Origin of the sequence: Streptococcus sp. 20925_1_77 (genome assembly GCF_041432125.1) — a bacterium.
Lineage (GTDB): Bacteria > Bacillota > Bacilli > Lactobacillales > Streptococcaceae > Streptococcus.
This window is the reverse complement of sequence record NZ_JAPVZB010000010.1, coordinates 1-56,620: the sequence shown is the minus strand read 5'-3', so window position 1 is coordinate 56,620 and position 56,620 is coordinate 1. Positions and strand designations below refer to the sequence as shown.

The 56,620-nt window shown below is 42.2% G+C and carries 63 protein-coding genes, 2 tRNA genes and 1 pseudogene (1 of these 66 cut by a window edge); 56 read left to right on the top strand and 10 right to left on the bottom strand.

Annotated features, from left to right (window positions below; genetic code table 11):
- From gtfB to rsmA, 14 genes are all read left to right on the top strand, one after another.
- A protein-coding gene (gene gtfB, locus O3626_RS06705) for an accessory Sec system glycosylation chaperone GtfB (RefSeq protein WP_371495998.1) crosses the window boundary here: on the top strand, window positions 1-566 show its 3' portion. It extends 790 nt beyond the left edge of the window; 566 of the gene's 1,356 nt are visible here — the last part of the coding sequence; the start codon falls outside the window, past its left edge; it ends in the stop codon at window positions 564-566.
- Window positions 559-750 carry an accessory secretory system protein Asp4 gene (gene asp4 / locus O3626_RS06700; protein WP_080978547.1) on the top strand — a complete coding sequence of 64 codons (192 nt, stop codon included), beginning with the start codon at window positions 559-561 and terminating at the stop codon, window positions 748-750. The genes gtfB and asp4 overlap by 8 nt, the downstream gene beginning before the upstream one ends.
- 1 nt (window position 751) lies before the next feature.
- On the top strand, window positions 752-976 hold the full coding sequence (locus O3626_RS06695; protein ID WP_371495995.1) for an accessory secretory protein Asp5: 225 nt from the start codon (window positions 752-754) through the stop codon (window positions 974-976).
- A 392-nt stretch (window positions 977-1,368) separates the two neighbouring features.
- On the top strand, window positions 1,369-2,262 hold the full coding sequence (locus O3626_RS06690; protein WP_371495992.1) for a TDT family transporter: 894 nt from the start codon (window positions 1,369-1,371) through the stop codon (window positions 2,260-2,262).
- 86 nt (window positions 2,263-2,348) lie between these two features.
- Window positions 2,349-3,026, top strand: coding sequence for a lysostaphin resistance A-like protein (locus O3626_RS06685; RefSeq protein WP_371495990.1), 678 nt, complete (start codon window positions 2,349-2,351; stop codon window positions 3,024-3,026).
- Between the two features lie 78 nt (window positions 3,027-3,104).
- On the top strand, window positions 3,105-3,446 hold the full coding sequence (gene rnpA, locus O3626_RS06680) for a ribonuclease P protein component (RefSeq protein WP_003002960.1): 342 nt from the start codon (window positions 3,105-3,107) through the stop codon (window positions 3,444-3,446).
- A 1-nt stretch (window position 3,447) separates the two neighbouring features.
- Window positions 3,448-4,263 (top strand): YidC/Oxa1 family membrane protein insertase, encoded by an 816-nt coding sequence (locus tag O3626_RS06675; protein WP_003015944.1) that lies wholly within the window; start codon window positions 3,448-3,450, stop codon window positions 4,261-4,263.
- Window positions 4,264-4,278: 15 nt separating this feature from the next.
- Entirely contained in the window at window positions 4,279-5,226 is a 948-nt protein-coding gene (gene jag / locus O3626_RS06670) for an RNA-binding cell elongation regulator Jag/EloR (protein ID WP_031573879.1), read from the top strand.
- A gap of 76 nt (window positions 5,227-5,302) precedes the next feature.
- Window positions 5,303-5,932 carry an HI_0552 family protein gene (locus tag O3626_RS06665; RefSeq protein ID WP_371495987.1) on the top strand — a complete coding sequence of 210 codons (630 nt, stop codon included), beginning with the start codon at window positions 5,303-5,305 and terminating at the stop codon, window positions 5,930-5,932.
- Between the two features lie 147 nt (window positions 5,933-6,079).
- On the top strand, window positions 6,080-6,214 hold the full coding sequence (rpmH, locus tag O3626_RS06660) for a 50S ribosomal protein L34 (RefSeq protein ID WP_003003086.1): 135 nt from the start codon (window positions 6,080-6,082) through the stop codon (window positions 6,212-6,214).
- Between the two features lie 125 nt (window positions 6,215-6,339).
- The gene (locus O3626_RS06655) at window positions 6,340-7,110 is read left to right on the top strand and encodes a TatD family hydrolase (RefSeq protein WP_371495985.1); all 771 of its coding nucleotides are present in this window, start codon (window positions 6,340-6,342) and stop codon (window positions 7,108-7,110) included.
- Window positions 7,082-7,675, top strand: coding sequence for a ribonuclease M5 (rnmV, locus tag O3626_RS06650; RefSeq protein WP_315377187.1), 594 nt, complete (start codon window positions 7,082-7,084; stop codon window positions 7,673-7,675). The genes O3626_RS06655 and rnmV overlap by 29 nt, the downstream gene beginning before the upstream one ends.
- 107 nt (window positions 7,676-7,782) lie before the next feature.
- Window positions 7,783-8,139: a hypothetical protein gene (locus O3626_RS06645; RefSeq protein WP_315377185.1), complete on the top strand. Its 357-nt coding sequence runs from the start codon at window positions 7,783-7,785 to the stop codon at window positions 8,137-8,139.
- The gene (rsmA, locus tag O3626_RS06640) at window positions 8,120-8,995 is read left to right on the top strand and encodes a 16S rRNA (adenine(1518)-N(6)/adenine(1519)-N(6))-dimethyltransferase RsmA (protein ID WP_371495982.1); all 876 of its coding nucleotides are present in this window, start codon (window positions 8,120-8,122) and stop codon (window positions 8,993-8,995) included. The genes O3626_RS06645 and rsmA overlap by 20 nt, the downstream gene beginning before the upstream one ends.
- 43 nt (window positions 8,996-9,038) lie before the next feature.
- Here the strand turns inward: rsmA and O3626_RS06635 are convergent.
- Both O3626_RS06635 and O3626_RS06630 read right to left on the bottom strand, forming a co-directional pair.
- Window positions 9,039-9,127: transfer RNA gene (locus O3626_RS06635), tRNA-Ser, on the bottom strand.
- Between the two features lie 4 nt (window positions 9,128-9,131).
- Window positions 9,132-9,214, bottom strand: a tRNA-Leu gene (locus tag O3626_RS06630).
- Window positions 9,215-9,412: 198 nt separating this feature from the next.
- On the opposite strand from O3626_RS06630, the gene rsgA reads away from it, so the two are divergent.
- From rsgA to glnA, 15 genes are all read left to right on the top strand, one after another.
- The gene (gene rsgA, locus O3626_RS06625; RefSeq protein ID WP_315377182.1) at window positions 9,413-10,291 is read left to right on the top strand and encodes a ribosome small subunit-dependent GTPase A; all 879 of its coding nucleotides are present in this window, start codon (window positions 9,413-9,415) and stop codon (window positions 10,289-10,291) included.
- Between the two features lie 14 nt (window positions 10,292-10,305).
- On the top strand, window positions 10,306-10,965 hold the full coding sequence (gene rpe, locus O3626_RS06620; protein WP_315377180.1) for a ribulose-phosphate 3-epimerase: 660 nt from the start codon (window positions 10,306-10,308) through the stop codon (window positions 10,963-10,965).
- On the top strand, window positions 10,958-11,590 hold the full coding sequence (locus O3626_RS06615; protein WP_371496014.1) for a thiamine diphosphokinase: 633 nt from the start codon (window positions 10,958-10,960) through the stop codon (window positions 11,588-11,590). The genes rpe and O3626_RS06615 overlap by 8 nt, the downstream gene beginning before the upstream one ends.
- A gap of 1 nt (window position 11,591) precedes the next feature.
- On the top strand, window positions 11,592-12,842 hold the full coding sequence (locus tag O3626_RS06610) for a DNA recombination protein RmuC (protein ID WP_371495979.1): 1,251 nt from the start codon (window positions 11,592-11,594) through the stop codon (window positions 12,840-12,842).
- Window positions 12,829-13,776 carry a 3'-5' exoribonuclease YhaM family protein gene (locus O3626_RS06605; RefSeq protein ID WP_371495976.1) on the top strand — a complete coding sequence of 316 codons (948 nt, stop codon included), beginning with the start codon at window positions 12,829-12,831 and terminating at the stop codon, window positions 13,774-13,776. The genes O3626_RS06610 and O3626_RS06605 overlap by 14 nt, the downstream gene beginning before the upstream one ends.
- A gap of 132 nt (window positions 13,777-13,908) precedes the next feature.
- Window positions 13,909-14,724, top strand: a complete 816-nt coding sequence (gene purR, locus O3626_RS06600; protein WP_371495974.1) for a pur operon repressor — start codon at window positions 13,909-13,911, stop codon at window positions 14,722-14,724.
- A gap of 23 nt (window positions 14,725-14,747) precedes the next feature.
- Window positions 14,748-15,302, top strand: a complete 555-nt coding sequence (locus tag O3626_RS06595; RefSeq protein WP_371495972.1) for a hypothetical protein — start codon at window positions 14,748-14,750, stop codon at window positions 15,300-15,302.
- A 205-nt stretch (window positions 15,303-15,507) separates the two neighbouring features.
- Window positions 15,508-15,921, top strand: a complete 414-nt coding sequence (rpsL, locus tag O3626_RS06590) for a 30S ribosomal protein S12 (RefSeq protein WP_003003125.1) — start codon at window positions 15,508-15,510, stop codon at window positions 15,919-15,921.
- 19 nt (window positions 15,922-15,940) lie between these two features.
- Window positions 15,941-16,411, top strand: coding sequence for a 30S ribosomal protein S7 (rpsG, locus tag O3626_RS06585; RefSeq protein ID WP_003003105.1), 471 nt, complete (start codon window positions 15,941-15,943; stop codon window positions 16,409-16,411).
- A 271-nt stretch (window positions 16,412-16,682) separates the two neighbouring features.
- Window positions 16,683-18,764, top strand: a complete 2,082-nt coding sequence (gene fusA / locus O3626_RS06580; RefSeq protein WP_371495970.1) for an elongation factor G — start codon at window positions 16,683-16,685, stop codon at window positions 18,762-18,764.
- A 289-nt stretch (window positions 18,765-19,053) separates the two neighbouring features.
- Window positions 19,054-20,064 carry a type I glyceraldehyde-3-phosphate dehydrogenase gene (gene gap / locus O3626_RS06575; RefSeq protein ID WP_006154814.1) on the top strand — a complete coding sequence of 337 codons (1,011 nt, stop codon included), beginning with the start codon at window positions 19,054-19,056 and terminating at the stop codon, window positions 20,062-20,064.
- Window positions 20,065-20,241: 177 nt separating this feature from the next.
- The gene (pgk, locus tag O3626_RS06570) at window positions 20,242-21,441 is read left to right on the top strand and encodes a phosphoglycerate kinase (RefSeq protein ID WP_118396409.1); all 1,200 of its coding nucleotides are present in this window, start codon (window positions 20,242-20,244) and stop codon (window positions 21,439-21,441) included.
- Window positions 21,442-21,553: 112 nt separating this feature from the next.
- Window positions 21,554-22,087 (top strand): aromatic acid exporter family protein, encoded by a 534-nt coding sequence (locus O3626_RS06565; protein WP_024055322.1) that lies wholly within the window; start codon window positions 21,554-21,556, stop codon window positions 22,085-22,087.
- Window positions 22,088-22,154: 67 nt separating this feature from the next.
- A complete protein-coding gene (locus O3626_RS06560; RefSeq protein WP_014713966.1) occupies window positions 22,155-22,514 on the top strand; it encodes a MerR family transcriptional regulator in 360 nt (119 codons plus the stop codon).
- Window positions 22,515-22,553: 39 nt separating this feature from the next.
- Complete coding sequence (gene glnA / locus O3626_RS06555) at window positions 22,554-23,900, top strand: type I glutamate--ammonia ligase (RefSeq protein WP_155124590.1); 1,347 nt, start codon at window positions 22,554-22,556, stop codon at window positions 23,898-23,900.
- A gap of 102 nt (window positions 23,901-24,002) precedes the next feature.
- On the opposite strand, the gene rnjA is transcribed toward glnA, so the two are convergent.
- Together rnjA and O3626_RS06545 are read right to left on the bottom strand one after the other, a co-directional pair.
- Complete coding sequence (rnjA, locus tag O3626_RS06550) at window positions 24,003-25,685, bottom strand: ribonuclease J1 (RefSeq protein WP_003015245.1); 1,683 nt, start codon at window positions 25,683-25,685, stop codon at window positions 24,003-24,005.
- 3 nt (window positions 25,686-25,688) lie between these two features.
- Window positions 25,689-25,919: a DNA-directed RNA polymerase subunit epsilon gene (locus O3626_RS06545; RefSeq protein WP_031576344.1), complete on the bottom strand. Its 231-nt coding sequence runs from the start codon at window positions 25,917-25,919 to the stop codon at window positions 25,689-25,691.
- Window positions 25,920-26,211: 292 nt separating this feature from the next.
- Between O3626_RS06545 and tsaB the strand changes: the two genes are divergently transcribed.
- The 9 genes from tsaB (at window position 26,212) to O3626_RS06500 (ending at window position 32,522) form a co-directional block, all read left to right on the top strand.
- The gene (gene tsaB, locus O3626_RS06540) at window positions 26,212-26,895 is read left to right on the top strand and encodes a tRNA (adenosine(37)-N6)-threonylcarbamoyltransferase complex dimerization subunit type 1 TsaB (protein WP_371495966.1); all 684 of its coding nucleotides are present in this window, start codon (window positions 26,212-26,214) and stop codon (window positions 26,893-26,895) included.
- Window positions 26,892-27,329, top strand: coding sequence for a ribosomal protein S18-alanine N-acetyltransferase (gene rimI, locus O3626_RS06535; RefSeq protein WP_371495964.1), 438 nt, complete (start codon window positions 26,892-26,894; stop codon window positions 27,327-27,329). Before tsaB ends, rimI begins: the two co-directional genes overlap by 4 nt.
- Window positions 27,319-28,329 carry a tRNA (adenosine(37)-N6)-threonylcarbamoyltransferase complex transferase subunit TsaD gene (gene tsaD, locus O3626_RS06530; RefSeq protein ID WP_371495962.1) on the top strand — a complete coding sequence of 337 codons (1,011 nt, stop codon included), beginning with the start codon at window positions 27,319-27,321 and terminating at the stop codon, window positions 28,327-28,329. Before rimI ends, tsaD begins: the two co-directional genes overlap by 11 nt.
- Window positions 28,330-28,347: 18 nt before the next feature.
- Window positions 28,348-29,439: a hypothetical protein gene (locus tag O3626_RS06525; protein ID WP_371495960.1), complete on the top strand. Its 1,092-nt coding sequence runs from the start codon at window positions 28,348-28,350 to the stop codon at window positions 29,437-29,439.
- A 51-nt stretch (window positions 29,440-29,490) separates the two neighbouring features.
- Window positions 29,491-30,030, top strand: a complete 540-nt coding sequence (locus tag O3626_RS06520) for a hypothetical protein (RefSeq protein ID WP_371495958.1) — start codon at window positions 29,491-29,493, stop codon at window positions 30,028-30,030.
- Between the two features lie 54 nt (window positions 30,031-30,084).
- Complete coding sequence (locus O3626_RS06515; RefSeq protein ID WP_371495956.1) at window positions 30,085-30,639, top strand: DUF3592 domain-containing protein; 555 nt, start codon at window positions 30,085-30,087, stop codon at window positions 30,637-30,639.
- Window positions 30,640-30,748: 109 nt separating this feature from the next.
- On the top strand, window positions 30,749-31,444 hold the full coding sequence (locus O3626_RS06510) for an AzlC family ABC transporter permease (RefSeq protein ID WP_371495954.1): 696 nt from the start codon (window positions 30,749-30,751) through the stop codon (window positions 31,442-31,444).
- A complete protein-coding gene (locus O3626_RS06505) occupies window positions 31,431-31,757 on the top strand; it encodes an AzlD domain-containing protein (protein ID WP_371495951.1) in 327 nt (108 codons plus the stop codon). Before O3626_RS06510 ends, O3626_RS06505 begins: the two co-directional genes overlap by 14 nt.
- A 102-nt stretch (window positions 31,758-31,859) precedes the next feature.
- Complete coding sequence (locus tag O3626_RS06500) at window positions 31,860-32,522, top strand: hypothetical protein (protein WP_371495949.1); 663 nt, start codon at window positions 31,860-31,862, stop codon at window positions 32,520-32,522.
- Between the two features lie 322 nt (window positions 32,523-32,844).
- Here the strand turns inward: O3626_RS06500 and O3626_RS06495 are convergent, their stop codons facing one another.
- The 5 genes from O3626_RS06495 to larA all read right to left on the bottom strand — a co-directional run bounded on the left by O3626_RS06495 (window position 32,845) and on the right by larA (window position 38,311).
- The gene (locus O3626_RS06495) at window positions 32,845-34,017 is read right to left on the bottom strand and encodes an NAD(P)/FAD-dependent oxidoreductase (RefSeq protein ID WP_371495947.1); all 1,173 of its coding nucleotides are present in this window, start codon (window positions 34,015-34,017) and stop codon (window positions 32,845-32,847) included.
- Between the two features lie 136 nt (window positions 34,018-34,153).
- On the bottom strand, window positions 34,154-34,867 hold the full coding sequence (gene larD, locus O3626_RS06490) for a D/L-lactic acid transporter LarD (protein ID WP_049491678.1): 714 nt from the start codon (window positions 34,865-34,867) through the stop codon (window positions 34,154-34,156).
- A gap of 20 nt (window positions 34,868-34,887) precedes the next feature.
- Window positions 34,888-36,261, bottom strand: coding sequence for a nickel pincer cofactor biosynthesis protein LarC (gene larC / locus O3626_RS06485; protein ID WP_371495945.1), 1,374 nt, complete (start codon window positions 36,259-36,261; stop codon window positions 34,888-34,890).
- The gene (larB, locus tag O3626_RS06480; protein ID WP_023919185.1) at window positions 36,261-37,028 is read right to left on the bottom strand and encodes a nickel pincer cofactor biosynthesis protein LarB; all 768 of its coding nucleotides are present in this window, start codon (window positions 37,026-37,028) and stop codon (window positions 36,261-36,263) included. Before larB ends, larC begins: the two co-directional genes overlap by 1 nt.
- A gap of 8 nt (window positions 37,029-37,036) precedes the next feature.
- Complete coding sequence (larA, locus tag O3626_RS06475; protein WP_371495942.1) at window positions 37,037-38,311, bottom strand: nickel-dependent lactate racemase; 1,275 nt, start codon at window positions 38,309-38,311, stop codon at window positions 37,037-37,039.
- Window positions 38,312-38,472: 161 nt separating this feature from the next.
- Between larA and O3626_RS06470 the strand changes: the two genes are divergently transcribed.
- The 8 genes from O3626_RS06470 to O3626_RS06435 are packed head-to-tail and all read left to right on the top strand — an operon-like array spanning window position 38,473 to window position 45,353.
- Complete coding sequence (locus O3626_RS06470) at window positions 38,473-39,138, top strand: Crp/Fnr family transcriptional regulator (protein WP_223141572.1); 666 nt, start codon at window positions 38,473-38,475, stop codon at window positions 39,136-39,138.
- Between the two features lies 1 nt (window position 39,139).
- Entirely contained in the window at window positions 39,140-39,988 is an 849-nt protein-coding gene (gene larE, locus O3626_RS06465) for an ATP-dependent sacrificial sulfur transferase LarE (RefSeq protein ID WP_269796477.1), read from the top strand.
- 3 nt (window positions 39,989-39,991) lie between these two features.
- Entirely contained in the window at window positions 39,992-40,516 is a 525-nt protein-coding gene (locus O3626_RS06460) for a DUF924 family protein (protein ID WP_269796478.1), read from the top strand.
- Window positions 40,503-42,056 carry an ABC transporter substrate-binding protein gene (locus tag O3626_RS06455; RefSeq protein ID WP_269796479.1) on the top strand — a complete coding sequence of 518 codons (1,554 nt, stop codon included), beginning with the start codon at window positions 40,503-40,505 and terminating at the stop codon, window positions 42,054-42,056. The genes O3626_RS06460 and O3626_RS06455 overlap by 14 nt, the downstream gene beginning before the upstream one ends.
- Before the next feature lie 2 nt (window positions 42,057-42,058).
- A complete protein-coding gene (locus tag O3626_RS06450; protein ID WP_269796480.1) occupies window positions 42,059-42,844 on the top strand; it encodes an ATP-binding cassette domain-containing protein in 786 nt (261 codons plus the stop codon).
- Window positions 42,822-43,604 (top strand): ABC transporter ATP-binding protein, encoded by a 783-nt coding sequence (locus tag O3626_RS06445; protein ID WP_371495938.1) that lies wholly within the window; start codon window positions 42,822-42,824, stop codon window positions 43,602-43,604. Before O3626_RS06450 ends, O3626_RS06445 begins: the two co-directional genes overlap by 23 nt.
- Window positions 43,592-44,542, top strand: coding sequence for an ABC transporter permease (locus O3626_RS06440; protein WP_371495936.1), 951 nt, complete (start codon window positions 43,592-43,594; stop codon window positions 44,540-44,542). The genes O3626_RS06445 and O3626_RS06440 overlap by 13 nt, the downstream gene beginning before the upstream one ends.
- Window positions 44,532-45,353 carry an ABC transporter permease gene (locus O3626_RS06435; RefSeq protein ID WP_269796192.1) on the top strand — a complete coding sequence of 274 codons (822 nt, stop codon included), beginning with the start codon at window positions 44,532-44,534 and terminating at the stop codon, window positions 45,351-45,353. The genes O3626_RS06440 and O3626_RS06435 overlap by 11 nt, the downstream gene beginning before the upstream one ends.
- A 288-nt stretch (window positions 45,354-45,641) precedes the next feature.
- Here O3626_RS06435 and O3626_RS06430 read toward each other — a convergent pair whose 3' ends face one another.
- Complete coding sequence (locus O3626_RS06430) at window positions 45,642-46,415, bottom strand: class I SAM-dependent methyltransferase (protein ID WP_371495934.1); 774 nt, start codon at window positions 46,413-46,415, stop codon at window positions 45,642-45,644.
- 1,362 nt (window positions 46,416-47,777) lie between these two features.
- On the opposite strand from O3626_RS06430, the gene O3626_RS06425 reads away from it, so the two are divergent.
- From O3626_RS06425 to O3626_RS06380, 10 genes and pseudogenes are all read left to right on the top strand, one after another.
- Window positions 47,778-48,533 carry a DeoR/GlpR family DNA-binding transcription regulator gene (locus tag O3626_RS06425; RefSeq protein ID WP_195487305.1) on the top strand — a complete coding sequence of 252 codons (756 nt, stop codon included), beginning with the start codon at window positions 47,778-47,780 and terminating at the stop codon, window positions 48,531-48,533.
- Window positions 48,534-48,593: 60 nt separating this feature from the next.
- Window positions 48,594-48,846: pseudogene (locus tag O3626_RS06420) on the top strand (ROK family protein); the annotation flags it as partial.
- A gap of 462 nt (window positions 48,847-49,308) precedes the next feature.
- Entirely contained in the window at window positions 49,309-49,734 is a 426-nt protein-coding gene (gene lacA / locus O3626_RS06415) for a galactose-6-phosphate isomerase subunit LacA (protein WP_195227776.1), read from the top strand.
- An 18-nt stretch (window positions 49,735-49,752) separates the two neighbouring features.
- On the top strand, window positions 49,753-50,268 hold the full coding sequence (lacB, locus tag O3626_RS06410) for a galactose-6-phosphate isomerase subunit LacB (RefSeq protein WP_195487306.1): 516 nt from the start codon (window positions 49,753-49,755) through the stop codon (window positions 50,266-50,268).
- Window positions 50,269-50,278: 10 nt separating this feature from the next.
- On the top strand, window positions 50,279-51,208 hold the full coding sequence (locus O3626_RS06405) for a tagatose-6-phosphate kinase (RefSeq protein WP_195487307.1): 930 nt from the start codon (window positions 50,279-50,281) through the stop codon (window positions 51,206-51,208).
- Between the two features lie 2 nt (window positions 51,209-51,210).
- On the top strand, window positions 51,211-52,191 hold the full coding sequence (gene lacD / locus O3626_RS06400) for a tagatose-bisphosphate aldolase (protein ID WP_195487308.1): 981 nt from the start codon (window positions 51,211-51,213) through the stop codon (window positions 52,189-52,191).
- A 650-nt stretch (window positions 52,192-52,841) separates the two neighbouring features.
- The gene (locus O3626_RS06395; RefSeq protein ID WP_195487309.1) at window positions 52,842-53,675 is read left to right on the top strand and encodes a PRD domain-containing protein; all 834 of its coding nucleotides are present in this window, start codon (window positions 52,842-52,844) and stop codon (window positions 53,673-53,675) included.
- Window positions 53,676-53,721: 46 nt separating this feature from the next.
- Window positions 53,722-54,039, top strand: coding sequence for a PTS lactose/cellobiose transporter subunit IIA (locus O3626_RS06390; protein WP_195487310.1), 318 nt, complete (start codon window positions 53,722-53,724; stop codon window positions 54,037-54,039).
- A 2-nt stretch (window positions 54,040-54,041) separates the two neighbouring features.
- On the top strand, window positions 54,042-55,742 hold the full coding sequence (locus O3626_RS06385; protein ID WP_315377471.1) for a lactose-specific PTS transporter subunit EIIC: 1,701 nt from the start codon (window positions 54,042-54,044) through the stop codon (window positions 55,740-55,742).
- Between the two features lie 102 nt (window positions 55,743-55,844).
- The coding region (locus O3626_RS06380; protein WP_371495930.1) for a family 1 glycosylhydrolase at window positions 55,845-56,620 on the top strand (776 nt) is incomplete at its 3' end.

The window sequence follows — 56,620 nt, the reverse complement described above, 5'->3', positions numbered from 1 at the left end:
AAGACCAGCATAGCTATTTTGGTCCCCTTGGCTACCTGTATGATTTCAAGGTGAAAGACGATATCCGTAAAGACGCTTTTGTCTTGACCAATTCGGATCAGATTGAAGCTTTGACCTACCTAGTAGAGAATTTGCCAAATGTGACCTTCCGTGTAGCAGCTTTAACAGAAATGTCTGCTAGTCTCTTATCTATGGTTCGCTATCCAAATGTGGTCTTGTATCAAAACATCAGCCAAGAGCGGATCAAAGAGCTGCTCAAGGTCTCTAGTATTTACCTGGATATCAACCACTATGCAGAGGTGCAAGGCATTGTTCGCAAGGCCTTTGAACACCAGCAAGTCATCCTTGCCTTTAGTCATACCCTGCATGACCGCCACTTCCTCGCACAAGCCAATATCTTTGACCAAGGAAAAGAAGCGGATATGGTGGCCCGTATCCAGGAAATCTACCAATCTGTGGATAGCTACAGAGAAGCAGTCGCGCAACAAATTGCCCAATCAAGTAGTGTCGAGCCAGCTGTTTTCACAGCTCGCTTGCAAGAAGGGATAGGTGGACAAGGTGAGTGATCGTAAGAAAGATTTATTTTACAAAGAAGTAGAAGGACGGATGGAGTCTCTCAAACGCCGTCCTTCCGAAAAAGAAAAGACGACGCGTTCCGAAAAGATCAATGTTACCTTTAATGTGATCATTGGTTTGGTGATTCTGCTGGGAGTTATTTTTACCCTCTTGAGAGTGTTAGGAGGATCCTAAGATGGGAATGGTATTTGCAATCTTCATCTCGATTTTATCCCTAGCTCTGGTGGTTCTCATTACCCTGCAACCTCGCCAGCAACAATCGCTCTCAACAGATGCAACCAGTAACTTAGGGAAGCCAAGCTATTGGCGCTCCCACCGCGGGCTCAAGCTAGCAACCCTTGCCGTTAGTATCGTCTTTCTCCTATCCTTGTTTCTTTATATGATGGTCGTACAGGCCTAGTGTCTAATAGAATGGAAAAAAGAAGTTGGTATTCTCCAACTTCTTTCAAATTGTAGATAGAGTCACCTTAGAAACTTTCCTTAGGTGAGTACGGACGTCAGCGAACTTCGAGGAAGTTCCATGACTTAGTTTTGGACCTAAGGTTCCAAAACTCCCGAGTGCTAGAAACAAGAATGTTTCTAGCACTTATCTCACGGCGGAAAGTTTCAATAGATGTCTAAGTGAGCCTAATAGTTGATATTTATTTAATTTTTTAAGTATCATTTAGGATGTACTATGTAAGAAACAGGTGGATTACATTCTAAAAGAAGTTGGTTTACCAACTTCTTTTTTGATGATGCTTCCTTCTCTTTTATGGTATACTGAAAGCGATAAAATGATTGGAGTTTCCGATGAAAAAGATTCCCTTAGTATTTTCAGGTTGTCTGTTAGGACTAGTTGGCGCTGGAAACCTTCTTGCAGACTCTCTACCCATTCTTGCCCATGCCTTTAGTCTGACAGGTTTGTTCTTTTGGTTTTTCTTTGTCGTTTATCATGCGATTCGCTGGCAAGAAACCAAGATAGAACTCCAACAGCCAGCTCTGTTATCTGGGATGGCGACCTTTCCCATGGCAGGGATGATTCTATCCACCTATCTTTTTCGCCTCTTTCCCGCCTTTGGAGGTCTATCTCAGTTGGTTTGGTGGTCAGCCTTTCTCTTGGATCTGGGCTTAATTCTCTATTTTACCAAGACCCATGTCCTAGCGCGACCAAGAGCCAATGCTACTCCTAGTTGGACCGTTCTCTATGTGGGCATTGCAGTAGCAGCTTTGACCTATCCTGTTGTAGGAATCAGAGAGATTGCTTATTTCGCTCTAGTGATCGGTTTTGGTTTGACCTTTCTTCTTTATCCCCTTATCTATCATGATTTGAAGCAGTCCCCCTTACCCAGTCATCTGTTGGGGCAAGAAGGCATCTATTGCGCTCCATTTTCCCTTCTTTTAGCAGCTCTGGTTCGTGTGGGTGGAGCAAGCCTTCCTACCTGGTTCTTACTGATCATGGTGGTGGCCTCGCAAGGTTTTTATTTCTTTGTTTTGACACGCCTACCGAGAATGATCAAAGAAGGTTTTCAACCTGCTTTTTCAGCCCTGACCTTTCCAACAGTCATTACAGCGACCTCTTTGAAAATGGCCCAAGGCTTGTTGCAACTGCCTTTCTTGACAGCTTTCGTATGGATGGAAACTCTTCTTTGTCTCTTGATTTTAGTCGCTGTTTTAGGAGGTTATGTAGCTTTTCTTAAAGAGTAAGGGTAGGCATCCTTATGATTGATTCCTGGACGCGATTATGGTAAGATGCACTATACGATTTGTCATATTCTATAAGAAAGGTCTCTATGAAATTTATCAAAGGAAAGCTCTCACTACTATATCCCCTCTTTCTACTCTTGTTTTACTTTTATGTTCGGCCACAATTCCGCCCTTTGGCCCAGTATGTCTCCAATAGTGTAGCAAGCGCCAATAGCTATTATTGGACCTTATTTGGCCTAGAAGGCCTCTATGCAGTCTTTACAGGATTTTTGGTCTACCATTTTTCTAAAAAAGCGCAGTTTAAGCTGGGAAAGGACCCTCTTCAAGCTTTGATAGAAGGCGTTTTTGCGGCCTGTTTGGTTTACTGGTTGGACTACTTCATCAGTGGTTTTGTTCAAGGACGGGCAGCTGTTTTGAGTCTCTTTCCTAGGGAAATAAGTTCCACAGGGGTGCTCATCCTAGTGATTGCAATGGTCGTCATCCGACCGGTGACAGAAGAGCTGATCTTTCGTGGAGCCTTGGTGAATGCCTACTTCAAAGGATGGAAACTCTATGCTGAGATTTGGCTTCCAGCCCTCATCTACAGTGGCCTACATTTTCTCCACACTCCCTTTTCGCTAGGAGCTTCTATCCTCTATCTCCTGCCGAGTTTGATTTTTGGGACTCTTTATTATCGGAGTAAGACGCTCCTTTCTCCAATTTTAGCTCATATCTTGCTCAATCTCTACTACACCTTGCCTTTACTTTTATCTGTATTCAAGTAGCAACCGATTTCCTAAGTGAGATTGGTTTTTTTTGAAAATATGGTATAATAGAATAAATTTAAAAGAGGGAGTTGAGGTTTGAAAAAAAGCTACCGCGTCAAACGTGACAAAGATTTTAATGCTATTTTTAAAAGTGGTCAAAATGTTGCCAATCGGAAATTCGTTGTTTACCGCTTGCGCAAAGACCAACCGCATTTTCGAGTCGGCCTGTCTGTTAGTAAGAAACTGGGAAATGCTGTGACCAGAAATCGCATCAAACGTTTGATTCGCCATGTTTTGATCAAACACCAAGCCTTCCTTACGACCGATGATTTTGTTGTCATTGCTCGTAAAGGAGTGGAGGAGCTCGACTTCCATCAAGTTGAGAAAAATCTTGTACATGTCTTAAAATTAGCGCATGTCTACCAAGAAAGGGAATAATGTGAAAAAGAAACTGAAGTTAACTGGATTATTAGGAGCAGCCTTATTGGTCTTGACAGCTTGTGGGACCTCTCAAGTGACAGCTCAGTCGACAGGTGGTTGGGAACGTTTTGTCTACTTCTTTGCCGAAGCCATTCGCTTCTTGTCATTTGGCGGAAGTATCGGTGTGGGGATTATCGTCTTTACCATTGTCATCCGGACGGTCCTCTTGCCGCTTTTCCAATATCAAATGAATTCAACCCGCAAGATGCAGGAAATTCAACCCCTACTCAAGGAATTGCAAGCCAAGTATCCTGGAAAGGATCTAGATAGTCGGACCAAGCTTTCTGAAGAGATGCGGGCCCTTTACAAGGAAAAAGGCGTCAAAACATCTTCAGCCTTTCTTCCTCTCTTGATTCAGATGCCGGTTTTGATGGCCTTATTCCAAGCGCTGAGCCGTGTAGAATTCCTTAAAGTCGGTCACTTCCTTTGGTTGGACCTTGGCGCGATCGACCCGACTTACATCTTGCCGGTTCTTGCAGCTCTCTTCACATTTTTCAGTAGTTGGTTGACCAATAAAGCCATGCCAGAGCGCAATGGGAGTGCAACAACCATGATGTATGTGATGCCTGTGATGATCTTCTTCTTTGCCTTGTTCTCAGCCAGCGGGGTCGCACTCTACTGGGTGACTTCCAATGCTTACCAAGTCGGACAGACCTATCTCTTGAACAACCCCTTCAAGATTATCGCAGAGCGTGAAGCAAAAGAGCAAGCTTCGCGAGACATGGAAAAACAAAAACGCCGTGCCCTAAACAAAGCACAGAAAAAGAAAAAATAAGAAAGAGGTGGACATATGGTCCTATATACTGGAGCAACTGTTGAAGAAGCCATTCAAAAAGGCCTGAACGATTTAGATATTCCCCGTATGAAGGCACACATTACAGTTGTAGCGCGTGAGAAGAAAGGTTTTCTTGGCTTGTTTGGGAAAAAACCAGCCCAGGTTGAGATTGAGCCGATTGCAGAAACAACGGTTGTGAAAGCCAATCAAAAAGCCGTCAAAGGTGTCCCAGATGAAATCAATGCGCAAAACGAGCCGGTTAAGACAGTGAGCGAAGCAACGGTCGATCTCGGACGCGTCGTTGCAGCGATCAAAAAGGTCGAAGAAGAAGGAGAAGTTGTCTCTGAAGAAATCAAGACAGAAATCCTCAAACATGACAAAGAAGCAGATACCGTTCTTGAAGAAAAAGGGCATGAACATATCCTTGAGAAGGTTAAAGAACCAGTAGCAAAAGAATCAAATGAGTCTGATTTCTCAAACCTTGGTATCGAAGTAGAGGAAAACTACAATATCGAAGAAGTCGTCACAGATGTGACAGCCTATGTTCAAACAGTAATCGATGAAATGGATGTGGATGCGACCATCTCAAGTAGTCACAACCGCCGTACGGTCAATATGCAAATTGATACCAATGAGCCAGGACGTGTCATCGGCTACCATGGAAAAGTCTTGAAGGCTCTTCAACTCTTGGCACAAAACTATCTTTATAACCGCTACTCAAAGAATTTTTACATTACCATTAATGTGAATGACTATGTAGAACACCGGGCGGAAGTTCTTCAAAGCTATGCTCAGAAGTTGGCAACGCGTGCCCTTGAAGACGGGCAAGCCCAACAGACAGATCCAATGTCAAATAGTGAACGGAAAATCATTCACCGTATCGTCTCTAAGATGGAAGGGGTCACTAGCTACTCTGAAGGCGAAGAACCAAATCGTTACGTGGTGGTAGACATCGAAGGATAATCTAGCGATTATTTCTCATGAGGGAGAGATGGGATTGAGCCTCTCTCTCTTTTTGTTGGGAGTAGAAAGGAAACAGATGACATTTGCAGCGATTCGAGAGTTTTTAAAGCTTCAAGGAATCAAATACCAGTCACCAGCGAAGGCAGGAGTGTTAGCCCAAGAGATGGAACAGTACCGCGCAATGGGGCAGGCAGCTCGTAAGGAATTTACGGATTTGGTCTCAGCCTTTCAGCAGCGTCACCCCTATTTGGAGCAAGATCGGACCAGCCAGTGGATGAACCAGGCTCAAGTCTTGCGTCCTCATTTTTGGGCCTATCTAAAAGGAGAAGGAACGATGGCAGAGCCCATGTTTGCCTTGAGACTCTATGGAGACGCAGCTGATTTTGGAGTTTCCTTAGAGGTGAGCTTTATCGAGCGAAAAAAAGATGATCAGAGCCTTCCAAAGCAACACAAGGTTCTCACACTTCCCATCTCTCAACCAGTCTATTACCTTGCTCAGGAAAATGGTGAGAGTCGAAGGGTAGAAGGAACAGAAAAGAATCGCCATGATCTGTTACAAGCAGTAGCAGAAGGAGCGGTTCGTAAGGTCCTCGTCAAATACGATGTTTCTTTAGTTGAGGAAGGTTCTCTTGAAGCTATCTTGGATCAGTTGCAAGAGGCGCTGGTGGCTCTGAAACCCTATTACTTGGCAACCCGTCAGGTGTAGAAAGGTTTTCTCCGACCTGTATTTGCAACAATTTTGCCATAGCTATTGACAAATAGAACTGAATCCGATAGAATAGTAAAGTATGTTTAGTAACTGATCACAACTAGCCGGCTAAACGAATACAAAATCTATGAGGAGGTATTCATCGTGAAACGTACTTATCAACCAAGTAAACTTCGTCGTGCGCGCAAACATGGTTTCCGTCACCGTATGGCAACTAAAAATGGTCGTCGCGTATTGGCAGCTCGTCGTCGTAAAGGACGCAAAGTTTTGGCTGCCTAATTCAGATAAAAACCTAAAAACCAGTAGAAACTCGAGACTACTGGTTTTTGTTTTGTCCGAAAGTGAATTTAGAGGCGCTTTCTGCTATAATAGAAAGAAGAAAAACTCGGAAGAAAAGGAAGATCATGCAGATTTTTGATACCCACACCCATCTCAATGTGGAAGAATTCGCAGGAAAAGAACAAGAAGAGCTCGACTTGGCCAAGGAATTGGGGGTTGTAGCCCACAATATCGTTGGTTTTGACAAACCGACGATTGAGCGTGCCATAGAGTTGGTAGACCAGCATCCAGAACTCTATCTCACGCTTGGTTGGCACCCCACTGAGGCAGGAGATTATAGTCCTGAAGTGGAGGCCTATTTACTTGAACAGCTAAAACATCCTAAAGTTGTCGCACTCGGAGAAATCGGTCTGGATTACCACTGGATGACAGCACCAAAAGATGTCCAAGAAAAGGTTTTTCGGCGTCAGATTCAATTGTCTAAGGACTTGGACCTCCCCTTTGTGGTGCATACACGCGATGCTTTAGAAGATACTTATGCCATCATCAAGAGTGAAGGAGTCGGTCCTCGCGGTGGGATCATGCATTCTTTCTCAGGAAGTTTAGAAGAAGCGAAACGCTTCATGGATTTGGGAATGATGATTTCCTTTTCTGGAGTGGTGACCTTTAAGAAAGCCACAGATGTCCAAGAAGCGGCAGCTGGCCTTCCGTTAGACAAGATCTTGGTTGAAACAGATGCTCCTTACCTGGCACCAGTTCCCAAACGTGGTCGGGAAAATAAAACAGCCTACACTCGTTATGTGGTAGATTTTATTGCAGAACTACGTGGCTTAACAACAGAAGAAGTGGCTCAGGCAACCTATGACAATGCAAGAAAGGTATTTGGCCTTGACTGAGAAAAGAAAAATACCAGAAGTAATTGTCGTGGAGGGCAAGGACGACACAGCTAATCTCCGTCGTTTTTATGAGGTGGATACCTATGAAACGCGAGGCTCTGCGATCGATCAAGATGACTTGGAACGAATTGCTACCTTGCAAGAGTTGCGTGGGGTCATTGTCTTTACCGATCCAGACTATAATGGCGAGCGCATTCGCAAGATCATTATGCAAGAGGTGCCCCAAGCCAAACATGCCTTTTTAAATCGTGGTGAAGCAGTCCCCAAATCCAAGACCAAGGGGCGTTCTCTTGGAGTGGAGCATGCGAACTTTGAAGATTTAGAAAAAGCCCTAGCTGGACTGGTCGGGTCTTACGAAGATGAAAATTTCTTTGATATCACAAAGACCGACTTGATGCGTCTTGGACTGTTGATGGGAAGCGATAGTCGCAAACGACGGGAATATCTAGGCGAGGCCTTGCGCATCGGCTACTGCAATGGCAAGCAATTGATCAAACGCTTGGAATTGTTTGGAATCAGCTTGGCTGAGGTTGAGGATGCTATGAAAAGTTATGAGAATAACTAAGAGAACCTCAAATGTAAGTAGAAGGTGTTACAATAGTAGTAAATAAAGTTATTTCTAGGAGATTCATCTTAAAAAAATCAAATAGAAATGTGTAAAAGAATAACAATATGAAAATAATCGTTGATAGAGAATCTGTCTGTATGGGGGACGATGTTTTTCCTCATGAAGTGGAATTTGAAGTCTCTGAAGACATGACGGTGAAAGAATTTTTTGATTTTCTAGAAAAGGAACGTTATTTACCATCTATTCAAGGCAACAATGTCGCCTGGGAACTTCGAAATCGAAATGGGGAACAAGGTGTTTATTTTACTAAAACACGAGAGATCATCCATCCGGAAGCAGTATTAAAAGAGATGTTGGAAGGAATTGCTGAGACTCCCTTGTTTGTTTTACTCTATCATTCTACCCCGGAAGCATACTATATTAGAAAAGAGAAGAGAAGAGATGAGAATTGCAGATTATAGCGTGACCAAAGCAGTGCTGGAGCGTCACGGTTTTACCTTTAAAAAATCCTTCGGACAAAACTTTCTGACCGATACCAACATCCTTCAAAAAATTGTGGATACGGCAGAGATTGATAAGCAAGTCAATGTCATCGAAATCGGTCCCGGAATCGGTGCTTTGACAGAGTTTCTAGCAGAAAATGCGTCAGAAGTCATGGCCTTTGAGATTGATGACCGCTTAGTTCCCATCTTAGCGGATACCTTGCGGGATTTTGACAATGTAACAGTCTTCAACCAAGACATCCTCAAGGTAGACCTCAACCAGTATATCGCGGAATTTAAAAATCCAGAGCTTCCGATTAAGGTAGTGGCTAACCTTCCTTATTACATCACGACTCCCATCCTCATGCACTTGATCGAGTCTAAAATTCCTTTCCAAGAATTTGTGGTTATGATGCAAAAAGAGGTGGCAGACCGCATCTCAGCCGAACCTAATACCAAGGCTTACGGGTCTTTATCCATTGCAGTCCAATACTATATGACGGCTAAGGTGGCCTTTATCGTGCCCCGCACCGTCTTTGTGCCAGCGCCAAATGTCGACTCGGCCATCCTCAAGATGGTGCGTCGCGAAGAACCGGCAGTGGCCGTCAAGGATGAAGATTTCTTCTTCTCTGTCAGCAAGGCTAGCTTTGTCCACCGCCGCAAAACGCTTTGGAACAACTTGAGCAGTCGCTTTGGCAAGACCGAAGAAATCAAAGCCAAACTGGAAGCAGGAATCCAAGCTGCAGGCCTGCAACCATCTGTGCGAGGAGAAGCTCTTAGTTTAGAAGACTTCGCCCGCTTAGCAGATGGCCTTCTAGAAGCAGGAATAAAATAACAGAAAAGCCATAGGTTATAACCTATGGCTTATTTGCATCGTAAGGAAAGGACGGGATTTGAACCCGCGCGTGAAGAAAATCCACTTGCCGGATTTCGAGTCCGGTGCCGTACCAAGCTGGGCCACCTTTCCAAGATGCGGAGAAAGGGATTTGAACCCTCACGCCCGAAGGGGCACATGCGCCTGAAGCATGCGTGTCTGCCGTTCCACCACCTCCGCATAGTTCTATTATACACTTTTTAGGAAAATTGCCAAGGAAAAAAAGGAAACACGTCAAAGTCCCTAACATGAAAACCATAGACAGTATGAGACTACAACCTGTTACAGGAAGTGCTTGCAGATTTTCTTATCAAGCAATCCAGCCTTATTTCTCATTTTTTGGTATAATAGATAGTATTAATCTCAAAGGAGTGCGATTTGCAAGGAACCATCGTCAAGGCCTTGGCTGGCTTCTACTATGTGGAGTCAGACGGCCATATTTACCAGACACGGGCTCGTGGAAATTTTAGAAAAAAAGGACAGACTCCTTATGTGGGGGATCAGGTAGAGTTCTCTGCTGAAGAGAATTCGGAAGGCTACATTTTGAGTATTGCCCCTCGAAAAAATAGCCTCGTGCGCCCTCCGATTGTCAATATTGATCAGGCAGTAGTCATCATGTCGGCTAAGGAGCCGGATTTTAATGCTAATCTCTTGGACCGTTTTCTGGTTCTTCTAGAACACAAGGGGATTCATCCTATTGTGTATATTTCCAAATTGGACTTGCTAGAAGATATGGAAGACATCCACTACTACCAAGGAATCTATCAGGCCATTGGCTATGATTTTGTCTTGTCGATTGAGGAACTTTTGCCCCTTTTAACTCATAAAACCACCGTCTTTATGGGACAGACCGGTGTCGGAAAATCGACCTTGCTCAATAAAATCGCTCCGGACCTGGAGCTTGAAACGGGTGAGATTTCAGATAGTCTGGGGCGTGGTCGACACACGACCCGAGCTGTCAGCTTTTACCATTTAAATGGAGGAAAGATTGCGGATACACCAGGTTTTTCATCCCTTGATTATGAAGTGACAACCAGTGAAGATTTAAATCAAGCCTTTCCAGAAATCGCAGACGTGAGCCACTCTTGTAAGTTTCGTACCTGTACCCACACGCATGAGCCTACTTGTGCGGTAAAACCAGCCGTTGAAACAGAGGAAATTGCGACTTTCCGATATGAGGATTACCTGCAATTTCTAAGTGAGATTGAAAATCGTCGCGAAACCTATAAAAAAGTTTCGAAAAAAATGCCAAAATAGGAGACATTAGAAGAATGAAAACAATGAAACTAGCACCCTCAATTTTGAGTGCAGATTATGCCAATTTTGAAAGTGAGTTGAAACGCTTAGAAGCAGCTGGAGCTGACTATGCTCATATCGATGTCATGGATGGTCATTTTGTGCCAAATATCAGCTTTGGGGCTGGAGTCGTAGAGAGTATGCGTCCGCATAGCAAGTTGGTCTTTGATTGCCACTTGATGGTGACTAATCCCGAACACCACATTGAAGAATTTGCCCGTGCAGGTGCGGATATCATCAGCATTCATGTGGAAGCGACTCCTCATATCCATGGAGCTCTTCAAAAAATTCGTCAAGCCGGTGTGAAAGCTAGTGTTGTGATTAATCCAGGAACTCCTGTAGACAGTATCAAACACGTCTTGAACTTGGTGGATCAAGTCTTAGTCATGACCGTTAATCCAGGATTCGGTGGCCAAGCCTTCTTGCCTGAAACCATGGACAAAGTGCGCGAATTAGCCGCTCTTCGTGAAGAAAAAGGTTTAGACTTTGATATCGAAGTGGATGGCGGAATTGATGGCCAAAGTATTTCCCAAGCAAAAGAAGCGGGGGCCAATGTCTTTGTAGCAGGCTCTTATGTCTTTAATGGAGATGTCAATGAGCGCGTTCAAACGCTCCGAGATGCCATCAATGGTTAATATAGGAGTATTAGCAGGTGGAGATTCTTCTCTACTACCAAAAGATCAAGAGCTTTACGTAGGTGTCGATGGAGGCTGTTTGAAGTTGCTGGAACAAGGCTTGCCTTTAGATATGGCTGTGGGGGATTTTGATTCCATTTCTGAAACTGATTTGAGCAAGATCCGCACCCAAGCCAAGCAAGTGGTTCAGTCCGTCCCTGAAAAGAACGATACGGATTTGGAATTGGCCTTGAAAGCAGTCTTTGAAGCCTATCCAGATGCTGCAGTCACAGTTTACGGTGCCTTTGGTGGTCGCTTGGATCACTTCTTGTCTAATATCTTTTTGCCGACCGATCCAGACCTAGCTCCCTATATGGAGCAGATCCAATTAGTCGATGGTCAAAATCGTCTGATTTACAGACCAGTTGGCTGCCATGAGATTCAGCCAGATCCTACTAAGCCCTATGTTGGTTTTATGCCTGTCGGACAAGGTCGCGTAGAGATCACAGGGGCCAAGTATCCGCTCCATCCGGAGAATTATTTTTTGAAGGCCATGTATGGCTCCAATGAATTTTTAGATCAACCGATTCAAGTGAGTCTCGACCGTGGCTATCTTGTCATTGTTTATAGTAAAGACAGAGGTTAATATGAATATCATTCTGCTTCTGATTGGCCTGCTTAATCTGGGCCTCCTCATCTATCTCTTGCAACGGTCAGATGACACAAGACCGGCTTTACGAGAGATGCTGGAAGACCACGAGGATCATTTGACAGACCAGTTGGACTATCGTTTTGAAAAAGAAAGACAAGCAAGCCAGATTGCCAATCAACAGTTAGAAATCGCGCTGACAGATCGCTTGACTGAGATGCGAGTGGAGATCCACCAACAGACGACAGCTCTACGCGCTGAGATAAATGAGCACTTCACCAAAAATCGGGATAAAACAGATGAGCGCATGCGCCAGATTCAAGAGTCCAATGAAGTGCGGCTAGAACAGATGCGTCAAACGGTAGAAGAAAAGTTGGAGAAAACCTTGCAACACCGCTTGCAGACTTCCTTTGAGACTGTTTCGAAACAGTTGGAATCGGTCAATAAAGGGCTGGGAGAAATGCAGACGGTGGCGAGAGATGTTGGAACTCTCAATAAAGTTCTTTCCAACACTAAGACCCGTGGGATTATGGGCGAATTGCAGCTGGGACAAATCATTGAAGATATTTTGACGCCAGCCCAGTATGAGCGAGAATTTATCACTGTTCCCCAGTCCAGTGAGCGCGTGGAGTACGCTATCAAGCTTCCGGGACAAGGAGAGGAACCAGTCTATTTGCCAATTGACTCTAAGTTCCCTCTGGAAGACTACTATCGTTTGGAAGAAGCTTATGAATCAGGAGAGAAAGAGGAGATCGAGCGTTACCGAAAGGCCCTTCTTGCTAGTATCAAGCGTTTTGCCAAAGAAATCCAACAAAAATACCTCTTTCCACCAGCGACAACTAATTTCGGAATTCTCTTTTTGCCAACTGAAGGCCTCTATTCCGAAGTGGTTCGCAATCCAGAGTTCTTCGATCGCTTGCGTCGGGAAGAACAAATTTTAGTAGCTGGTCCAAGCACGCTATCTGCCCTTTTGAACTCCTTGTCTGTCGGCTTTAAAACGCTCAATATTCAAAAAAGTGCAGACGATATCAGTAAAGTGTTAGGATCGGTTAAATCAGAATTTCATAAGTTTGGAGGGATTCTCGCCAAGACCCAGCGTCATTTAAAGAATGCTTCCAATAATATTGATGATTTGCTAACCAGACGGACCAGTGCCATCGAGCGGACGCTCCGCCAAATCGAAAGCGATGAAGACCTGCTGGGACTAGATGTATATATAGAAGATGGAGAAGATGATGGTCAAAATTAACCAAATGAAAAAAGATGAATTGTTCGAAGGATTCTATTTGATCAAGTCAGCAGAAGTGCGTCAAACGCGGGCTGGGAAGAACTATCTAGCCTTTGTGTTTCAGGATGAGACCGGCACGATCGAAGGCAAATTATGGGACGCTCAACCCCACAATGTAGAGAGCTTTATAGCTGGGCGCGTGGTCCATATGTCAGGACGTCGGGAGGTTTACAATAATACTCCGCAAGTCAATCAGCTGAACATGCGCTTGCCACAAGCAGGTGAGCCTAACAATCCAGCAGACTTCAAAGAAAAACCACCAGTAGATCCCAAGGAATTGCATGAATACCTATCAAACATGATTTTCAAAATTGAAAATCCAGTCTGGCAACGGATTGTCCGTGCCCTCTATGGAAAATATGAGAAAGAGTTTTATAGCTATCCAGCTGCTAAGACCAACCACCATGCCTTTGAAGCAGGCCTTGCTTATCATACGGCGACCATGGTCCGCTTGGCAGATAGTATCGGTGATATCTATCCTCAGTTGAATAAGAGTTTGCTCTTTGCAGGGATTATGTTACACGATTTGGCCAAAGTGATCGAGTTGACGGGACCTGAAAATACGGAGTACACTGTTCGGGGCAACCTCATCGGCCACATTGCACTGATTGATGAAGAAATCACCAAGGTCTTGCAAGACTTAAAGATTGATGACCAAAAAGAAGAAGTGATCGTCCTTCGCCATGTGATCTTGAGTCACCATGGCTTGCTCGAATATGGAAGCCCAGTTCGCCCCAAGATCATGGAAGCAGAGATTATTCATATGATCGACAATTTGGATGCAGAGATGATGATGATGACGACAGCTCTTGGCTTAATTGGGCCTGGCGAGATGACCAATAAAATCTTTGCTATGGAAAACCGATCTTTCTATAAACCGAATATCGATCAGTAAAAACAGAGATAAATACGGAAACTATTCCAAAAAAAAGAAAAAAATTAGGGAAAAACGGCCTTCTGTAAATCAGAATGTTCGTTTTTTTCGCTTCTTATGGTATAATGATAGAAAAAACTACATGGTGAGAAAATGAAATTAAGAAGAAGTGAACGGATGGTCGTGATTTCTAATTACTTGATCAACCATCCCTATGAATTGACTAGCCTCAATACTTTTGCGGAAAAGTATGAGTCAGCGAAGTCTTCCATCTCAGAAGATATCGTGATTATCAAGCGGGCTTTTGAAGAGATGGAAATTGGAAATATTGAGACCATCACAGGAGCTGGAGGAGGCGTGATCTTTACGCCGTCTATCTCAGATCAAGAATCCAAAGAAATCGTTGAGGATCTTTGCAAGCAACTGTCTGAAAGTGATCGTATCCTTCCTGGTGGCTACATATACTTGTCTGATCTTTTGAGCAATCCTAAGATTTTGAATCGGATCGGACGCATCATTGCCAAAGCCTTCCGGGACAGGAAGATTGATGCTGTCATGACCGTAGCGACCAAGGGAGTTCCTCTAGCTAATGCAGTAGCGAATGTCTTGAATGTTCCATTCGTCATTGTCCGTCGTGATTTGAAAATCACTGAAGGATCAACCGTTAGTGTCAACTATGTTTCAGGCTCAAGTGGGGATCGCATTGAGAAAATGTTCCTTTCAAAACGGAGCCTAAAAGCAGGAAGCCGGGTCTTGATTGTCGATGACTTCCTTAAAGGTGGCGGAACGATTAACGGGATGGTCAGTCTCTTGGCTGAATTCGATTCAGAATTGGCAGGAGTAGCTGTCTTTGCAGATAATGCTGTAACCGACCGTGAGTTCTTTGAACACAAATCCTTATTGCGTGTGACCAACATCGATGTGAAAGAAAATAAATTGAGTGTCGAAGTTGGGAATATCTTTGATTAAGAGCAATTAAGGAGGATCAGAAAGTGAAAAGAATTTTAGATCGATTTGATAATAGTCCTTTGTGGATTCGTTTGGTGACAGTTCTGTCTCTATCCTTTATTTTGGTAGCTGGCTTGTATACCGTTAAAAAGAATACGGCTGCCCAGGTAACGACAGAAATTCAACCTGCTAAAAAAACAGGTTCCCTTCCAGTGAAAAAGGAAACAAAGGAAGAAAAAGAAAAGAAGGAAGAAAAGAAAAATACAGAAGCTGCTGAAAAAGCAGTCGTTCAAATGGAAACGACTCCGAGTCAAGATTCTGTGAACGCTGCCCAAGCTGCTGTGAAGAAAGTAAAAGATGCAACTCAAAAGGAATCGCTTGAAGCTCGTATTCAATACATTGCTAACTATTATGGACTGGCCTATGAGAGTGATACTGCGACAACGCAGCAGACTCAAACAGACGCTAATGCCAACGCAAACGCTAATGCCAATGCTGGAGTAGCTGGAGCTAATGCGACAGTTCAATCACAACAGCAACAACAGTATGCTCCGGCTGCAGATGCAGGGGCAGAAGAACCTGCTCAAGCTGGTCAATAATGAACTTTTTCGACTTCTTTAAAAAATAAAAAAACATCTTGCAATCAAAGTGCCGTCATGTTATAATAATAGACGGTACTTTTTACTTTTGGTCTCTCAAGAGTGTACAGGGACGTGCTGACAAATGTTGCAAAAGTACACACAGATGGTAGCTGTCACCAAGTGTATCATCACCAAAAATAAAAAAATTCACAGGAGAATGTAGATGCCTACAATTAACCAATTGGTTCGCAAACCGCGTAAATCAAAAGTAGAAAAATCTAAATCACCAGCTTTGAACGTTGGTTACAACAGTCATAAAAAAGTTCAAACAAACGTTTCTTCACCACAAAAACGTGGTGTTGCAACTCGTGTTGGAACAATGACACCTAAGAAACCTAACTCAGCCCTTCGTAAATTCGCTCGTGTACGTTTGAGCAACTTGATCGAAGTTACTGCTTATATCCCAGGTATCGGACACAACTTGCAAGAACACAGCGTGGTTCTTCTTCGTGGTGGACGTGTAAAAGACCTTCCAGGGGTACGTTACCATATCGTCCGTGGAGCACTTGATACTGCAGGTGTAAACGATCGTAAACAAGGCCGTTCTAAATACGGTACTAAAAAACCAAAAGCATAAGGAAAGGGGATAAAGAGAAATGAGTCGTAAAAACCGTGCGCCTAAACGCGATGTATTGCCAGATCCGCTTTACAATTCACAATTAGTTACTCGTCTTATCAACCGCGTTATGCTTGATGGTAAACGTGGTACAGCTGCTTCAATCGTTTACGGAGCTTTCGAACAAATTAAAGAAGCTACTGGAAATGATGCTCTTGAAGTATTTGAAACAGCTATGGAAAACATCATGCCTGTACTTGAAGTACGTGCTCGCCGTGTCGGTGGTTCTAACTACCAAGTCCCAGTTGAAGTTCGTCCAGAACGTCGTACAACCCTTGGACTTCGTTGGTTGGTAACAATCGCTCGTCAACGTGGTGAACACACAATGGTTGATCGTCTTGCAAAAGAAATCTTGGATGCAGCGAACAACACTGGTGCAGCTGTTAAGAAACGTGAAGATACTCACCGTATGGCTGAAGCTAACCGTGCATTCGCACACTTCCGTTGGTAAGATCATGATGCTAGGAACGGCAAGGATGCAAAGTGAAAATAGGAAACTGACGCAGTATTCGATGAATACAAGGAAGTTTCTCTTTTTCACACAGCATCCCGTTCCGGCTCAGATCGGCTAACTTGAGCTTTTAGCCCGAGTTCAACCCAGCAATGAGTTGAAACCAACAAATCATGAAAACAATGAGAACGGGTAGGTCCTGCCTATCCGTTTTTATTAAATCATGTTATAATAGAATATAGAAATAAAAAATATAGGAGAAACAAACCTCATGGCACGCGAATTTTCACTTGAAAAAACTCGTAATATCGGTATCATGGCTCACGTCGATGCTGGTAAAACAACTACAACTGAGCGTATCCTTTACTACACTGGTAAGATTCACAAAATCGGTGAAACTCACGAAGGTGCGTCACAAATGGACTGGATGGAGCAAGAGCAAGAACGTGGTATCACTATCACATCTGCCGCTACAACAGCTCAATGGAAAGACACTCGTGTAAACATCATCGACACACCAGGACACGTGGACTTCACTATCGAAGTTCAACGTTCACTCCGCGTTTTGGACGGTGCTGTAACCGTTCTTGACTCACAATCAGGTGTTGAACCTCAAACTGAAACAGTTTGGCGTCAAGCAACTGAATACGGAGTTCCACGTATCGTATTCGCAAACAAGATGGATAAAATCGGTGCTGACTTCCTTTACTCAGTAAGCACACTTCATGACCGTCTTCAAGCAAACGCTCACCCAATTCAATTGCCAATCGGTGCTGAAGATGACTTCCGCGGAATCATTGACTTGATCAAGATGAAAGCTGAAATCTATACGAACGACCTTGGTACAGATATCCTTGAAGAAGATATTCCAGCTGAATACCTTGAACAAGCTCAAGAATACCGTGAAAAATTGGTTGAAGCAGTTGCTGAAACTGATGAAGACTTGATGATGAAATACCTTGAAGGGGAAGAAATCACAAACGAAGAATTGAAAGCTGGTATCCGTAAAGCAACAATCAACGTTGAATTCTACCCAGTACTTTGTGGTTCTGCCTTCAAGAACAAAGGGGTTCAATTGATGTTGGATGCAGTCCTTGACTACCTTCCAAGCCCACTTGATATCCCTGCAATCAAGGGTGTAAACCCAGATACAGACGAAGAAGAAGAACGTCCAGCATCTGATGATGAGCCATTTGCAGCTCTTGCCTTCAAGATCATGACTGACCCATTCGTAGGTCGTTTGACATTCTTCCGTGTTTACTCAGGTGTCTTGAACTCAGGTTCATACGTATTGAACACTTCTAAAGGTAAACGTGAACGTATCGGACGTATCCTTCAAATGCACGCCAACACTCGTAAAGAAATTGAAACAGTTTACTCTGGTGATATCGCTGCTGCCGTTGGTTTGAAAGATACAACAACTGGTGACTCATTGACAGATGAAAAAGCAAAAATCATCCTTGAATCAATCGAAGTTCCAGAACCAGTTATCCAATTGATGGTTGAGCCTAAATCTAAAGCAGACCAAGACAAGATGGGTATCGCCCTTCAAAAATTGGCTGAAGAAGATCCAACATTCCGCGTTGAAACAAACCCTGAAACTGGTGAAACAGTTATCTCTGGTATGGGTGAGTTGCACTTGGATGTCCTTGTTGACCGTATGAAACGTGAATTCAAGGTTGAAGCTAACGTTGGTGCTCCTCAAGTATCTTACCGTGAAACATTCCGCGCTTCTACACAAGCACGTGGATTCTTCAAACGTCAATCTGGTGGTAAAGGTCAGTTTGGTGATGTTTGGATCGAATTTACTCCAAACGAAGAAGGTAAAGGATTCGAGTTCGAAAATGCGATTGTCGGTGGTGTGGTTCCACGTGAATTCATCCCTGCAGTAGAAAAAGGACTTCAAGAATCTATGGCGAACGGTGTTCTTGCTGGTTACCCAATGGTTGACGTAAAAGCTAAGCTTTACGATGGTTCATACCACGATGTCGACTCATCTGAAACTGCCTTCAAGATCGCTGCATCTCTTGCGCTTAAAGAAGCTGCTAAGACTGCACAACCAGCTATCCTTGAACCAATGATGCTTGTAACTATCACAGTTCCTGAAGAAAACCTTGGGGATGTTATGGGGCACGTAACTGCTCGTCGTGGACGTGTAGATGGTATGGAAGCACACGGTGCAAGCCAAATCGTTCGTGCTTATGTACCACTTGCTGAAATGTTCGGTTACGCTACTGTTCTTCGTTCTGCAACTCAAGGACGTGGTACTTTCATGATGGTATTTGACCACTACGAAGATGTACCAAAATCAGTACAAGAAGAAATCATTAAAAAAGCTAAAGGTGAAGCTTAATTTACCAAAGCTAGAAAACTCTTCCCGTTTAGGGAAGGGTTTTTGTTTGTCTGGGAAGGCTAGAGGTTAAATGGTAGTAGAGAAAACGTCATTTCCATGGATCAAGACTTTGTGAAAAACTTTAATAAAAAAGGTCTCGAACTAGGATAAATCTTGCTTTTCGTTGGGAAATAGTTGCTTTTTAATGCAATAAAGTATATAATAGAGACTGTTAAAAGATGTTTGGCGCTGTGTCAAGTTACTCTTTTCACAAAAAAATTTTTTGATTTTCATAAGGAGGAAATCACGAATGGTAGTTAAAGTTGGTATTAACGGTTTCGGTCGTATCGGTCGTCTTGCTTTCCGTCGTATCCAAAACGTAGAAGGTGTTGAAGTTACTCGCATCAACGACCTTACAGATCCAGTTATGCTTGCACACTTGTTGAAATACGATACAACTCAAGGTCGTTTCGACGGTACTGTGGAAGTTAAAGAAGGTGGATTCGAAGTTAACGGTAAATTCGTTAAAGTTTCTGCTGAACGCGATCCAGAACAAATCGACTGGGCTAACGACGGTGTAGAAATCGTTCTTGAAGCAACTGGTTTCTTTGCTACTAAAGCAGCTGCTGAAAAACACTTGCATGCTGGTGGTGCTAAGAAAGTTGTTATCACTGCTCCTGGTGGATCAGATGTTAAAACAGTCGTATTTAACACTAACCACGATATTCTTGATGGTACTGAAACAGTTATCTCAGGTGCTTCATGTACTACAAACTGCTTGGCTCCAATGGCTAAAGCTCTTCAAGATAACTTCGGTGTTGTTGAAGGATTGATGACTACTATCCACGCTTACACTGGTGACCAAATGATCCTTGACGGTCCACACCGTAAAGGTGACCTTCGTCGTGCACGCGCTGGTGCTGCTAACATCGTTCCAAACTCAACTGGTGCTGCTAAAGCAATCGGTTTGGTTATCCCTGAATTGAACGGTAAATTGGACGGAGCTGCACAACGCGTTCCTACTCCAACTGGATCAGTAACTGAATTGGTAGTTGTTCTTGAAAAGAACGTTACTGTTGATGAAGTAAATGCAGCTATGAAAGCTGTTGCTAACGAATCATACGGTTACACTGAAGATCCAATCGTTTCTTCAGACGTTGTAGGTATGTCTTACGGATCATTGTTTGACGCAACTCAAACTAAAGTTCTTGACGTTGACGGTAAACAATTGGTTAAAGTTGTTTCATGGTATGACAACGAAATGTCTTACACTGCACAACTTGTTCGTACTCTTGAATACTTCGCAAAAATTGCTAAATAATTCATGCGTATGATGAGAGGAGGGAAACCTCCTCTTTTTTGAACTTATGGAGATACAAATCATCCAAAGTATAGGGAATCCAGCTCAATAAGAGGTGAAATCATCGAATTTTGCTACCTCTTTTACAGCTTTTGTGATATAATTATCATGTATTAAAAAAAGAAGGAGTCATATCTTATGGCAAAATTGACTGTTAAAGACGTTGACTTGAAAGGGAAAAAAGTTCTCGTTCGTGTTGACTTCAACGTTCCTGTAAAAGATGGCGTGATCACTAACGATAACCGTATCACTGCAGCTCTTCCAACTATCAAGTATATCCTTGAACAAGGTGGACGTGCAATCCTCTTCTCTCACCTTGGACGTGTAAAAGAAGAAGCAGATAAAGAAGGTAAATCACTTGCTCCTGTAGCTGCTGACTTGGCTGCTAAATTGGGTCAAGACGTTAAATTTATCCCAGGTGTTACACGTGGTGCTGAATTGGAAGCAGCTGTTAACGCTCTTGAAGATGGGCAAGTTCTCTTGGTTGAAAACACTCGTTTCGAAGATGTTGATGGCAAGAAAGAATCTAAAAACGATCCTGAACTTGGTAAATACTGGGCATCACTTGGAGATGGTATTTTCGTAAACGATGCATTTGGTACTGCTCACCGTGCACACGCATCTAACGTTGGTATCTCTGCAAACGTTGAAAAAGCTGTTGCTGGTTTCCTTCTTGAAAACGAAATTGCTTACATCAAAGAAGCAGTTGAAGCTCCAGAACGTCCATTCGTAGCTATCCTTGGTGGATCTAAAGTATCTGACAAGATCGGTGTTATCGAAAACTTGCTTGAAAAAGCTGATAAAGTTCTTATCGGTGGTGGGATGACTTACACATTCTACAAAGCACAAGGTATCGAAATCGGTAACTCACTTGTAGAAGAAGACAAATTGGATGTGGCGAAAGCTCTTCTTGAAAAATCAAACGGCAAATTGATCTTGCCAGTTGACTCAAAAGAAGCGAACGCATTTGCTGACTACACTGAAGTGAAAGACACTGAAGGTGAAGCAGTAGATCCAGGATTCCTTGGTCTTGATATCGGTCCTAAATCAATCGCTAAATTCGATCAAGAATTGACTGGTGCGAAAACAGTTGTATGGAATGGTCCTATGGGTGTATTTGAAAACCCTGACTTCCAAGCTGGTACAATCGGTGTAATGGACGCTATCGTGAAACAACCAGGCGTTAAATCAATCATCGGTGGTGGTGACTCAGCTGCCGCAGCGATCAACCTTGGACGTGCAGACAAATTCTCATGGATCTCTACTGGTGGTGGTGCTTCTATGGAACTCCTTGAAGGTAAAGAACTTCCAGGATTGGCTGCTCTTACAGATAAATAATCTAATGAGAATGAAAAGAGTTGGGAAACCAACTCTTTTTTCTTTCTATTTTTACCTGTTCTCTCCTTTCTGAAAATATGGTAGAATAATAGAGATAGAAAGATAGGTGACCATGGATTACTTTAAACGACACAAATTTGATTGGTCCAAATTCCGTTTGGGGATGAGAACCTTTAAAACAGGGATTGCCGTTTTTATTGTGCTACTTATTTTTGGAATATTTGGCTGGCGCGGCCTTCAGATCGGGACCTTGACAGCTGTTTTTAGTTTGAGGGAAGACTTTGATAAGAGTGTCCACTTCGGGGCTTCGCGTGTCATGGGCAACAGTATCGGGGGTTTTTATGCTGTATTGTTCTTCCTTTTAAAAACGCTCTTTCATGGCGCGTATTGGGTGACTCTGATTTTTGTACCAATTGCGACCATGTTAACCATTATGACAAATGTCGCTATGAATAATAAAGCAGGAATTATCGGAGGAGTTTCGGCAATGCTGATCATTACTCTCTCGATTCCTAACGGAGAAACCTTCTTGTATGTTTTTGCCCGAATATTTGAGACCTTCATCGGCGTTTTTGTTGCGATTTTGGTCAATTCGGATGTCGATCGCATTCGAGATTTTCTCAAGAAGTACAAAAAACCTATGTAAGATTATATAACATTTAATCTTGACATAGATTTTTTTTTCGATATAATAGAATAGAAAGAGGAATGGTATGAAGGAAAAGGAATTACGACGCTCACTGGCTGTCTTCCCGATCGGAAGTGTTATGAAGTTGACCGACTTGACAGCTCGTCAGATTCGTTATTATGAAGATCAAGGGTTAATTTCTCCTGATCGAACAGAAGGCAATCGCCGCATGTATTCATTGGACAATATGGACCGTCTGCTTGAGATCAAAGATTATATTTCAGATGGTTTGAATATTGCGGATATCAAGAAGAGATATGCGGAAAAAGAGCAAGAGCAAACCAAGGTGGTCAGCCAAGAAGCCATTCGTAAGGCTCTTCATCGTGACATTCTTCAGCAAAGTCGCTTCACATCTTCCCCATCGCCATATGGTCAATTTCGTTGATCATTTCATAAGCTTGTAATCTATTTTAAGGAGACAAAAATGTCAATTACTGCTGCAGATATTCGCCGTGAAGTAAAAGAAAAAAATGTTACTTTTATTCGCTTGATGTTCTCTGATATTTTGGGAACTATGAAGAACGTCGAAATTCCAGCTACCGATGAGCAACTGGACAAGGTTCTTTCAAACAAAGCCATGTTTGATGGTTCTTCTATCGAAGGATTTGTCCGTATCAACGAATCAGATATGTATCTTTACCCAGATTTGGATACATGGACAGTCTTCCCTTGGGGAGATGAAAATGGTAGCGTAGCTGGCTTGATCTGTGATGTCTATACGACAGAAGGAGAACCATTTGCAGGAGACCCACGTGGCAACTTGAAACGTGCCCTTCGTCATATGGAAGAGCTTGGATTCAAATCCTTTAACCTTGGTCCAGAACCAGAATTCTTCCTCTTCAAGTTGGACGAAAATGGAGATCCAACTCTTGAAGTAAACGACAAAGGTGGCTATTTTGACTTGGCTCCAACAGACCTTGCAGATAACACTCGTCGTGAAATCGTAAATGTCTTGACCAAGATGGGCTTTGAAGTAGAAGCCAGTCACCACGAAGTAGCCGTTGGTCAGCATGAAATCGACTTTAAGTATGACGAAGTGCTCCGCGCTTGTGACAAGATCCAAATCTTTAAACTCGTTGTGAAAACCATTGCTCGTAAACACGGTTTGTATGCAACCTTTATGGCCAAACCAAAATTTGGAATTGCCGGATCAGGTATGCACTGTAATATGTCTCTCTTTGACCAAGATGGCAACAATGCCTTCTTTGATCCAGAAGATCCACGTGGAATGCAATTGTCAGAAACTGCTTATCACTTCTTGGGTGGTTTGATCAAGCATGCCTACAACTTTACAGCAGTGACAAATCCAACTGTCAATTCTTATAAACGTTTGGTTCCTGGATATGAAGCACCCGTTTATATTGCTTGGGCAGGACGCAACCGTTCCCCATTGGTACGTGTGCCAGCGTCACGTGGTATGGGAACTCGTTTGGAATTGCGTTCAGTAGACCCAATGGCCAATCCTTATGTAGCCTTGGCAGTCTTGCTTGAAGTCGGCCTTCACGGTATTGAAAACAAAATCGAAGCACCTGCTCCAATCGAAGAAAATATCTATGTAATGACACCGGAAGAACGCAGAGCAGCTGGAATTACAGATCTACCTTCTACCCTTCACAATGCCTTGAAAGCCTTGACTGAAGATGATGTGGTAAAAGCCGCCTTGGGTGAGCACATCTACACCAGCTTCCTTGAAGCCAAACGAATTGAATGGGCAAGCTACGCTACCTTCGTATCACAATGGGAAGTAGACAACTATCTAGATCTTTATTAAGAAACAAGAGTAAAGAGCTTGGGAAATATTCCAAGCTCTTCTTTGCTCTTCAAAATGCAACAATAAAACCAGTTGAAACAGTGGTCTCAACTGGTTGTTTTTTTAATTTTCGTCATCTGGTGTGAGAATCATTGGAATAATGATGGGTTCACGTTCCGTGCTTTCGTACAGGAATGGACGAAGAGCATTGACAATCGCACCATTAACGGTTTGGATATTGGCATCTTTGTTCTTCAAGGCGATACGAATGGCATTGAAGAGGATGCGTTGGCTTTCACGGATCAGGTCTCCTGATTCACGCATGTAGATGAAACCACGGCTCAAGATATCTGGTCCTGCCAGAATCATCTTCGATTTGAAGTCAACAGTCGCAACGGCAAGTACGACACCGTCTTCAGAAAGGTCTCTCCGGTCACGAAGAACAGCAGCACCGATTTCACCGATGCGATTTCCATCGACATAGATGTCTTGGGCATTGAAGCTTCCTGCGATACGAGCAGAGTTGGCTGTAAGAGCGAGGACATCACCATTACTCATGATGAAGATATTGTCTTTTTCTACTCCGCAATCACGCGCAAGTCCTGCGTGGATCTTCTGCATCCGGTATTCACCATGGACAGGCATGAAGTATTTTGGTTTGATCAAGCGGAGCATGAGTTTTTGTTCTTGTTGCCCCCCGTGTCCAGAGGTATGGATGTTGTTGATCTTCCCGTGAATGACATCGACACCCGCTTCAGAAATCGTATTGATCAATTTGTTCACACTGGTTGTATTTCCAGGAATCGGGCTAGAAGAGAAGATCACGGTATCTCCTGGTTGGAGTTGCACTTGGCGGTGCGTTCCGTTGGCAATCCGAGAGAGGGCTGCCATTGGCTCTCCTTGGCTTCCTGTACACATGATCAGGATTTCATTGGCCGCATAGTCTTTGATCTCGTTTGGCTCGATAATGGTTCCAGCAGGGACCTTGATGTAGCCAAGCTCGATTCCATTGACGATGGCTTTTTCCATGGAGCGTCCAAAGACGACAATCTTGCGACCTGTCTTGACAGCGGCCTCAGCTGCCTGTTGGAGACGGAAGATATTCGAGGCAAAGGAAGCAAAGATGATGCGCCCATGGATGCCTTCGATGATCTTCATGATGGATTGGCCAACCACTTTTTCAGAGTTGGTAAAGGTTGGAATTTCCGCGTTGGTTGAGTCTGAGAGCAGACAGAGAACGCCTTCTTCTCCAAGAGCTGCCATACGATGGAGGTCAGCTGGTTCCCCAACGGGCGTGAAGTCAAATTTGAAGTCTCCAGTACAGACAATCTTTCCTTGAGGGGTGTGAATCACAATCCCTAAAGGTTCTGGAATCGAGTGAGTGGTACGGAAGAAGGTTGCTTTAAGATTTTTAAATTGAAGTTCAGTGTTTTGGTTGATTTCGTAGAGTTTGGCATCGCGAAGAAGGCCATGCTCTTCTAATTTTCCACGGATCAAGGCAAGCGCTAAAGGTCCAGCATAGATAGGGACATTGGCTTGCTTCAAAAGGAAAGGAATCCCACCGATGTGGTCTTCGTGTCCGTGGGTAATGAGGACCGCTTTGACACGATCAATATTGTCAACGATATAAGAGTAATCAGGGATCACATAGTCGATCCCAAGGAGGTCGTCTTCTGGAAATTTGATCCCGGCATCGACAATGATAATTTCATCTTGGTACTCGATCCCGTAGGTATTTTTCCCGATTTCTCCAAGTCCACCAATGGCAAATACACCAACTTCTTCAGGTTTTAAGGTATAAGCCATGGATTAGTACTCCGTTAGTTCAAAGGCACCTGACTCTTTCTCGTAAGCAAGGTGTTGCTCAGAAAGTGGTGTGATAAATTCAATGTTGAAATCTGTGTTTGCTTCAACCAATTGACGTGCTTGGATGCGTCCTTCGCGTTCATTTGGTGCATCAATATCGAGATAAAGTGCATGCGTCGTTTCACGACGAGGGTTCCGTTCTTTTGTTTTCTGATAAAAAACTTTGTAAATCATGAAGTAATTTTCCTTTCATTATTTCGGTCCATTTGTTAGCTGCGAAGGAGTGCAATCACTAGAGTTTTCTACTCGCAACTAGTGGACCTGATTCGATACAATTAATTATCATTATATCATAAATTCGCCTGTAAGTAAAAGATAGACTAGAAAAGTCAGAGGGGCAAAGACCTATAATAGAGAAGCTTTTGAGCGGTTTGGTGTATGAAAATCCTGCGCTTTAAGGGAGAGTTTCGCTGGGATTTGAAGGGAATTTGTAGTATAATATAATCCAGTTCAAGAGGAGTAGGAAATGAAATTATTAGCATTTGATACCTCGAGTAAGGCTCTTTCTGTAGCGATTTTAGAAGATGAGACTCTACTTGCAGAAACAACATTAACCATTAAAAAGAATCATAGTATCACCTTGATGCCGGTCATCGATTTTTTGATGCAACAAATCGACTTAACACCCAAGGACTTGGACCGCATCGTGGTGGCAGAAGGTCCTGGGAGCTATACTGGACTGCGCATTGCAGTCGCATCCGCAAAGACATTGGCTCATACTTTAGGGATTGAATTGGTCGGGGTCTCAAGCCTCTTAGCTCTAGTGCCGGATGATCTAAAAGGTTTGGTAGTACCTGTTATGGATGCTCGTCGAAACAACGTCTATGCGGGTTTTTACCAAGAAGATCAGCTGGTCGCACCAGAAGGGCATTTTCCATTTGAGGAAGTCCTAGAGCGTGCAGCATCGAGTGAGCAGGTCACCTTTGTCGGAGAGATCACGGCTTTTAAGGAGCAGATTGCCTCTAGCCTGCCAAGTGCTACTTGCTCTGAAACACTGCCAGATGCAGTGAAAATCGGACGTCTCGGTCTCAAAGAAACGCCTGCTAGCCTCCATGATTTTGTCCCCAATTATCTCAAACGGGTCGAAGCAGAGGAAAATTGGCTCAAAGACCACACGGAAACAACGACCTCCTATATCAAGCGTCTATGATCAAAGTAGAAATCAAAAAGGGGCGAATTCAGGATGCAGCCGCTATTCTCTCTGTGATGGAAGACGTCTATGAAGCTAGTCCCTGGAAGTTGGAGCAGATCCAAGCCGATATAGAGCAGGAATCGATCTCCTATTTCCTAGCTGTGGATGAGGGACAAGTCCTTGGGTTTGTCGCCATTCAAGATACTCTCTATGAAGCAGAGGTTTTGCAGATTGCGGTCAAGCGCGCCTTTCAGGGCCGAGGCCTAGCTCAGCAGTTACTCGCGCAGTTGCCGGACCAAAAAGAGATTTTCTTAGAAGTGCGCGTGTCCAATCAACCGGCCCAAGGCCTATACAAAAAAATGCATTTTGAAGAAATTGCACGGAGGAAAAACTACTATCACGATCCGATAGAGGATGCCGTGATCATGAAGAGGAACCCAAATGAAAGATAGATATATTTTGGCTTTTGAGACATCGTGTGATGAGACCAGCGTGGCTGTCTTGAAAAATGACGACCAACTCTTATCCAATGTCATTGCCAGTCAAATCGAAAGTCACAAGCGTTTTGGTGGAGTAGTGCCTGAGGTAGCCTCTCGTCACCATGTGGAAGTCATCACGGCATGTATTGAAGAAGCCCTAGAAGAAGCCGGCATCACAGAAGACGAGGTCACTGCTGTAGCCGTTACTTACGGCCCAGGCCTGGTTGGGGCTCTTTTAGTCGGCTTGGCTGCAGCTAAGGCCTTTGCCTGGGTGCACGGCCTTCCTTTGATTCCTGTCAATCATATGGCGGGGCACTTGATGGCCGCTCAAAGCGTCGAGCCCTTAGAATTTCCGCTCTTAGCCTTGCTGGTGAGTGGAGGACATACCGAGTTGGTCTATGTCAGTGAAGCGGGGGATTATAAGATCGTCGGAGAGACCCGTGATGACGCTGTAGGAGAGGCTTATGACAAGGTCGGGCGCGTGATGGGCTTGACCTATCCAGCAGGACGTGAGATTGATCAGCTAGCCCACCAAGGGGCTGATATTTATGATTTCCCACGGGCCATGATCAAAGAAGACAATCTGGAATTTTCTTTTTCAGGGCTCAAATCGGCCTTTATCAATCTGCACCACAATGCCCAGCAAAAAGGGGAAAGTCTCTCTAATGCGGACCTGTCAGCGAGTTTCCAAGCAGCCGTCTTAGACATTCTCATGGCCAAGACCAAGAAGGCTTTGGAGAAATATCCAGTCAAGACTCTAGTCGTTGCGGGTGGGGTCGCAGCCAACCAAGGTCTCCGTGAACGCTTGGCTTCTGACATCACGGATGTTAAGGTCATCATTCCGCCTCTGCGTCTCTGCGGGGACAATGCAGGGATGATTGCCTATGCCAGTGTTAGTGAATGGAACAAAGAAAACTTTGCAGGCTTAGATCTCAATGCCAAACCAAGCCTGGCCTTTGAAGGAATTGAATAAGAAAAAGGAGCCAATTGGATGTGCGATTCCAATGGCTTTTTTGTTGGGATCTCACCAACTAGTAAGGGATTTGCGATTGGCAAGAAAATTCGATATGATAGAGGGAATGAAACTGAGGTGGAAGAGAGAAGAGAGATGAAAAAAGAAAAGAGATCTAAATATAGAATTGGCACAATGCTTGTCTTTGCGGTCTGTTTGCTACTGGCTGCAGGATGCGAATCACAAAAGAAAATTGAAAAAAGTGATAAGAGTACAGAGTCCTACGAATTTTCAATCTATAATGCAAAATCTGACATTAAAGATTTCCAATTTATCCATAATAAAAATGGGCTTGTGGTCGAATGGAAGTTTGATGAAAAAGAACGGAAGAAATCTTTGAAGTCTCCTGATTCATCAGATTGGGTTGAGGTGAACTCTAATTATTTGGTTAGACAAAGAAACAGAGTGAGGGGTGTTATTCCATCGAAAAAAATGAAGTCGGATGAATATGCCCATTTAGAGATTTATGATTTGACAGGGAGTAAGGCGAAACGAAAGGAAGTCGATCTTTGGAAGATGATGGTGGAGTATGTAAAAAACGATGATTTTGAGCTCTATAGTCCTTTCCCTACACTTCGAAAAATGAATGGGAATGACTACGCTATCATTAAAATTATGAAGCAAACTCAGTCACGTTATTTCTTGCTTAATCTTAAAACCCTTAAAATTGATAAAGAAATAACGGAAGAAGACGTGAATGAGAAAAATAGAGTGTATCTCTCAATATCTACCCGTAAAGGCTACACTGCTGGAGTTCATCCCTTTTATAATGGTTTTTGGAAGGATGAATCTTACAAAGGTAATATCAATTTAAAAGCATCCTATCCGACTGCATTTAAACTCTTTTCAAAACCAGAAGGTTTTGCTTATAAAGTGATCAATTCTGAGAATGGTGTGATTACGAATGGGAAAGAACTGATAGATCTAGAAACAGAATTTCTTACATTAGGTTCCTCTGTGTACGACTATGCTTATCTGCCTAAAGAACTGAGTGTAGAAAATAAAGATACGAAAATCTCTCAGTTTGATGAGATTCAAAAGTATTATAACGGTAAATCTTTTTCATATTGATACTGATAGAGTTTTTAGAAAATATACAAGGAGAATGAAAAAGAGGTTATTATGCCAACAATGATTAATTTAGGAATATGGAAAAACAAGAATTATCATTTTGATTGGGAGGAAAAAGTCCTACTAGAAGAAACATCTTCTCCTACTAACTGGTCTTATCTACTGCTTCCAGTCACATTATTTATTATCCACAAAATTTCGGATGGATTAGCGGAAGCTGGACTATTTGACAATCAGTTGGTCCGACTTGGAACGATTCCAGTTTTAGGTGTCTTCTCTTACTTTCTTGCTGCGTGGATCATTCGATATTACCATGCGAGTCTGAAATTACAGACATCCAAGTTAGAGGAGAATCAAGGGAAAAAGTTGATCAGGTCTTTGAAGAGACGTAGGGTGTACTTCACCTGTATTCTTAATCTTTTTAGGTTCCTAACTGTAGCCGCGATTCTTTTGTTTGTGATTGGCAATGAAACCATTGCAGTCCTCTTTTTGCTCATTAGTTTTTTAGTGATATTTATGTTTAAATTTGATTACCAACTTCATAAATGGAATGATATGATAGAGATCATATCTCAAGAAGTGGGGAAATAGTGAGTAAGAAAGATTTGACAGCTATTAAAATTCTTTAAAATAGGAGGTAGAAAAATGCCAGTATATATTATACTTCTTTTTGTAATAGGGGGCGGGTCGATCTTTTTCCTAACTGTTTTTTTCATCTACTTCTACATTTCTAAGCGTTTTGCAAGAAGGAAAAACCTATCAACAGAGCGGGTTGAAGGTATTGTTGTTGGCTATGCATACGCAAAACAAGTGATTCCACCCATTGTAGAATATATTGTTGATGGAATAGCATATAAGAGACAATTAGAATATCGTTGGACCGTGGTGAAATCAGCCCCTTGGATGAGTCGAAAGGCGGTAGCTGATACACCGGATCTTTTGAGTGAAAATTTAGTGATTTCTAGAAACTCAATTGTCTCTTACACAAACATTTTAGAAGAAGCATTTCCTAAAGGATCTACCATGACTGTTTGGTATGATCCTCAAAATCCAAGAGAGTCATATGTTGAACGTTTTTGTAATAAAGATAAACTGTATAAAAAGTTAGCTCTTCTCTTTCTCGTTCTCTACATCATTTTTATGATCGTTTTCGTGACACTTACTATTTTATCTATCATATACAATTGGAAAGCAAATTAAGATTTTAAAATATAAGTGCAGTAGGAATCGTTTGAGTCTCTCATTGGTCCTTTTTCAAGCTTTTTCTTGTGTTATAATAGAGGTCAATGATTCAGAAAGGAGTGAGAGTATGGAAAAAGATTTTTGGCAGGGGGTGAGGGATGCGCTGCCGACAGCTCTAGGCTATATCAGTATTGGCCTGGCTTGTGGTGTGGTGGCGTCTCCCTATCTTTCTCCTTTGGAGATGGCTTTGATGAGTGTCTTGGTCTATGCTGGGGCGGCTCAGTTTGCGATGATCTCTCTGATTGCGGCCCACTCTTCGATCTTGAATATGGCCTTGACCGTGTGTTTGATCAATCTCCGGAATATGTTGATGAGTCTGCATACGTCCTCTGATTTTAAGGATGCGAGTCTCGCTCATACCATTGGGATTGGAAGCCTCTTAACCGATGAGAGTTACGGGGTTTACTTGAGTGAGAAGTTAAAGACGGATACCATTATAGTTCCTTGGATGCATGGGAACAATCTAGTAGGCTATGTGTCTTGGATCAGTGCGACGGTTATCGGAACAGCTCTGGGATCTCTCCTACCTGATCCAAAGGCTTTTGGGCTTGATTTTGCCTTAGTGGCTATGTTTATTGGGATTTTTGTAGCCCAGTTCCAAGGAATGCAACTGACAGAAAAGACCAAGACCATGCTCATGGTGCTCTTAGCAGTAGCAGTGAGTTTCTTGCTCTTACTCTTTTTTGTTTCGCAACCGCTTGCTGTGCTAGCTGCGACCTTGATCGGCTGTTTTGTGGGGGTGGTCTGTGATGCGCGTGAATAGTACTATCTTTATGGCCATTCTGGCCTCAGCCCTCGTTACCTGGATTCCTAGGATCTTGCCCTTCCTCTTAGTCAAATACAAAGGACTGCCGGCTCCTGTGACCCGCTTTCTCAAATACCTGCCCATTTCCATTATCTTTGCCTTGGTTTTGTCAAGCTTAGTAGATGGGAAAATTGGAAGCCTCCCGCAGTTCCACTGGTTGGACCTCATGGTGACCATTCCTAGCTTCTTTGTAGCCTTTCGTTACAAAAACCTTATGGGAACCGTTTTGTTTGGAATTGTCTTGATCGCTCTATTACGATTGGCATTTTAAATGTAAAAATATGTTACAGAAAAATTACAATTGTTACAAAAAAACTTGATTTTTGTAACAATTGGAGTATAATGGGATTCAGAAAGATAAAGAGGTGATCTTATGAAAAAATCAATCTTCCGTTGGAGTGCCGCTGTTCTGGTGGCTGCTTCACTTGGTCTAGCTCTCGGTGGTTGTGGTGCAAAGGATAAAAAAACAGCTTCCTCATCCGCAAAAGCATCTACCAGTAAGGTAGAGAAAAAAGCCAAAAGTAATAGCAAAAAGAGTGCAGCATCTTCTGCTCAGGCAAAAGATACAGCTAGCTCTTCAACTCAAACCAGTAGCGAGACAGGTACAAAAGACTCTAGTAAGACCGAGAATGCGTCTGCTACGACGCAAGCTACTGTCCCTGCAGAACTGGTGGGAACTTGGGTAGGATCTAGTCCACAAGCGGATTCGATTAAAATGACCGTCGATGCCAATGGGGATGTAACAACAGTGGTAAGTTTCAAAAATGATAGCGAACCGACTCGGACAGCGACCTATACGGCAAGAGCTGTCCAAGCAACTGGAAATATCTACTATTGGGATGCTGAAGGTCTTGATGGGGCTGATGCCTTGCTCCCTGGGATCACAGGCTTAGGTGTCGCTGATTTCCGACTCGAACCTGGTTTTATCTTAGAAGAAGGACACTATACACCGATTGTTTTCACAACGGCTACCAATACACCATTTGACTACAACAAATACAATGATTTCCGTTTTTCATTAACCAAAGAACAATAAAAAAACGAACTCGATGGAAAATCGAGTTCGTTTCAGATTGAAGACAAAGTCCTCTTAAAAACTTTCCTTAAGTGAGTACGGACGTCAGCGAACTTCGTAGAAGTTCCATGACTAATTATTGAGCCAAAGGTCTCAATAATTCCGAGTGCCTGAAACAAAAAGTTTCAGGCACTTTTCTCACAGCGGAAAGTTTCGGCATTTTCTTGATTCATTCTAAGAATTGGACCACATTTATATTTCTTTGTAGAATTACTTAACTTATTTTACTTTAAAATAGTTTGTCATCATTCTAAGACGAGCTCGAACAAATCGAGTTCGTTTTTTAGTAATGAGGGCTTCCTGCTACCCAACCGGTACAGAGGGCGGATGTGATATTAAAACCGCCTGTATGGGCATTGATATCGAGGACTTCTCCTGCAAAGTGGAGCCCAGGAACTAGCTTACTTTCTAGGGTTTTAGGATTGATTTCTTTGAGGCTGACGCCGCCCTTGGTGACAAAGGACTTGGCTAGAGACATCTTCCCTGTGACAGGAATAGGCACCTCTTTGATGTTTTGAATGAGCTCTTCTATCTGAGGAGGAGTGAGTTGTTTGGCTTTTTCAGGGAATCCTTGCACCAAGAAATCAGCTAACCGTTCAGGAAGAAGGGTTTTGAGGCTATTTTTAATGGACTTTTCTCGATGCTCTTCTAGAAAGTCTTTTAACTCTTGAGAAGAGGTAGTCGGAAGGAGGTCCAGAGATAAGATTTCCCCACCTTTAACAAAGCTAGACATCCGAAGGGCTGCAGGGCCAGAAAGACCGAAATGCGTAAAGAGCAGGTCATGGGTGATGATGTGTTTGCCGTAGCTGAGGGTCACATCTGTCAGAGAGATCCCTTGGAGGGCCTTGTGTGGGAAGTCTGTCAAAAGAGGACTTTCTGCCGCTTCGAGATCGGTGATGGTGTGTTTGAAGTGGCGGGCAATTTCGTGTCCGTAGCCAGTAGAGCCGGTAGAAGGATAGGATTTGCCCCCAGTTGTGACAATCAGCTTGTCAGCTGTCCATGTTTTTTCAGCAGACTTGACGATAAAGACGTCTTCTGGCTTGGTGACAGAGACGACTTCGCAGTTGGTGGCCATGCTAGCACCTAGCTCAAGGATCTTATTTTCTAAGGCTTGAATAATGGTGCGAGATTGATCACTAGCAGGAAAGACCCGGCCATGATCTTCGACTTTTAGCTTGACGCCATTATCGGTGAAAAATTGGATGATATCATGATTATCAAATTGGGAAAACACACTGTAAAGGAAACGGCCATTTCCAGGGATACCGGCCATCAAATCGTCTAGGGTCCCGTTATTCGTGACATTACAGCGGCCTCCTCCGGTACCAGCGAGTTTCTTGCCCAGCTTTTTATTTTTTTCGATCAGTAGCGTAGGTTGGCCATAAGAGGCGCTGGCAATGGTTGCCATCATACCTGCTGGGCCACCACCGATGACAATGGTGTGAAAGTGAGTCATATCAATCTTCTTTCTCTTTTTTTTCATGATTTGCTTTGTCCATTATATCATTTTATGGCTGGCTTCGGAAAATGAAGGGATCAAAAAAGCAAGCACCTTTTGATACTTGCTTTTGAATGATTTTTCAATCAACTCATTACATGATTCCGAGGAAGTGACGGATGAAGAAGAAGGCAAGGACAGCACCAACAAATGGAGCAGTACCTGGTACAAGAAGACCATATTGCCAGTCGTTGTTTACTTTATCTTTGATTGGCAAGATTTGGTAAGCGAAACGAGGTCCAAGGTCACGCGCTTGGTTCATCGCGAAACCTGTAGTACCACCAAGACCCATACCGATAGCCCAAACGATCAAACCAACAGTGAATGGAAGCATTGCTTCGTTGGCATGTTCAGCAGCCATGATAGATGTCAAGAAGATAAATGTTGCGAACGCTTCGACGAAGTAGTTACGTGGAAGGTTACGGCAGTTAGGGTTTGTAGAGAAGATGTTACGGATAGCAACACCATCAATTTGACCTTCAGAAATCTTGAAGTGGTCTGCATACATAAAGTAAGCAATGACTGCTCCAAGGAAGGCACCGATCATTTCAGCGATTGCGATTGGGAAGAATTGAGCGATTGTCAATTTACCAAGAAGGACTTTAAGCAAAGCCATAGCAGGGTTCATTGAAACGCCGCCAAAGACGAACAAGCAGACAGTGATACCGAATGCCCATGTTGTGATCGCGAATAAGTGTCCAGTTCCAGCATATTTTGTTTTCTTCAAAACGTCGTCACAGTGTACGCCAACCCCGAAGATAATCATCAAAGCTGTACTCATAACTTCTGCAAGTAATTGATGTGTCATGTTAATAAATGTCTCCTAAATTAATAAATGTATTTTTGTAATTGGTGATAAACCTCTTGAATCGACAACTGCATCTCCGTAGCAATACGCTGACAGTCTTCGTATTCAAGCGTCTTCTTAGTGATGGATCCGTACTGATTGATTTTAACCGTAACGGTTCCAAATTCTGTATCGATTTGTTCAAACCGACGTTGCATGACCTTGCGGTCAACTTGTTGGTATCGAAAACCAATGGTACTGGTTTCTTTGAACAAGAGGGTTGAAAAATCTTCCAACTGACTTCCTTGAATCAAGAGAATCAACTCAAAGCCAGGGCGATTCTTTTTCATTACGACGCTACGATAGTAGACATCTAAAGCTCCAGCATCCAGGAAACGGTGGAAAATATAACCGAGTTGCTCTGGTGTTTGATCATCAATCGTAGTGGTGATCTCAATAATTTGATCTTCCGTGCGATGAACAACAGTGGTGCTGTGAGAGGCGTCTTCTTTCAATAGCGAACCGCGTAAAGCATTGAATTTTCCAGTCTCTCTTTTACCAAATCCATAGCCCACACTTTCGATGGAAAGGTGAGAGGGGATTGGTTCAAAGATTGGGGACAATGCTTTAAGGAGGGCTAACCCTGTCGGAGTAATCAACTCCGTTTTAACTGTGAAGTCTTGAGTAATCGGAATAGTCGTTCCTTTTCTCAACTGCATCACAGCGGGAACCGGAACAGGCATTTCTCCATGGGCGACTGAGATCGTTCCACTTCCCTCAGTGAGAGGAGTAGAGTAAACTGTATCGATACCGAGCGATTCCACTAGGATGAAAAAGCTAACGATGTCGACGATGGAGTCAATGGCACCAATTTCATGGAAATGAATCTGTTCGACAGGCATGTTATGCACAGCTGCTTCTGCCTTTGCAATGTCAAGAAAGACTGCAAGGCTCTTATCTTTCACAAAAGGACTCAGCTGAGAAGCGACAATCAAGTCGTGGATGTCTGCATAACTGCGGGCATCCGCATGGGAATGTTCATGTTCATGATCGTGATGATGTTCGTGATCGTGATGATGTTCGTGATCGTGATGATGTTCGTGATCGTGATGATGTTCGTGATCGTGATGATGTTCGTGATCGTGATGATGTTCGTGATCATGATGATGTTCATGATCGTGATCAAAATCACCTTCAATCCCCGTATCTTTCTCCCCGTGGTGAAGGTGAACATCGAAATCAGTTCCCCAAATTGCGCTTTTTGCGACGCGATGAACGTGGAGGTGGAAACCATCCACTCCCAGTTTCTCGAGTTCTGTGTGAAGAAGCTCGACATCTGCCCCAAGGTCCACAAGAAGACCATTGAGCATATCGCCACTTATTCCAGAAAAAGGTTCTAAAAATAGACTGGTCATCAGTTTTCCTTTCGATTGTGGTTGAGTCGATTGATCATACATGCTGAATAAGCTGCACCAAATCCGTTATCAATGTTGACGACCGTTACGCCAGAAGCGCAAGAGGTCAACATACTCATCAGGGTCGTTAGCCCTTGAAGGTTGCTTCCGTATCCAATACTAGTCGGAACGGCAATAACGGGGACATCCACAAGGCCTCCTACGACACTGACAAGAGCTCCTTCCATACCGGCAATCACGATGATCACACTGGCTTTTTGGATCTCTTCTAAGCGATTGAAGAGGCGATGGATGCCGGCGACTCCCACATCATAGATTCGGCGAACCGAATGGCCAAAGGTTTCTGCAGTGACTGCAGCTTCTTCTGCAACAGGAACATCACTTGTCCCTGCTGTGACGACCGCAATGTAGTGTTCAGGATCGGCTTCTTCCTTTTTAGAGTTGAGAACGAAGCAGCGGGCTTCTGGATAATAGTGGCCAGTCGGAAAGCGCTGAGAAAGAGCCTCTCCCTTTTGGAGAGAGACTCTTGTTGTGAGGATCGGCAATTCTTTTTGTGAAAGAAATTGCAGGATTCCTTCAATTTGCTCAACTGTCTTTCCTTCGCCGTATACGACTTCAGGGAAGCCGTTGCGACGTTGCCGGTCAGTATCAATTGCTGCATACCCTAGTTCTTTAACCCCGTTGATTTGCTCCAGCGCATCCTCAACTGAGAGATGGCCTGCTTGCAAAGAACGGAGTGTCTGTTCTAGATTGGGTTGAAAATCCATGTTTGATTCTATTCAACAACGACAGAAAGTCCGTCGCGGATAACTGCTACTTTAGCATCTTTTCCTTCACGAGCAAAGGCTTTTTCAAGCGCTTCGTCAAATGAAGTTGCAAGTTCCATATGCATACCTGTGATCAATTCAGGATCTACAAGGTCAGATACAAAGATAACATGGTGGTGTACCAAAATACGTGCCAAGATTTGAGAAGTCCATTGGTCTGGGACAGTCTCTAAACGAGGTGTATTGATGGCTTGTTCCAAGAATTCTTTTGGATCTTCTACGTCAGCAAGGTTGCGATAGAAACCTTCTCCACCGTGACCGTCTGCACATCCAGCAACCATGATGATTGTTCCGCCTTCTTTGTTAGAAGCTTCGGCTGCAGTCATCCCTTTAACAGCTTGGTAGATGTTTTGGTCAAGTGGGAAACCACCGTTTGTAGAAATTGTGATGTCGCTTTCGATCTTAGACACACGTGCCAAGTCTGCAACGAAGTCACAACCAACTTTGTGGGCTTCAACCATGTCCCCAGCGAAAGATCCGATGATGTGTTTTTCGCCGTCCAATACAACGTTGACGATGAAGGCCAAGTTTGCAGTACGAGCAGCGTAAAGCATATCTTCGTGGATTGGGTTGTGGTCAAGGTTACCAGTACGTGCCTTATCAGAATTGATGAAGTCACCTGAGTGGTTCGCCATGATAGTTTTGTATGAAGCGATACCTGGAAGGACTGATTTACGTCCACCTGAGAATCCAGCAAAGAAGTGAGATTCGATGAATCCTTCTGCTAGCAACAAGTCAGCTTCAGCAGCGATCTTGTTGATGATACAATCCCCACCTGAAGGAAGTTGACCGATTTTAACCATGTCGTCGTCATTTGTTGAAATGTGCATAACGATTTCTTCATTGTCAACGATTTCTTGGCCGTATTTGTTGATCAATTCTTCGCGAGTTGAAGGACGGTGGAAACCAGTAGCAACCAAGATACGCACACGTGCATCAGGGTTAACTGAGCGAATACGACGCAAAATGATTGGGGTGATGATGTGAGAAGGAACGGGACGAGTGTGGTCAGAGCTGATCAACACGATGTCTTTTTTGCCTTTAGCAAGCTCTTCCAAAGTTGGGCTGCCGATAGGATTATCCATTGAACGTTCAACAGTTTCTTCTTCAGACAGTGGGTTATGGAAGTTTTCCGCCTTAGACTCTAACAATCCTGCAAAGTTTTCATCTGGAATCTTTGCAACAATCGTCTTTTTGTCGTACGGTAATTTAATTTCTACCATTATTTGCGATCTCCTTTATTAATACTGATACTTATAGTATAATTCTTTTTTAAAAGAGGTGTGTACTAATTGATGTTAACAAATGTTAACTATACTAATTAAGAACAGGTGTATCATTAGTGTGACTTCTACAAAGGAATGAAGAAGGAGGAAAATCGCGCGTGGATTCAGCATTTTTAGTGAAATTCTTGGAAGAGAGGCGAACGCCCATTATCAAGAAAAAATACCACAGCTACCTCTCTTATCGCGGGATTAAAGAGGACTACATCTATATTTTAAAAGAAGGGGTCGTAAAGACCAGTGTCATCATGCGTGATGGTCGAGAATTTAACTTTTCCTATTTAAAGGCGACAGATATTGTGTCCCTGTTACGGGACGAGGTATCCAATTATACGGACTCGCCTTTTAACGTACGCGTGGAAACAGCCGAGGCAAGCTTTTATCGGATTCCTCGGGTTAAGTTTTGGACCTTTGTCAAAGAGAAAAAGGAACTGCAAGACTACGTACGGGATTATTATCGCAATAAACTGTCTGAAAGTATGGAATCCCAGCAATACATGATGATGAATGGGAAAAAAGGCGCGGTTTGTTTCCACCTACAAAAGCTGTGCAGCTTATTTGGGGTAGAGCAGGACGATGGTGTCTTGATTGACTTTAATATTACCAACGAAGATATTGCTGGTTTTTGTGGGATTTCAACCCGAAACAGTGTCAATCGCATTCTGAATGAATTAAAGCGGGAGGGTGTTTTAGACATTCGACAGCAAAAGATCGTTATTTTGGATACAGAAAGCATCGAAGAATTAATTGGAAGGGAAACATTCTAACATGGCAACAGAAGCACAAATCAGAAAAGAAAAAGAAGAAAAATTACAAGACATTTTGCGGGAAATCGGAAAAGTGGCCATTACCTATTCTGGTGGGATTGATAGTTCCTATCTCTTAAAGGTTGCTTTGGACACCTTAGGGCCTGACAATGTGATTGCAGCAGTGGTGAATTCAGAACTCTTCTCAGATGAGGAATTTAATTTAGCGCTTGATTTGGCGGATCAGTTGGGGGCACCAATACTGGGGCTTGAGATGAGAGAATTGAGTGATCCGCGTATTGCTGCCAACACTCCTAATATTTGGTATTACACCAAGCAATTGATGTACCAAACCATTAAGGATTCTGTCACAGAATTGGGATTTGAGCAATTGGTTGACGGCATGATCATGGATGATATAGACGACTTCCGTCCAGGTATCAAGGCTAGAAACGAAGCGGGAGTACGTAGTGTCTTGCAAGAAGCGGGTCTCTATAAGACAGAAATTCGTCAATTGGCTAAGGAAAGAGGCGTCTCCAATTGGAACAAGGTTCCGTCTTGTAGTGTAGCCTCACGCTTCCCATACGGGGTAAAAATCACTTTGGAAAATGTCCAACGCGTCTTTGAGGGGGAAGAGTTCCTTGTAGGACTTGGTTTTGAGCAAGCCCGCGTGCGCGTGCATGGGGACTTGGCCCGTATCGAAGTAGAAGAGGACCATCTTCTTGAAGCGATCCAAATGCATGACAAGATCAATGACTTTATGAAGGAAATTGGCTTTACTTATGTAGCCTTGGATTTGGCTGGTTACAAGTATGGTCGGATGAATGACTCTTTGGATGAAAAAACCAAAGAAAAAATTATGGCGGAATAAGGCATGAATGAAGTAGTACGATTTTGGTTTGAAGAGTTGAAGCCAGAGGATTGGTTTAAAAAATCGGATGCCTTGGACCAAGAAATGCGGGAGCGCTTTGAGGGACTCTATTGGAAGGCTAGTCGTGGGGAATTGTTTGGCTGGCGCACTACAGCAGAAGGTCGTTTAGCAGAGATTTTGCTCTTGGACCAGATTCCTCGCAACATTTTTCGAGGGACGGCTCAAGCATTTGCGACAGATTCCCTGGCCTTGGTCTTGGCCCAAGAAGGGTTAGAGCAAGCCTTGGATCTACCAGTTGTACAAAGAGGTTTTTTCTACATGCCCTTTATGCATTCTGAATCCTTAGTCGTCCATGAAGTAGCCTTGCGCTTGTTTGATCAACCGGGGCTCGAAAAACGCTTGAAGTATGAGAAGATGCATGCGGAGATTCTCCAACAATTTGGACGCTATCCTCATCGCAATGCTATTTTAGGGAGAATATCGACCAAAGAAGAAGAGGGGTATCTAGCAGAACATGCTGGTTTTTAAAAGAAAAAAAGGATCTTGGGCCAAGCTCTGCTGGACGCTCCTTTTAGCAGGAATTTGCTTGCTAGGCTTGAGGGCTTTTCAGGAGAGCCAGGAAAAAACGGTCTCTTCTCGTGATACAGTAACTATGGGCTATACCCAATTTCCGGCCAATATTGATCCAGTCAAAGAGTACAATGGCTGGTTTACAGTGCGCTATGGGGTCGGAGAGACCCTGTTTAAAATGGATGATCAGCTACAGATCCAACCCTGGCTGGCCACCAAAGGTGAGCAGTTGTCCCCTCTGGAGTGGGAGATCACGATCCGTCAAGGGGTGCGATTTCATGATGGGAGTCTCATGACTCCTCAGACGGTCAAGGAGTCTTTGGAACATCTTTTGGCTTCCAATCAGCGGGCGGCAGGTGAATTAATGATCGAGCAAATAACAGCGACGGATCATACCCTTCGGATCAAAACCAAAGAGCCTCAACCGATTCTCTTGAATCTATTGGCAGATCCTTATTCGACCATTCTTCATGTCGGAGCCAAGGAGTCGACTGGGAAATCGGTCGTTGCGACAGGTCCTTTCCAGATGACGGCTTTTCGTCCAGAAAATGGGGCTAGTTTAAAGGCCTTTGGCAATTATTGGAATGGGGCAGCCAAAGTAGCGAAGGTGGAGATTCGTTCCTTTTCAGATGCGACCTCGATGAGTCTCGCCTTAGATGCTGGTGAGATCGATGCGGCTTATGGGATGCCGGCGCTCAATCTAGCTTCTTATCGTAAGAAAACAGGTTATCGGATTTCAGAAGTGGATGGCTCGCGCTATCTTTCTTATGTTTATAATTTCCGAGATCCTTGGATGAAAGACAAGACGCTACGAAAAGCCCTTGATTTGGTGATTGATCGAAAGACCTATAGTCAATCGCTCTTTCAAAAAGGTTCCCAAGCTACAAGTGGTCCGTTTCCAAGTCGCTTTCCTTTTGCTTTAGAAGAGCCTGTTCCAAATGCGAATGCCAAGGAAGCTGAGAAGCTCTTGGACCAAGCAGGCTACTTGAAAAAAGCAGATGGGTTTCGCTATAAAGATGGTAAAAAGGTTACATTGACAGCTCTCTCTTATGAGCGTTTGCCAGAGATTCCTTTAGCAGTTCAGGCGACACAAGCTGCCTTGAAGCAGATTGGGATCGATGTGAAGATTCGGACTGTTGAAGTGGGCTCGATTGCTGCAGCAGAAGATTATTCGTTTACGCCTTATACCATGGTGGCGACTCCTGTAGGCGACCCCTACCCCTTCTTTAAGAGTTCACTGGCTTCAGACGGTTCAGTTAATCTTGGAAAATATAAGAGCGACAAGGTAGACCAACTCATTCAAACTCTGGGGATAGAAGGCAATCAAGAGAAGCGTCAAGAGCTGAGTAAGGACCTCCAAAGGGAGATTCAAGAGGATCTACCGATCAGCTTTTTGGTGACGTTTAAGGTGGCAGTCATTATGAATGACCGCGTGTCAGGGCTCGCATCGAGTGCCTCAGACTATTACCATATAACCAATCAATTAACAAAGGAATAAGTATGCTTGAACTTCAACACCTAACGGTCCAATCCAAGGATCGGATCATTCTTGAAGATGTATCCTTTCAATTAGGAGAATTTCAGAGCCTGGCTATTGTTGGAGAAAGTGGCAGCGGGAAGTCTACCCTACTAAAGGTTTTGCTAGGACTCCCTTTGCGAGATCTCTGGATTGTAAAAGGCCAGTATCGTTGGCAAGGAGAGGAACAACTCCAGCAGGCCTCTCCCTTCTCCTTTGTGGGAAGTGAGATAGCTTGGATCAGCCAGCAGGCTGGGCGCTTTTTTTATGATCGACGAACCATCGAAAACCATTACAAGGACCTAGTCAAAAGTCTAAAAGGGCGGACTCCTAACATTCGTTCTTTCAAAGAATGTATGGATTTGGTTGGTTTAGAAGCGAAAAAGATTGCGCCAGCTTATCCCTTTGAACTAAGTGGGGGCATGATGCAGCGGGTCGCAATTGCTTTGTCACTGGTCTCTTATCCGACGATTTTGCTAGCTGATGAGCCCACCAGTGCGCTCGATGTGGTCACAAAGCTTGAAATTGTGAACTTATTAGCCCGCTTAAAAAGAGAAGAAGGCTTGTCTCTTCTATTAGTAACACATGATATGGCAGTTGCTGCAGCCTTGAGTGATCACATGCTTGTGATCCGTGGGGGACAGGTCATTGAGCAAGGAGCTACGGTCCAATTGTTGGAGTCCGCAAAAGAAGACTATACAAAAGAGTTGCTTGCTGCAACCCCTCGTTTACAGAAAGGAGCTACAGATGGGGACCATTTTGACCTGTAAAGATCTGATTTTCACCCACCGTCATTCTGCATCGGGGATGCAAGTAGGTCCGATTTCATTTAAGTTAGAAGAAGGTGAAAGCTTTGGCATTGTAGGTGAATCTGGATCTGGAAAGACCAGTCTGAGTCATCTGCTGTGTCGCTTTATCAAACCTCATCAGGGGCAACTCTATTTACAGAGCCGTCCCTATGAAGACTTTTCAACGAAAGAATTCTATCAAACGATCCAGTATATTGATCAACACCCTCATGCTAGCTTTCATCCAGCTCGATCAGTATATTCGAGCTTGATGGAAGTCTGTGATCATTTTGATCAGGAAGCAACGAAAGCTGAAAAAGAAAAAGCGATCGAGGCTGTGTTAGAGGCTGTTCACCTAAATCGTCAGCTAGTCAAACAAAGACCTCAATTTTTAAGCGGGGGGGAGTGCCAGAGAGCAGCTATTGCGCGTGCCTTACTCATCAAACCGAGAATCCTCGTTTGCGACGAGATGACTAGTGCCCTCGATATGACCATCCAAGCAGAGCTGATGCGCTTGCTGGAGCAGTTGAGGGAGCAGTTTCAGATGAGTTTTGTCTTTATCTCCCATGACCTAGCCTTGGTCAGCCAATTTTGTCAACAGCTGATGGTCCTAAAAGAAGGACAAATCAGAGAACTAGGAAAGACTCGTGAGTGCTTGAGTAGCCCACAAGATCCCTATACTCAGGAATTGTTAGCCACTTATCAGCTACAAGAAAGGTGGGTGAGTGGATGTTTCGAATAAGCTGTAAATTACTGGTCCGTTTCCTACTGATCTTACTTGGCGTCAGTTTGATCTCCTTTTTACTCATGTATCTAGCGCCAGGAGATCCAGCTAAAAATATGTTGGCTGCCCAGGGGATTCCTTTTACAAAAGAACTGCTTGAGGCCAAGCGTCTGGAATTTGGTTTTCAGGATCCCTTCTGGGTGCAGTATGGACGGTGGCTATTCGGAGTTTTCCATGGAAATCTGGGAATGACCTACCACTCCGGATCGTCCGTCGCAAAAGAATTGGCCTTTTATTTTCCTAATACATTAGTGCTAGCAGGCTCTACCCTCTTCTTGACCCTCTTGATCTCGATTCCGCTTAGTTTTATGGCAGTCTTTTATAAGAAGAGCCCGCTTTCTAAGGTCATCTCGTTTGCTACGGCTCTCGCCAATACCATTCCCAATTTCGTTCTAGGGATTGGCCTGATGCTGGTGTTTTCACTATATTTGCATCTGTTTCCAATCCAATCAACGGTGAATCTACAAGGAGCAGTACTGCCTTCTTTGACCTTGGCCTTGACCATGTCGAGCCGTTACATCCCGCAGCTACAAGAAGGCTTAACAGAGATCCTTGAGTCAGATGCGGTGTTGGGGGCTATGGGGCGCGGTTTGAGATGGGGGCAGATCCTCAGGACAACCATTTTTCCACAATTATTTCCGTTGCTCTTGACCTTGATCACCCTATCTTTAACCTCTTTATTAGGAGGTGTGGTCGTGATCGAGTATCTCTTTTCTTGGCCAGGAATTGGGAAAATGTTGATCACAGCTGTTCACAACCGGGATTTTCCTTTGATCCAGGGATCGGTTCTGGTCATTACAGCTGGTGTTCTTCTAGTCAATACCTTTGCTGAATTTATCCAGCTCGTCATCAATCCAAAACGCTATCGCAAGGAGGGAGCCAACCATGTCATCTGATCAGATCAAACGGAACATTCGGTGGGTATCCATTGGCTTGCTTGCCTTTCTAGTCTTTCTGGCCTTTGCGCAGTGGTTGGGAGCTGACCGCGCTAACCAGGTCAATTTGGGTCATGTTTTGGCAAGCCCCTCTCATCAAGCTATCTTTGGGAGAGATGAGTTGGGCCGTGATCTCTTGGTCCGAGTGTTTGTCGGAGGGGCCCATACCCTCTTTCCATCCCTTCTCGCTCTCTTTTTGGTCGTCCTTTTTGGTTGCTTAATGGGAGTATTAAGTGTCAAGTTTGGTGGGATCGTGGATCGCTTGGTTCAAGTAGTCATTACGCTTTTTCAAGCCTTTCCTCCCATTATCTTTGTGATTGGGATCGTTGGTTTTTTAGGTCTTGGAATAGAGCAGACATTACTGGCTATCTGTTTGACCAGCTGGACAAAGTATGCCTACCTAGTGCGCTCACTTCTCCTCGATATCAAAGAAGAACCGTATTTCCGCTATGCAGATATGTTTGGCAATACCTTCTGGAGTAAGATCAAACTTTACTATCTCCCTAGCGTCTTTCCCCAAGTTGTAACAACCATGGTGTATGACCTGAATACCATTGTTATGGAAATTGCAGGGATGAGTTTTATCGGTTTGGGTGCCCAGATGCCCGATGCAGAGTGGGGCGCGATGATCAATACTGGCAGAAGCTATTTGCAGACAGCGCCATGGATCGTGGCCTTTCCTAGCCTTTTTCTCATCCTCTTTATTGGAGGCGTAATGGTGTTAGGAAGACTCCTCAAACAGTACTTTGCCATCCAACAAGAATACAAATAAAAAGCTAATCCAAACAGGAATCAGCTTTTAGATTGAAGACAAAATCTTCTTAGAAACTTTCCTTAGGTGAATACGGACGTCAGCGAACTTCGAAGAAGTTCCATGACTAATAATTGAGCCTAAGGTCTCAATTATTCCGAGTGCTAGAAACAATAGTGTTTCTAGCACTTTTCTCACGGCGGAAAGTTTCAGTAGATGATTGAATGACTCTAACGAATAAAATTATTTTATTTTTGTAGAATTTATTAGTTTTGTATAAAAGAACATTAAAGCTGATCCAAACAGGAATCAGCTTCTTTTTGTGATATAAAGGGCAAACATCGGTGTAGCTGCGTAGTTGAGTTCTTCTTCTCGGCTCCAAATTTTTGGTCCAAATTCGGTGTCAACTGTTGCTTCGACCTCTTCAAATTGATTCAAAAACTCCAGATCCCATCCAGGACGAAGGCGCTTGGTTAGTGGCAATTGGCGGGCGATTTCTTCAATCAAGGCCTCATCGACCCCTTCGCCGTGCCAGTAATCTTCTAACTGTTCGCTGGAAACGATCTTGAGATTGTTCTCAAATTGTGAACGAATAGCAGGATCATTGAGATAAGAGTACCAGTTAGCATCATAAATGAGGAGTTGTCCGCCAGGTTTGAGAGTCCGTAGCCAGGATTCATAAGCTTTCTCAGGCTCTTCTAAATTCCATGTAACATTGCGCATCAGAATGATGTCAAAAGATTCTGGTTCAAAGTCCAACTCCTGGGCATTCATTTGTAGATAGCGGACGGTATCTGGTGTTTCTCCGCCATACTTGAGGAGATTCTCCTGCGCAATCTCTAGCATATTTTCTGAAGCGTCAATTGCAGTGACCTTGGTATAGCCCATTTGTTTTAAGACAATCGGAAAAAATCCAGGTCCTGTACCGATGTCTAAGATTGAAATCGTTCGCTCTTTTGGTAGCCAACGTATGAGTTCATACTTCCATTTTTCAATCTGAACACTTTCGATTTCTTTTTTATTTTTCTGGGAATAGCCCTGATAGCGTTTATCCCAGTATTGTTGGATGATCTTATATAACACGGTAACCTCATTTTCTATTTCGTGAAATTTCTTGTAACATTATACTATAGATCGAATCCAAGATCAAAGAAGAATCAGAGCTTCCCCAGCTCAAAGCTTTTCCAAGCGTTTAAAAAATGGTATAATGAACTGTAAATTTCAGAAGTTGGAAGGAATGTAATTGCTATGATGAATATGCAAGACCTAATTTAAGATTCTTAAAGTCTTGTTATTTATCAAAATGCTGGTATTAAGGGATTTCGCATCCGTTTAAATCAATAAATTATAGATGTGTTACAGTATATTGGACAGTAAATGGACAGTGACAGAGTGTTTGAAGGAGAGTAAAAGAGGCTTAAATGCCTCTTTTTTATATGTTTGTGGACTAGAAGTAGATAGAATATATAGATAATATGTAACAGTTATGCAAGTTATGTATTTTTAAAAAGATATCACTTTGAAAAATAAATAATTTAGTAGCCTCTAAAAAGACACTAATATATGGGGTGCTATTTGGTATTTTATATTGAGTTAGGCTTTTATTCGAATTTGCTTGGGATTACTTATTTTCGGTTGATAGTAGCATAAATGATTTTTCTGTTAATCCAATCAATTTTTTTCTAAAATCAAATTGGTCGAATTTCTGAAGTATCCATCTTTCTTTTCCATCGATTTTAATAGTTTCGTGACTGTTGGATTGGATAGATCTAAAAAATGCTCGACATCTCTTTGATTTTTACTAAATTGCGGAAATTGAGCGATATATAAGATAACATTTATGTATAGAGGTGGGAGATTTTGAAGAACCAATCTATATTCGTGAGAAAAGCGTTATCTAGTTTGCATTTATATTTTTCGAATTTTAAAAAGAACTTTTTTTCTATACCAACTTAGACTTTGATGCAGCTGGTATTTGTAAGTTAATTGATACTTGAGAAATCAGTTTAACATTTATGTAGTTCATCAAACAATTGAAGATTCAACCCAATTGATCAACTTTTAACTAGAAGAAGTAAAAAACGAGGAGTTGTAATCGTGTATGATAGCTGCTACTTATCCTCTAAGTTTACTTTTGAATCAGCATAAGTTTTCGCCACTCGTGGTGTTAAATCTTCTGAACTTGAAAGTTTTCGTCTAACTTTTTAATTGTCATTTGCAGTTCTTCACCTTCACACATTTGCAGGGATTGATGCCTTCGTTTGTTAAAAAATATAATTAGAGTTGTTAGTTTGAGTATATCTAACGGCTCTTTTTGTTTAATTGGAGAACTGGGGACCATTTTTTAATCAAAAATTGTTTGCTTCAAACAAAAAATGTAGATTTGAAATTTAAAAAAGAGTATAATGTAAAGAGAATGAAAAACATGTGAAATAGGTGAAAAGAATGAAAAAACATCAACGCTTGATAGAAATAGAGAAATTAGTGAATAGAAGAGGAGTAATAACAGTTGCTGAAATCGTTGAGATGATGAATGTATCAGATATGACGATTAGAAGAGATTTAGCTGTATTAGAAGAACAGGGATTAATTACTAGGATCCATGGTGGAGCACGAAGTATCCAACAACTTAAATATAGAGAAGTTCCTCATGAAGAAAAGCTGTATCAACACATTGAAGAAAAGAGGAAAGTAGCATCCAAAGCAGCAAAATTAATACAGGATGGAGAAACTATTTTCCTTGGACCGGGGACCTCTGTTGAAATTTTAGCTGAAGAAATTCAGAATGAAGAATTGCGAGTGATTACGAATTGTTTACCGATTTTCAATGAGCTATATAAAAAAAGTTCTGATACGTTTAAAGTCATTTTGCTAGGGGGTGAAATGAGAAATCTGACTCAGGCTTTTGTTGGTGAGATAACGAACGCTTTATTAGATCGAATGTATTACAATAAAATGTTCTTTAGTGGGAATGGTATCAAAGATGGTCAAGTTATGACTTCTTCGTTTGAGGAGGCTTTTACTCAGAGGCTAGCAATAGAAAAATCATCGGAAGTATACCTATTGATGGATTCTTCTAAAATTGGTAAAGAAGATTTCACTTCTATCTGTTCGCTAGAAAATGTAACAGCAGTCATAACGGATATCTCTTCTGATAATGTACACGACACATTAGAGGTGTACACTCAAGTAATTGTATAAAAGAGTAGGTAACATGGAAAAAAGATAATTGGTATTGATTTAGGTGGTACTAGTGTAAAAATGGCTCTTGTATCAAAAATAGGCGAGGTATTAGAAGTATGGAGTATCCCAACAGATACCAGAAATCAAGGGAAACAAATAATTCCGGACATAGTACAATCAATATGGAACAGTATGTGGTGCTTATAATCTTGGATGGGATGAAATTCAAGAGGTTAGAGATCAATTTGAAAAAGAATTTAGCCTACCATTTCTAATTGAAAATGATGCGAATGTTGCTGCCCTTGGAGAGAGGTGGAAAGGTGCAGGCGAATTTCTTTTAACAAATGTAAAAAAGAGTTTAATAGGTATGCTTTTCCAACAGTTCGTAGGTTGACTGAATTGAAATTGGCTACTCTAGGAAATATGGCAGGAGTCATTGGAGCAGCTAGTTTATTATTATAATTAAAAAAACTATTAAATTTTTATAGAAGACATTGTTATCTATTATTATAAATGAGTAATAGACGAAAAAGTTTATAGAGAAAGGATTCGAGATTGATTGTCTCGGATCTTTTTGTTCGAAAACAAACAACAGAAAGCGCTATAAAAAACTTAAAAACTCATTATTTGTACAAAAAAAGATAAAATCAAACAAAAAATGTTGACTTTTTGTTTACAATGGTGTATATTATAGGTGTATCTGAAAAGTAACTTAAAATGCTTTGCATCTGAGGTGCTTTTTTAACTGATCGAGCAATCGATCAATCATAAATAATTTTTTGGAGGCATAGTAATGGCTATTGTAATTGGTGCAGATGCATCTGGAAAACGTTTAAAAGAACTTGTAAAAGACTTTTTAAACACTGAAGGATTTGAAGTAGTTGATGTAACTGCAGATGGTCAAGATTTTGTTGACGTCACTTTGGCAGTTGCAAAAGAAGTGAATACAGCTGATGACAATTTGGGTATTGTAATCGATGCTTATGGAGCTGGTCCATTCATGGTTGCTACTAAGATCAAAGGAATGGTTGCTGCTGAAGTTTCTGATGAACGTTCTGCATATATGACTCGTGGACACAACAACTCTCGTATGATTACTATGGGTGCTGAAATCGTTGGGGATGAATTAGCTAAAAACATCGTTAAAGGTTTCGTAAATGGTAAATACGATGGTGGTCGTCACCAAATTCGTGTAGATATGCTTAATAAAATGTGCTAGGAAAGAGGAAAGAAAAAAATGAAAATTGCAATTGGTTGTGACCATATCGTTACAAATGAAAAAATGGCTGTTTCTGATTTTTTGAAATCAAAAGGATACGAAGTGCTCGACTTTGGGACTTATGACCATACACGTACCCACTATCCCATCTTTGGTAAGAAAGTCGGTGAAGCTGTAGCTAGCGGTCAAGCAGATCTTGGTGTATGTATCTGCGGTACCGGTGTTGGTATCAACAATGCGGTAAACAAAGTTCCTGGTATCCGTTCTGCCTTGGTTCGTGATATGACTTCTGCTCTTTACGCTAAAGAACAATTGAATGCGAACGTTATCGGATTTGGTGGTAAGATCACTGGTGAATTGTTGATGTGCGATATCATCGAAGCATTCATTCATGCTGAATACAAACCAACTGAAGAAAACAAAAAATTGATTGCAAAAATCCAACATGTTGAAACCCATAATGCTCACCAAGCAGATGCAGACTTCTTTACTGAGTTTCTTGAAAAATGGGATCGCGGTGAATATCACGACTAAGGGGTAGAATATGATTCTAACGGTAACTTTGAATCCATCTATTGATATTTCTTATCCACTAGAAAAATTGAACTTAGATACCGTCAATCGCGTATCTGAAGTTTCTAAAACAGCTGGTGGGAAAGGTCTTAATGTTACACGTGTCCTTTCAGAAAGTGGAGATCAAGTAGTAGCGACAGGTTTTGTCGGTGGGACAAACGGTCAATTTTTGAAAGAGCATTTGCCAGCAGGAGTTCAGGCAGCGTTCTTTGATATCGATGGTGATACACGGAATTGTATCGCGATTCTACATGAAGGGAATCAGACAGAAATCCTGGAAGCAGGACCTGAAATTAGTAACTCTGAGTCAGAAGGATTCTTAAACCATTTTGAAGGATTGATGAAAGATTCAAATGTTATTGCTATTTCTGGTAGTCTCCCAGCTGGCCTGTCTACAGATTACTATGCAAAACTGATTGAAATCTCACAAAAGCATCAACGCAAGGTTGTACTAGATTCATCTGGAAAATCTCTAGAAGCAGTTTTGAAATCTAGTTTCAAGCCAACTGTTATCAAACCAAACAATGAAGAACTTTCTCAACTTTTGGGTAAAGAAGTAACAGAAGATCTTTCAGATTTGAAAGAAGTGTTAACAGATCCATTGTTTGATGGCATTGAATGGATTATCGTCTCACTTGGAGGAGATGGTGCATTTGCTAAGCATCAAAACACCTTCTACAAAGTGGATATTCCTAAAATTGAAGTAGTCAATCCGGTTGGTTCTGGAGATTCTACGGTTGCAGGAATTTCATCAGCTCTCAATAGTCAAAAAAATGACGAAGAATTGTTGAAACACGCAATGGTATTGGGAATGCTCAATGCACAAGAAAAAATGACTGGCCATGTGAATATGGACAACTACAATCAACTATATAAAGAAATTAAAGTAAAAGAGGTATAAAAATGGCACTTACAGCACAAAAACGTAAATCATTAGAAAAACTTTCAGACGAAAATGGAATCATCTCAGCTTTGGCATTCGACCAACGTGGTGCCTTGAAACGTTTGATGGGTCAATACCAAGATGCTGAACCAACTGTAGCTCAAATGGAAGAATTGAAAGTTCTTGTAGCAGATGAATTGACAAAATATGCTTCATCTATGCTTCTTGACCCTGAATATGGACTTCCTGCTACTAAAGCTTTGGATAAAAATGCTGGACTCCTTCTTGCATATGAAAAAACAGGATACGATACTTCAAGCACAAAACGTTTGCCTGACTGCTTGGATGTATGGTCTGCAAAACGTATCAAAGAACAAGGTGCAGATGCTGTTAAATTCTTGCTTTACTATGATGTAGATAGTGAAGATGAATTGAACCAACAAAAACAAGCTTACATCGAACGTGTAGGTTCTGAATGTGTGGCTGAAGATATCCCATTCTTCTTGGAAATCTTGGCTTACGATGAAAAGAATGCTGACACAGGTTCTGTTGAATTTGCTAAAGAAAAACCTCGTAAAGTTATTGAAGCAATGAAAGTATTCTCAAACCCACGCTTCAATATCGATGTATTGAAAGTTGAAGTTCCAGTAAACATGAAATATGTTGAAGGATTTGCTGAAGGTGAAGTGGTTTACAGCCGTGAAGAAGCTGCTGCTTACTTCAAAGCACAAGACGAAGCTACAAACCTTCCATACATCTACTTGAGTGCTGGTGTATCAGCTAAATTGTTCCAAGAAACTCTTGAATTTGCTCACAATTCAGGTGCAAACTTCAACGGTGTACTTTGTGGACGTGCAACTTGGGCTGGATCTGTTCAATCTTATGTTGAAAAAGGTGAAGAAGCAGCTCGCGAATGGTTGCGTACAACAGGATTCCAAAACATTGATGAATTGAACAAAGTTCTTCAACAAACTGCTACTTCTTGGAAAGAAAGAGTTTAAAATAAATTCACTTGATTTAAAATTTCAACGATTTAACCTCCTAAAGTATCTTAAGGTGATATATTAAAATTTCTTCTTTGTTGAAATTATTAAATAGAAGACCATCGTCAGACTTTCAAATTTTGGAAGTTTTCGATGGTTTTTCTTTTCCTATGTCAGAAACTAAAACTGTAAATGTTCCTAGTTTCAGTTATTATATAACTAAACATAGGAATAAAGGTATATAATAAAGTTGTCCTCAATTAGAATTTCCCCTCTATTTTGAGGACAATAGTAGGAGATGGTGAAAAGGGTAGTCGTTAAAGTAATTTTTCTAACTTTTCTCTCCATTTTTTATGGTAAACTCCTTGATTTAAGTTTTTTAGTTGTAAAAATGAAAACATATTTTTTGTTTAAAGCAAACAAAAAAATAACAAAAATAGCAAAAAAATAATCAGAAAGGGTTTACAAAATCAATTATAAGTGTTATAATGAAAACATAGTTTGAATAGGGTGGATCGTAACTGAGTAATATTAGGCGAGACTGCAAATGAATTCGGGGGGTAGTATTATTCTGTTTTCCCTGCTCGTTTGTGGTCTTTTTATATTTGTCTATGACGTTATGATTATCTTACTTTTGGTCATAATACTGGGAGAAAGGAGGAGTTACAGTGTTTCGGATTGTAAGCCCGATTAATAACAATATTGCTTTAGTAAGAGATGAAAATCAAAGAGAGTTAATCGTTACTGGTAAAGGTATTGTCTTTCAAAAGAAAAAAGGAGACATTATTGTAACTAGTTTAGTTGACAAGGTATTCCATTTGAAGACGGAAGAATCAAAAGAAAACTTTTTGGCTCTCTTAAAAGATGTTCCTCTTGATTTTATTACAGTGACATATGATGTTATTGATAAATTAACACTGAAATACAATTATCCTGTACAGGATTATCTGTATGTAACTTTAACTGATCACATTTATTGTGCTTACCAGTCTATTCAAACAGGTAACTACCAAAGTAGTAAGTTGCCAGATGTTTCAAATGAGTATCCAATTGAATATCAAATTGGTGAAGAAGCTCTTTCCATTTTCAAATCAAAATTATTTGATGGTTTTCCTGAGGACGAACTTGGAAGAATTGCTATTCATTTTATAAATGCTAAGAGAGAAGGGGAAGTGACTCCATCGTTTCAGATTAGTCGAACGAAGCATATTCTTGAATTAGTTAAGCAGGAATTGTCTCGAGACAATATTGAACGAACTCCACAGAATAGTAATTTCTATGATCGTTTCATGGTTCATCTAAGTTATTTTTTGGATTATATTGATCGATCTAGGAAAGATAACACGTCCTTGCTGGGAATGGAAGAACATCTAGAGGTTTCGTATCCTAAAGCTTTTGAAATAGGAAACAGAATCTATAATGTCATTGCAAGAGAAACAGGAGTGGATTTATTCCACAGTGAACGAATATATATCGTTCTTCATATTCAACGTCTCTTGTAAAAAATTAATTTGCTCTATATCATTAAATTTATAAGGAGGAACTATTATGAATAGAGAAGAAGTCCAATTACTTGGCTTTGAAATTGTCGCTTATGCTGGTGATGCTCGTTCTAAACTACTTGAAGCATTAAAAGCTGCTGAAGCTAGCGATTTTGCTAAAGCAGAAGCTCTTGTTGAAGAAGCAGGTGGCTGTATTGCGGAGGCCCATAAGGCTCAAACAACCATGCTAGCGCAAGAAGCAGCGGGGGAAGAAATTCCATACAGCATCACAATGATGCACGGACAGGATCACTTGATGACAACCATCTTGTTAAAAGATGTGGTTCATCATCTTATTGAATTATACAAACGGGGAGCTAAATAATAATGAACAAACTCATTGAGCTTATTGAAAAAGGAAAACCATTCTTTGAAAAGATTTCTCGTAATAAATATTTGCGAGCGATTCGTGATGGTTTCATTGCAGGGATGCCTGTAATCTTATTCTCATCTATCTTCATCCTAATTGCGTATGTACCAAACGCATGGGGATTCCATTGGTCTAAAGATATTGAAACTTTCTTGATGACTCCATATAGCTATTCTATGGGCATCTTGGCATTCTTCGTTGCTGGGACAACGGCTAAGGGTTTGACAGATTCAATGAACCGTGACCTCCCAGCAACCAACCAAATCAACTACATTTCAACAATGTTGGCTACTATGGTTGGCTTCTTGCTCATGGCTGCTGAACCTGCTAAAGATGGCGGATTCTTAACAGCATTCATGGGGACTAAAGGGTTGTTAACAGCCTTTATTGCTGCATTCATTACTGTTAATGTTTACAAAGTCTGTGTGAAAAACAATGTGACCATCCGCATGCCGGACGAGGTTCCACCAAATATTTCACAAGTATTTAAAGACTTGATTCCATTTACATTATCAGTTGTACTCTTGTATGCACTTGAATTAGTTGTTAAAGCAAGCCTTCATGTAACAGTTGCTGAATCAATCGGTACTCTTCTTGCACCACTATTCTCAGCAGCAGATGGTTATGTTGGAATTACGATCATTTTCGGTGCTTTTGCATTCTTCTGGTTTATTGGTATTCACGGCCCATCTATCGTTGAGCCTGCGATTGCAGCGATCACTTATGCAAATGCCGAAGTAAACTTGAACTTGATTCAACAAGGAATACACGCTGATAAGATCCTTACTTCAGGTACTCAAATGTTTATCGTTACTATGGGTGGTACTGGTGCGACTCTTGTCGTTCCATTCATGTTCATGTGGTTAACGAAATCAAAACGTAACCGTGCAATTGGACGTGCATCTGTAGTTCCAACATTCTTTGGTGTTAACGAACCAATCTTGTTCGGTGCTCCATTGGTATTGAACCCAATCTTCTTCATTCCATTTATCTTTGCTCCAATTGCAAACGTATGGATCTTCAAATTCTTTGTTGATACCTTGGGAATGAACTCATTTACTTCTAACCTACCATGGACAACTCCTGGACCTCTGGGTATTGTTCTTGGTACGAACTTCCAAGTACTTTCATTCATCCTTGCTGCACTTCTTGTTGTAGTAGACGTGATCATTTACTACCCATTCGTTAAAGTTTACGATGAACAAATTCTTGAAGAAGAACGTTCAGGTAAATCAAACGATAGCTTGAAAGAAAAAGTTGCTGCAAACTTTAACACTGCAAAAGCAGATGCTATTCTTGAAAAAGCTGGTGTTGAAGGTGAACCAGTTCAAAACAATATCACAAAAGAAACAAACGTATTGGTTCTTTGTGCCGGTGGTGGAACTAGTGGACTTCTTGCCAATGCTTTGAATAAAGCTGCTGCAGAATACAATGTTCCTGTGAAGGCTGCTGCTGGTGGTTACGGTGCTCACCGTGAAATGTTGCCAGAATTTGACCTTGTTATCCTTGCTCCTCAAGTAGCTTCAAACTATGAAGATATGAAGGCTGAAACAGATAAACTTGGAATCAAATTGGCTAAGACTGAAGGAGCTCAATACATCAAGTTGACTCGTGATGGTAAAGGCGCTCTTGCATTCGTTCAAGAACAATTTCAATAATAAATACATTTACTGTTGATTAAAGTGAGATGGAGAAGGATTGCTCACTTACTCCTCTCCATCTTGCTTTATTTTTATTTTATGATTGAGAAGGGGAAACTTATGTCAAAAACATTACCTAAAGATTTTATTTTCGGTGGCGCAACAGCAGCTTACCAGGCAGAAGGTGCGACTCATACTGACGGAAAAGGACCAGTTGCATGGGATAAATATTTAGCAGACAACTATTGGTATACTGCTGAACCAGCGAGTGATTTCTACCATAAATATCCAGTAGACTTACAGTTGGCGGAAGAATATGGCGTAAACGGAATTCGTATTTCTATTGCTTGGTCACGTATTTTCCCAACTGGCTATGGTGAAGTCAATCCAAAAGGGGTAGAATTCTATCATAAGTTATTTGCAGAATGCCATAAACGTCATGTAGAACCATTCGTAACTCTTCACCACTTTGATACTCCTGAAGCTCTTCACTCAAATGGAGACTTCTTGAATCGTGAAAATATCGAACACTTTGTAGATTATGCTGCTTTCTGTTTTGAAGAATTCCCAGAAGTCAACTACTGGACAACCTTCAATGAAATTGGCCCAATCGGTGATGGTCAATACTTAGTAGGTAAATTCCCACCAGGTATTCAATATGACCTTGCCAAAGTCTTCCAATCACACCACAATATGATGGTTTCTCATGCACGTGCTGTGAAATTGTACAAAGACAAAGGCTACAAAGGTGAAATCGGGGTTGTTCACGCCCTTCCAACTAAGTATCCATTGGATCCTAAAAATCCTGCAGACGTACGTGCTGCTGAGTTGGAAGATATCATCCACAACAAATTTATCTTGGATGCAACCTACCTTGGACACTATTCAGATGCAAC

Coding starts and splice junctions, on each gene's coding strand:
- rnmV (WP_315377187.1), top strand. CDS start 7,082: ATGCAAGAAAGGTATTTGGCCTTGACTGAGAAAAGAAAAATACCAGAA.
- O3626_RS06460 (WP_269796478.1), top strand. CDS start 39,992: ATGAATGAAGTAGTACGATTTTGGTTTGAAGAGTTGAAGCCAGAGGAT.
- O3626_RS06695 (WP_371495995.1), top strand. CDS start 752: ATGGGAATGGTATTTGCAATCTTCATCTCGATTTTATCCCTAGCTCTG.
- O3626_RS06560 (WP_014713966.1), top strand. CDS start 22,155: ATGAAGGAAAAGGAATTACGACGCTCACTGGCTGTCTTCCCGATCGGA.
- O3626_RS06500 (WP_371495949.1), top strand. CDS start 31,860: ATGAAAAAATCAATCTTCCGTTGGAGTGCCGCTGTTCTGGTGGCTGCT.
- jag (WP_031573879.1), top strand. CDS start 4,279: ATGGTCCTATATACTGGAGCAACTGTTGAAGAAGCCATTCAAAAAGGC.
- fusA (WP_371495970.1), top strand. CDS start 16,683: ATGGCACGCGAATTTTCACTTGAAAAAACTCGTAATATCGGTATCATG.
- O3626_RS06655 (WP_371495985.1), top strand. CDS start 6,340: ATGCAGATTTTTGATACCCACACCCATCTCAATGTGGAAGAATTCGCA.
- O3626_RS06510 (WP_371495954.1), top strand. CDS start 30,749: ATGGAAAAAGATTTTTGGCAGGGGGTGAGGGATGCGCTGCCGACAGCT.
- O3626_RS06545 (WP_031576344.1), bottom strand. CDS start 25,919: ATGATTTACAAAGTTTTTTATCAGAAAACAAAAGAACGGAACCCTCGT.
- rnjA (WP_003015245.1), bottom strand. CDS start 25,685: ATGGCTTATACCTTAAAACCTGAAGAAGTTGGTGTATTTGCCATTGGT.
- O3626_RS06435 (WP_269796192.1), top strand. CDS start 44,532: ATGTCATCTGATCAGATCAAACGGAACATTCGGTGGGTATCCATTGGC.
- O3626_RS06665 (WP_371495987.1), top strand. CDS start 5,303: ATGACATTTGCAGCGATTCGAGAGTTTTTAAAGCTTCAAGGAATCAAA.
- rpsG (WP_003003105.1), top strand. CDS start 15,941: ATGAGTCGTAAAAACCGTGCGCCTAAACGCGATGTATTGCCAGATCCG.
- O3626_RS06505 (WP_371495951.1), top strand. CDS start 31,431: ATGCGCGTGAATAGTACTATCTTTATGGCCATTCTGGCCTCAGCCCTC.
- lacB (WP_195487306.1), top strand. CDS start 49,753: ATGAAAATTGCAATTGGTTGTGACCATATCGTTACAAATGAAAAAATG.
- O3626_RS06385 (WP_315377471.1), top strand. CDS start 54,042: ATGAACAAACTCATTGAGCTTATTGAAAAAGGAAAACCATTCTTTGAA.
- O3626_RS06440 (WP_371495936.1), top strand. CDS start 43,592: ATGTTTCGAATAAGCTGTAAATTACTGGTCCGTTTCCTACTGATCTTA.
- gap (WP_006154814.1), top strand. CDS start 19,054: ATGGTAGTTAAAGTTGGTATTAACGGTTTCGGTCGTATCGGTCGTCTT.
- purR (WP_371495974.1), top strand. CDS start 13,909: ATGAAATTAAGAAGAAGTGAACGGATGGTCGTGATTTCTAATTACTTG.
- lacD (WP_195487308.1), top strand. CDS start 51,211: ATGGCACTTACAGCACAAAAACGTAAATCATTAGAAAAACTTTCAGAC.
- O3626_RS06615 (WP_371496014.1), top strand. CDS start 10,958: ATGGTTAATATAGGAGTATTAGCAGGTGGAGATTCTTCTCTACTACCA.
- larB (WP_023919185.1), bottom strand. CDS start 37,028: ATGGATTTTCAACCCAATCTAGAACAGACACTCCGTTCTTTGCAAGCA.
- O3626_RS06690 (WP_371495992.1), top strand. CDS start 1,369: ATGAAAAAGATTCCCTTAGTATTTTCAGGTTGTCTGTTAGGACTAGTT.
- O3626_RS06525 (WP_371495960.1), top strand. CDS start 28,348: ATGTGCGATTCCAATGGCTTTTTTGTTGGGATCTCACCAACTAGTAAG.
- O3626_RS06450 (WP_269796480.1), top strand. CDS start 42,059: ATGCTTGAACTTCAACACCTAACGGTCCAATCCAAGGATCGGATCATT.
- O3626_RS06605 (WP_371495976.1), top strand. CDS start 12,829: ATGGTCAAAATTAACCAAATGAAAAAAGATGAATTGTTCGAAGGATTC.
- O3626_RS06495 (WP_371495947.1), bottom strand. CDS start 34,017: ATGACTCACTTTCACACCATTGTCATCGGTGGTGGCCCAGCAGGTATG.
- O3626_RS06685 (WP_371495990.1), top strand. CDS start 2,349: ATGAAATTTATCAAAGGAAAGCTCTCACTACTATATCCCCTCTTTCTA.
- larE (WP_269796477.1), top strand. CDS start 39,140: ATGGCAACAGAAGCACAAATCAGAAAAGAAAAAGAAGAAAAATTACAA.
- larD (WP_049491678.1), bottom strand. CDS start 34,867: ATGACACATCAATTACTTGCAGAAGTTATGAGTACAGCTTTGATGATT.
- O3626_RS06610 (WP_371495979.1), top strand. CDS start 11,592: ATGAATATCATTCTGCTTCTGATTGGCCTGCTTAATCTGGGCCTCCTC.
- O3626_RS06645 (WP_315377185.1), top strand. CDS start 7,783: ATGAAAATAATCGTTGATAGAGAATCTGTCTGTATGGGGGACGATGTT.
- O3626_RS06445 (WP_371495938.1), top strand. CDS start 42,822: ATGGGGACCATTTTGACCTGTAAAGATCTGATTTTCACCCACCGTCAT.
- larA (WP_371495942.1), bottom strand. CDS start 38,311: ATGGTAGAAATTAAATTACCGTACGACAAAAAGACGATTGTTGCAAAG.
- O3626_RS06455 (WP_269796479.1), top strand. CDS start 40,503: ATGCTGGTTTTTAAAAGAAAAAAAGGATCTTGGGCCAAGCTCTGCTGG.
- tsaB (WP_371495966.1), top strand. CDS start 26,212: ATGAAATTATTAGCATTTGATACCTCGAGTAAGGCTCTTTCTGTAGCG.
- rpsL (WP_003003125.1), top strand. CDS start 15,508: ATGCCTACAATTAACCAATTGGTTCGCAAACCGCGTAAATCAAAAGTA.
- O3626_RS06405 (WP_195487307.1), top strand. CDS start 50,279: ATGATTCTAACGGTAACTTTGAATCCATCTATTGATATTTCTTATCCA.
- O3626_RS06515 (WP_371495956.1), top strand. CDS start 30,085: ATGCCAGTATATATTATACTTCTTTTTGTAATAGGGGGCGGGTCGATC.
- O3626_RS06390 (WP_195487310.1), top strand. CDS start 53,722: ATGAATAGAGAAGAAGTCCAATTACTTGGCTTTGAAATTGTCGCTTAT.
- O3626_RS06565 (WP_024055322.1), top strand. CDS start 21,554: ATGGATTACTTTAAACGACACAAATTTGATTGGTCCAAATTCCGTTTG.
- O3626_RS06425 (WP_195487305.1), top strand. CDS start 47,778: ATGAAAAAACATCAACGCTTGATAGAAATAGAGAAATTAGTGAATAGA.
- tsaD (WP_371495962.1), top strand. CDS start 27,319: ATGAAAGATAGATATATTTTGGCTTTTGAGACATCGTGTGATGAGACC.
- rsmA (WP_371495982.1), top strand. CDS start 8,120: ATGAGAATTGCAGATTATAGCGTGACCAAAGCAGTGCTGGAGCGTCAC.
- rpe (WP_315377180.1), top strand. CDS start 10,306: ATGAAAACAATGAAACTAGCACCCTCAATTTTGAGTGCAGATTATGCC.
- pgk (WP_118396409.1), top strand. CDS start 20,242: ATGGCAAAATTGACTGTTAAAGACGTTGACTTGAAAGGGAAAAAAGTT.
- O3626_RS06520 (WP_371495958.1), top strand. CDS start 29,491: ATGCCAACAATGATTAATTTAGGAATATGGAAAAACAAGAATTATCAT.
- rimI (WP_371495964.1), top strand. CDS start 26,892: ATGATCAAAGTAGAAATCAAAAAGGGGCGAATTCAGGATGCAGCCGCT.
- larC (WP_371495945.1), bottom strand. CDS start 36,261: ATGACCAGTCTATTTTTAGAACCTTTTTCTGGAATAAGTGGCGATATG.
- lacA (WP_195227776.1), top strand. CDS start 49,309: ATGGCTATTGTAATTGGTGCAGATGCATCTGGAAAACGTTTAAAAGAA.
- glnA (WP_155124590.1), top strand. CDS start 22,554: ATGTCAATTACTGCTGCAGATATTCGCCGTGAAGTAAAAGAAAAAAAT.